Here is a 57,169-nt window from a genome sequence, read left to right as displayed (position 1 = left end):
CCAGGTCCGCCTTGGACAGTCGCCCGGCACGGGCGGCCTCTTCAGGAGACAGACGGCTGTCCCCCAGATTGCCGGCCAGCCAGCCGCAGAGACTTTCCAAGCGGCGGGTCTTGTCGGCCATGCTGCCCAGACGGGCAATGAAGATGACATGTTCCAGCTTTTCCAGCCAGTTGACAAAGGTATCGCGCAGGTCCTGATGCCAGAAGAAACGCGCATCCTCCAGACGGGCGCGCAGCACGCGTTCCCAGCCATGCTTGACCACTTCCCGGTCGCGGGGCGTGAGGTTGAGCACGGTCAGAAAATGCGGCATGAGCCGCCCGTCCGGCCCTTGGATGCCAAAGCTCTTCTGGTGGCTTTCCATGCTGGTCAGCAGCACTTCGGCCGGCACTTCCAGATAGGCCGGGTCAAAGTCGCCCAGCAGCGGCACGGGGTGTTCCACAAGGCCCTGCACCTCTTCCAGCAGCGCGTCACGCCAGAGCACCTTGCCCCCGGCCGCCTGCGCCAGCGCGTTGCCGCCCTGCACAATGATGTCCCGGCGGCTGGCCGGGTCCACGGTCACGGCGCACTTCTCCGCCATGATGTGCAGATAGTCGGACGCCTGCGCCACGCTGAAGGGACCGGCGCCGTGAATACGGTGCCCGAAAGTTTCCCGGCCGGATGTGACGGGTCCCACCGTAAAGGGCACCACCTCGTCATCCAGCAGGGCCAGAATCCAGCGCAGGGGGCGGGCATAGGCCAGGGCATGGCTGCCCCAGCGCATGCGCTTGCCAAAGGGCAGCGAGGTGATGATGGACGGACAGATGCCCGCCAGCAGCTCCCGGACGGCAGCCCCGCCCGTGCGCTTTTTGACGGCCACGTATTCGCCCTTTTCGGTCTGGATGCGGTAGACATCGTCCACGCTCAGGCCGTGGGTGCGGGCAAAGCCCTCCAGCGCCCGCGTGGGCTGCCCGTCCGGGCCATAGGCCGCACGCACCGGCGGACCGGCAATTTCCTCTTCACGGGCCTGCTGCACGGGGTTCACCCCGTCCAGAATGACCACGGCGCGGCGCGGCGTGCTCATGACGCGCATGCCGCCGTATTCCACGGCAGCCTCATCCAGCGCACTGCGGAAACGGGAAGCCAGCTCGGCCTCCTCCACGGGCAGAAAACGGGAAGGCAGTTCTTCGCTGCCGATTTCAAGAACAAATGTCGCCATGATTACTTTGCCCCCCTGAGCATGGGATAGCCCATTTCCTCGCGCTGGGCCGCATACAGTTTGGCCACGCCCGCAGCCAGGGCGCGCACCCTGCCGATATAGCCGGTGCGTTCGGTGATGGAGATGGCTCCCCGCGCGTCCAGCAGATTGAAGGTATGGGAGCACTTCAGGCAGTAATCATAGGCAGGCCACGGCAGGTTCAGCTCCAGCATGGCCTTGCACTGCCCTTCAAAATCATTGAAATGGCGCAGCAGCATTTCCGCATTGCTCACCTCAAAATTGTGACGGGACTGCTCCACCTCGTTCTGGTGATAGATGTCGCCGTAGGTGACGTTCTCGTTCCACTTGAGGTCATACACCGATTCCACGCCCTGCAGATACATGGTCAGGCGTTCCAGCCCGTAGGTCAGTTCCACGCTTACGGGCGAAAGATCAATGCCGCCCACCTGCTGAAAATAGGTGAACTGGCTCACTTCCATGCCGTTGAGCCACACTTCCCAGCCCAGGCCCCAGGCGCCCAGGGTGGGCGATTCCCAGTCGTCCTCCACAAAACGGATGTCGTGGCAGGCGGGATCAATGCCCAGTTCCGCCAGACTGCCCAGATAGAGTTCCTGAATATTTTCCGGCGACGGCTTCATAATGACCTGAAACTGGAAATAACGCTGGAGACGGTTGGGATTTTCGCCATAGCGACCATCCGTCGGCCGGCGCGACGGCTCCACATAGGCCACGTTCCACGGCTCGGGGCCGATGACGCGCAGGAAGGTATTGGGGTTGAAGGTACCGGCCCCGCACTCCACGCCCGAAGGCTGTTCCACTACGCAGCCCTGCTTTGCCCAATAGTGTTGCAGGGTGAGGATAACGTCCTGAAAATACATGCCTTGTCCTTTTGTATTGCCATGACATGCCCCCACGGCATGTCCAACGTACCGGGAAAAGCGCTATACGCGGCGGAAATACCTGCCCTCCCAGGCCAGTCCCAGATGGTATTGCACAAACCCGTCAATGGCGCGGGCACAGGCCCGGCGCACCTCTCCCGGCAGGGCCTGTGCAGGCCACCGGGAAGGAAATTCTTGCTGCACGCGGGACAAAAGGTCAAGCCCCTGCCCCGGAATCCAGACGCCGTAGCGGTTGATGCTCTCCCTGGCTGCGGCGCAGTGCCGGCACAGGCATATGCCCTCGTCCACCGCAAAAAGCGCTCCCTCGTCCAGATTCTGCCCGCACCGGTCGCAGCGGGTGAAACGCGGGCCAAAGCCCAGCACCGCCGCCAGGCGCAGGCGAAAAAACAACGGCAGCAGGCCGGGCAGCTCCGGCTGCGTCTCCAGGGTGGCGCGCAGGTCTTCCAGCAGGACAAAGGCCTCGGCCGCGGCCTCTTCGCCCACGCCCAGGGCCTCCAGAAAGCGCAGACAGTTGGTGGCCAGCCCCATGCGCCGCCAGTTGCCGCGCAACGCCTGCGGTCCCTGCACAAGACTGGCCTCTTCCAGATTCATGAAGCGGCCGTCCCGCGAGGTGCGGATGCGGCAGCGCAAGGTATTCAGCACATCCAGGCAGCCGCAAAAGCGGCGCCGGCTGCGGCTGCCGCCAAAGGCAAAGACCGTGAGCATGCCGCGCCGGCGGCACAGCAGGCGCAGCCAGATGTCTGCCTCGCGAAACGGCCCCATGCGCAGCACCAGGGCCTGTTCGTTCCATTCCATACTACCCGCCCGCGCTGCCCTTTCTGGACGGCGGGGCTACGCCTCCTGTCAGGACCGGGGCGGAAAAACCAGATTGCGCACCTGCCCTGCCGCACCGGGAGAGGGCTGTTCTTCCCCGTCGTACAGGATGCGCACGCCCCCCGCATTGCCCAGCCGCAGGTCAAGCCGCTCTTCAAACGTCAGCGTGACGGAGCTGCCCTTGTTCAGGGAAAACTGCCGGGCAGGCCGCTTGTCCGCATGGGCCTGCACCCAGCAGGCCCCCGTGGCAATGAGTTCCACCTGATGCAGCCCATCCGCCAGCGCCGGCGCTGCCGCGGCAGCAGGCGCTTTCGCATCTGCCTGCGGATTTTCGGCCGGCAGCGGCGACGCGGCGTCGGCCGTCTCCGCGGCCGCAAGGCCCGCCATGGCGGGCCTTGCGTCAGGCTCCGCCGCCACGGCGGCGGCCGTTTCCATCAAAGAAGAAGGGGCGATCATGGCCTGCGGTGCAGGCGCAGCCTGGGGCAGCGAGGGAACGGGCACCACGGGGAGCGCTTCGGCCTCCGGCTCCATCCTGTCCGTTTCGGGCAGACCGGCGGGCCGCGCCACCTGGGAAACGGTGGAGGACTCGCCGAGGATCATCTCCATGCCCCGTTGCAGCAGACCGCTGCTCCACAGGGCATACAGTCCGCCCAGAATGACCAGCAGGGCCAGCAGCAGGGAAAGGAGCCGGCCAGACAAGCGGGAATGCCGGGATGCGGACGCCATGTAGACCGTTTGCGTCGGGGTGATGTTTTCCTGCGGACTCAGGCTTTTCAGGGCCTCGTCCAGCTCGCCCTGCGCCAGACCCATCAGGCCGGCATAGGCCCGCAGAAAGCCCTTAGCATAGGCGGGATGGGGCAGCGACGCCTCATCGGCCTCTTCCAGCGCCCGCACATGACGCGCACTGATCTTGAGCCTGTCGGCCACTTCGTCCAGACTCAGGCCGCGCGCCTCGCGCTCGGCCCGCAGCGCAACGCCCAGTTCTTCAAGATTCATGCTTTCCCCCTGCCGTCAGGCTACAGGCGAATGTCAATGACCGCGCGGTTGCGCAGCTGGCTCACATATTCGTCAAAGCGTTCCATGGCCTTGGGCTGCCGCAGGATGCCGTCAATGATGGGCGTGGCCTGTTCCAGGGTCAGGGGCTTGTCCGGGCCGGTCTGCCCGGGACGGAACAGGGCCATCTGTGCCTTGAACCTGTTCTGGATGGTAAAGATGGGCGTCACGTCGCCGGGGCGCATCTTGCCGAGCTTTTCCGCAAATTCCTCATTGAGCCTGTCCCATTCCACCGGCCCCATGTCGCCGCCCTTTTCCTTGTTGGGCGCGATGGAATACTTGCGGGCCGCCTCGGCAAAGCTCATCTTGCCCGAACGGATCTGCGCGGCAATGCTGGAGGCATTGACATTGGGATGATAGACCAGCAGCCCCATGTGCAGCCCCTTGCGGTCAAAAATCTCGTTCTTGTGCTTTTCGTAGTAGTCCCGGATTTCCTCGGGGGTCACCACCACCTTGCGGCCCACCTGCATGCCCATGATCTTCTGGCGCAGGATGTTGCGCTCGAAGGTCTCGCGCAGGTCCGCCAGCGAAAGGTTCTGCCGCTTGAGCTGTTCCTCGAACTGGGCGCGGGTCAGGCGGCGCTCGCGCATGAGTCTGACCAGTTCCTGATCCACCTCGCTGTCGCTCACCGTCACGCCCAGGCGCCGGGCCTCCTGCTCCACAAGAATATTGACAATGAGCATATCCAGGGCCTTGCGCAGCACCTCATTGACCTGCTTGGCCTGCTTGGGATCATTGGGATTGAGACGGGCGCGGGCCAGGTCGGGCAGGGCCGCCTTCTGCAGGTCAAACATGGTGATGACCTTGCCGTTGACCACGGCCGCCACCTTGTTGAGCTGGGCCGCCTGCGCACTGCCTGCCAGCAACAGCAGGCATACAAACATCACAAGAGCTTTCTTCACGGTATTTCCCCCGCTGGTAAATGGCATAATTTTTTCAGAAGTAGTCCAAAAGGCGGCAAGTTGCAATCACCGTGCCCCGCCCCTCCCGGCAGGACAGGCGGCTCCGGCCGCCGGTGTGTCCGCCCCCTGCCCCGAAGCGCCGGGCAGGCGGGCCGTTTCCAGTGCCGCGCGCACCGCGCGCAGACCGTCGCCCACGCTGCCGGAACGCGGCAAGGGATAATACAGGCCGGCCGGCGGCAGCAGGCGTGCGCCTGGTGTGGACGTGCCCAGGGCCACCAGCCGTTCCGGCGAAACGGCCGTCTGCCCGTCTGCCCACACCAGCTTCACATGATCGGCCGTAATATCGGCCCGCTGCACCTGAAGGGTGCCCAGAAACTGCTTGAAGTCCAGCACGGCCAGGAAGTTTTCCAGTTCCGGCGGAAAGGGGCCGAAACGATCGCGCAGGGCCAGGGCCGCCTCTTCGCGCGCGGCGCCGTCCACGGCCGAGGACAAGGTCTTATAGCAGCGCAGGCGCTCGCGCCCATCCTCTATATAGGACTGCGGGATATGGGCCGGCAGGCCGATATTCAGTTCCGTTTCCTGGGGCAGTGCGGCCGGCGTGCCCTTGAGACGCGCCACGGCCTCTTCCAGCATTTCCAGATACAGGTCCAGCCCCACGCGGGCCATGTGACCGGACTGCACTTCGCCCAGGATATTACCCGCGCCGCGCAGGCGCAGGTCTTCCATGGCCACCTGGAAACCGGCGCCCAGATAGTCCATGTCCATGATGATGCGCAGGCGTTCGCCCGCCTCCTGGGACAGATGCTCGGCATCGGGCACCACGAAAAAGGCATAGGCCTGCCTGTCGCTGCGGCCCACGCGGCCGCGCAGCTGATAGAGCTGCCCCAGGCCGAACATCTGTGCCTGGTCCACAATGAGCGTATTGGCGCGGGGAAAGTCCAGACCCGATTCCACAATGGCCGTGCAGACCAGCACATCCAGTTCGCCGTGCCAGAACTTGTGCATGTTCTCTTCCAGGGCGACCTCGCCCATCTGCCCGTGCGCCATGCCCACGCGGGCGGACGGCACCAGGCGCCGCACATAGTCCACCACGCGCTCCAGCCCCTGCACCCGGTTGTAGACCCAGAACACCTGCCCCTCGCGGGCGATTTCGCGTTCCAGCACCTGGCGCAGCAGGGCATCATCCCGTTGCAGCACCGCCGTGGCCACAGGCTTGCGTTCCTGCGGGGCGGTTTCAATGACCGACAGGTCCCGTATACCCGACATGGACAGCTGCAACGTGCGGGGAATGGGCGTGGCCGTCAGGGTCAGCACGTCCACATTTTTCTTGAGGGCCTTGAGCTTTTCCTTGTGGCGCACGCCGAAGCGCTGCTCCTCGTCCAGAATGAGCAGGGCCAGATTGGGCAGCTTCACGTCGGACGACAGCAGGCGGTGCGTCCCGATGAGAATGTCGATCTGCCCGGCCGCCGCCGCGGCCAGGGTTTCCTTGATGCGGGCGCGGGACACAAAGCGGCTGAGCAGGCCCACATGGACCGGAAAACCGGCCAGACGCGCCCGGAAGGTCTGGAAGTGCTGCTCGGCCAGGACGGTGGTGGGACAGAGCATGGCCACCTGCCGGCCTTCGGAAGCGGCGCGAAAGGCGGCGCGCAGGGCCACTTCTGTCTTGCCGAAGCCCACGTCGCCGCAGATGAGGCGGTCCATGGGTTCGGGCCGGTCCATGTCGTCCAGCACATCCTGAATGGCCCGGGCCTGGTCCGGCGTTTCCTCAAAGCCGAAGGTGGCCTCGAACTCGCGGTACAGCTCGCCCGGCGGGTCATAGCGAAAGCCCTTGGCCACCTTGCGGTAGGCATACATTTCCACCAGATCGGCGGCAATTTTTTCAATGGCCTTGCGGGCCTTTTCCCGGCCGGAACTCCAGCCGGCGCCTCCCAGCCTGTCCAGGGTCGGTTCCGGGCCGTCGCCGCCCTTGAAGCGCTGCACCAGCGACAGCCTGTCCACCGGCACATAGAGCTTGTCCCTGCCGGAATACTCCACTAGCAGAAAGTCATTGCCCGTGCCGTTGCGCTCGAGATGCTCCAGACCGGCAAAGCGCCCTATGCCGTAATCCCGGTGCACCAGCAGGTCCCCGGCCTTGAGATCATCAAAGCTGTCCATGCCCTTGAAGGCCCGGGACGGCGCCCGCGCCGTGCGCTGGGCACGGGGGTAGAGAATGTCCTCGCCCAGGATGAGGCTGTTGTCCCAGACCAGTTCCGCCCCGCCGCGGAAACCGGACACCAGGGCAAACAGACCGTGCTGCTCCGGCGCATAGCGCAGGGCCGGCAGAATGCCGTCCTGCCGGGCCAGGGCGAGAAACTTGCTGCGGCTGCGGGCCGAGGAAAAGCTGAGCAGCACCTGACGGCGCTGCCCCTGCCACTGCCGGAGCGCCGCCGAAAGATGCTGCCACGGCCGGTCCGTGGCGCCGGCCTGCGGAAAGAGATCGGTAAAGCTGTGCAGGGGGCGTTCCGGCAGGGGAATGCCCTGTTCCTCCACGCCCATGACCAGCGGTTCGGCAAAGATGCGGCAGCCGTCATGCCACGGTTCCTTGCCGGCATCGGGGCGCAGGCACAGGGACGCGGGCTGCGACAGTTCCGCATCCTCCCCTTCCAGCGCCTGCCGCAGCTGACGCTCCGCCGCGCACAGGGCATCGCGGCTGTCCGCCTGTCCGGGCAGCAGCCACAGGGTATCCGGGGGCAGCCAGTCTTCCAGACAGCTGGCCTGCGCATGCAGCACCCCGGGAAAGATGCCCGGACGCCCCGCATCCAGGGCCTTGCCCAGGCTGTAGTGCGCATTTTCGCTCAGCTGACCGCCGGCAAACAGGCCGTCCAGGCGTTCATGCCAGCGCAGCATATCTGCCGGCGCACAGGTATAGGGCAGCACGGGCAACAGGGTACACTCGTCCAGCGTTTGCAGGGAACGCTGGCTTTCGGCGTCAAAAAGGCGCATCTCGTCGATGGTGTCCCCGAAGAATTCCAGCCGCAGCGGACGGCTGTACCCTGCCGGAAAAATGTCAAGGATGTCCCCGCGCCGGGCCATGTCGCCGGGATGGGTCACCAGCGGCACGCGCTGATAGCCCCATTCCACGGCCTGGTCCAGCACCAGTTCCGGGGCAAGATCGCTGCCCCGCGTCAGGGTGATGCTGTTGCCGGCAAAGAAGTCTCCGGGCATGTAGCGCAGCAGCAGGCTTTCGGCGCTGGCCACCAGGCAGTGGGCGCCGCTGTGCCGCAGGCCGTAGAAGACGGCCATGCGCAGCGCCCAGACATCGCGCCCCTGTCGCAGGGAAATGCCGCCGGGCAGCGCCAGGCAGGGATTTTCCCACAGGGGACGGGCCAGGGGCTGATCCTCCACGGAAAGCGACGGGACAAAAAGGGAAACCAGCGCGCGGGCGGCGTTCAGTTCGTCACGATGGCGTGCCAGCAGCACGCTGCTGCGCCCTTCGGCCAGGGCCTCGGCAGCCAGACGGCAGCGCGTGACCAGACCGCTGCGCTCCATCTGCCACTGCCCCGCGGGCGCCTTGAGAAAGGAAAGAAGTTTTTCCGATGCCATGCTCCGTTTTCCGCCCCTCTCCGGCAGTCCGCCTGCATGATGGCAGACGGGCGGCATGCCTGCCCCCACGGCAGGGATACAAAAGAAATGGCGGAAGCGACAAGGCCGCCTCCGCCCCAAACGTCCGTTCCGCGGGAAGAACTAGTGGGAACCGCAGGAAGAGCAGGAACCGCAGCAGCTGCTGCCGCCTTCCATGGCGCCGGGCAGCGGTTCTTCCGTATCCACCGTGAAGCCCATGTAGGTCATGGTGATGGAGGCGCTCTTCACCTGAGCGAGCAGTTCCTTGTCAATGCAGAAGGTAAAGCCCTCTGCCACGATGACGTCGTCCGAATCCTTGGCATCATCCAGAGCCAGGGCCATGCGGGGACCGCTGCACCCTCCGGCGGTGGCAAAAAGGCGGATGGTCTTTCTTTCCTTGCCGTCGAAATAGGCTTCAAGCTCCTGGCGGGCTTCATCAGACAGGGTAATCATGGATAGTTGCTCCAGTCAATGAGGTTACGGGGAATATGGCCAGAACCATTGCCTGCCGCCCCCGCTCACGGGGGCGGCAGCATTCTCTGTCAAGGCCCGGGAAAGCTGCGCTCCGGCATCATGCCGCCCCCTGTCCGGCGTCTTCGCCTGCCCAAGACGGCAGACCACAGACCGCGCTTTCCGAAGAACGCGGCGGAAACGGCCGTTCCGCTTCCGCCTGAGCACGTACGGGACAGAAGGGATTAATGAGATCCGCAGGAAGAGCAGGAACCGCAGTTGCCCCCGTCTGTCGTACCGGGCAGCGGCTGTTCTGTATCCACAGTAAAGCCCATGTAGGTAAAGGTAATGAATACCTTCTTCACCTGGGCAAGCAGTTCCTTGTCGATGCAGAAGGTGAAGCCACCTTCTTCAATCACTTCATCGGAATCTTTGGACTCATCCAGAGCCAGGGCCATGCGGGGGCCGCTTCAGCCCCCGGCCGCCACAAAAAGACGCATGGTCTTGCGTTCCTTGCCGTCGAAGTAGGCTTCAAGCTCTCGACGGGCGTCATCAGACAGAGTAATCATGAATGGTTTCTCCCATCAGGGGTGGTTAATGATTGGTACCGCAGGATCCGCAGCAGCTGCCGCAGCTGCCTTCCCTGTTCAGGGCAGGCAGTTCCACGGCAGGGGTCACTTCGAAGCCCAGAGGCGTCAGATCGATGGACACGCTCTGCATGGCTTCCATGAGTTCCTTATCCACGCAGAACTGGAAGCCTTCCACTTCCAGCACGTGGTCTTTTTCTTCATCGGGGGTATCCAGCGCCAGCACCAGTTCCTGACCGGCGCAGGCGGGCGGCGTCAGGTAAACGCGAATGGCAGAGCGTTCCCTGTCCGCAAAAAAAGCATTGAGTTCTTTGACAGCCCGTTCACTAAGCGTCAGCATGGCTCCCTCCTGAAAGTTTGGGTGTGACAGATGTAAGTCCCCCGTCTGCCCTTGTCAATGCGCCCGGGGCAAAACGTCTTTTCAACCGCCGGAAAAAAGGCTATTTTTCCCGCGCATTCATCGCGCCAATCCGCGCCACCAGGAGGAAACAACATGGCCCGAGTCATTCTGGACAAGGAAGAAATCGCCCGCACCCTGGACCGCCTGGCCAGCCAGGTGCTTGAGCGGCATGCCCGCTGCGACGAGGTGCTGCTGGTGGGCATTCAGCGCCGTGGCGCCGACCTGGCTGCCCGTCTGGCTGCCCTGCTCTCGCAGAAGCTGGGACGCGAAGTGCCCCTGGGCACCCTGGACATCAACCTCTACCGCGACGACTGGACCAGCATCGAGGGCAAGCCCCACATGGGCCGCTCGCACATTCCCCTGCCGGTGGACGGACGCACCATCATTCTGGTGGATGACGTGCTCTATACCGGGCGCACCATCCGCGCCGCCCTGGAAGCCCTGCTGGACTACGGCCGGCCGCATGTGGTGGAACTGCTGGTGCTGGTGGACCGCGGCCACCGCGAGCTGCCCATCCATGCCGACTATGTGGGCCGCCGCCTGGATACCCGCCGCAGCGAGCGCGTGGACGTGCTGCTGCACGAGCGCGACGGCGTGGATGAAGTGCGCCTTGCCCAGGCGGAGCCATCCCGAGCCTGACGGAGCCGTCCCGAGCCTGATGCCGCCCCCCCTCTGCCGGGCCGTTTTGCCCGTGCGGGGAATGGCGGCGTGTCGCTTTTGCCTGCCCCCCTTGACCGTTTTCTCGCTCTTTTTTATGGTCATTTCCATTGCGGTGCACCGGCCCTGAGGGTGGGGCCGGCCGGCACGGCACAATTCTGGAGGAAGCGCAAATGCCGTCTCGTAACTGACGTTTTTTCCGTCGTCCCACGGAGTGGGGCGTCATCGGACGAAAGCGTCAGCACGGCGGTTTCGTTTTCCGGCCCTTCTGACCGCCTTTCGTCCCCTGTCGGTATTCCGGCGTGCGCACGCACGGTTGCTGCCGTGTGCTAACCATCAAAGGGGGTTTCATGAAGGCTGGTTCCAATTTCTTCTCCACCACAGCGGGCGTTGTGGTCACCGGTCTGGTGCTGGGCGCCCTTGCCATCCTGTTGCAGCAAAACGGCAACCCCGGCAACATGGGCATCTGTGTGGCCTGCTTCAACCGCGACATCGCCGGGGCCATCGGCCTGCACCGCGCGGCCATTGTGCAGTACCTGCGGCCCGAAATCATCGGCATGGTGCTGGGGGCCATGTGCGCTTCCCTGCTGTTCGGCGAATTCCGCGCCCGCGGCGGCTCCTCGCCCATCGTGCGCCTGCTGCTGGGCATGGTGGCGGCCATCGGCGCCCTGGTCTTCCTGGGCTGCCCGTGGCGCGTCATCATGCGCCTGGCCGGCGGCGACGCCAATGCCCTCTTCGGCCTGGCCGGCCTCATTGTGGGCGTGGGCATCGGCACCCTGTTCTTCCGCCAGGGCTTTTCGCTGGGCCGCAGCCAGCGCCAGTCCCCGGCCAGCGGTCTCGTGCTGCCCGGCATCATGGCGGCGCTGCTGGTGCTGCTCTTTGTGGATCCACAGATACCGGGACAGGACAAGAGCGGCGTTCTCTTCTATTCGCTCAAGGGACCGGGCGCGGCCCATGCCCCGGTGCTGCTTTCGCTGGCCGCCGGCCTGGTGGTGGGCGCGCTGGCCCAGCGCAGCCGCTTCTGCACCATGGGCGCCATTCGTGACGTTCTGCTGTTCCGGCAGTGGCACCTGGCCGCGGGCCTGCTGGCCATGCTGGCCTGCGCCCTGCTGCTGAACGTGCTGCTGGGCGGCTTTCATCCCGGCATGGCCGGCCAGCCCATTGCCCATACCGAATCGCTCTGGAACTTCCTTGGCATGGTGACGGCCGGTCTGGCCTTTGCCCTGGCCGGGGGCTGCCCCGGGCGCCAGCTGTTCATGGCCGGCGAAGGGGACAATGACGCCGCCGTCTTTGTGGTGGGCCTCATCCTGGGCGCGGCCGTGGCGCACAACTTCGGCCTGGCGTCCAGCGCCACGGGCATCGGCCCGCATGGCATGCTGGGCGCGCTGGGTGGTCTGGCCGTCTGCCTGGCCATCGGATTCTTCAACTGCAAGCGAGGTGCCTAATGGCTGAACTCATTGATGCCCGCGGGCTGTCCTGCCCGCAGCCGGTGCTGCTTTTTCTCAACGCGGTCAAGGCCCATCCCGATGCGGCATTCACCGTTCTGGTGGACAATGACGCCAGCAACGAAAATGTGAGCCGGGCCGCCCGCAACAGCGGCTTCAGCGTGACCTCCACTGCGGAGGGCACGGACTTCCGCCTGGAAATCCACAAGTAGCCGGCCGGCCCCGGTGGCGTGTCTGCCGGGGCCGCCGTCACGCAGGAGGTGCGTGCATGCTTTCCCTTTTCCGGCGTCTGCGTTCCCGCGGCAGGGAAGCCCTCCCAACCCTTGCCCCGCGTCACGCCCCGCATACCGAGCAGGGCATCCTGGTCTTTGCCCAGACGGGCGATGTGATCCGGGCCGAACGGCTGCTGCGGGAAGCCGGGCTGCCGGTAGAGGTCAAGGGGCCGCCGCCGCAGTTGCAGACAGGCTGCGACATGGTGGTGGTATTTCCCCTGCTACGTCAGGCCGCCGTGCGGGACTGCCTGCAACGGCACCATCTGGAACCGGAACAGATGGTGGCCGCGGCGGACACCCTGCTGGAGCCGGTTTCGCTCTATCAGGTGAAGCGCCTGGACCACTGGCTCATGGTGCGCGCCGCCAATATGAAGATTACCGTGGATTGCCGGGACAGGCGCATTGTCAATATTTCCGGGGGCGGCTGTCCCGACGTGCCCTGGCTGGCGCGCTGCCTGTGCGGCCAGGCTCTGGACACGGCCCCTGCTCCCCTGAGCCTGGGGCAGACCCTGTGCTGCTACAGCCTGCAAAAAGCCTTTGACGAAGCCAGGAGGCAACTGTCATGTGGTGCATAGCCGGCAGCATTCCCGATGCGGACATGTCCCTGTGCCTGCCGGAAGGCCCTCTGCGGGTGCAGGGCGACCAGTTGTGTCTGCCCGACGGGCGCAGCGTTCCCGTGGAGCGCGGCACGGCGGCCCTGGCCGCCACGGCCGTCCTGGCCTGTGCCGCCCTGGGGGCGGAAGCTCCCCGTGCCCTGCTGGCCGGCGACAGGGGCAGCGGCGACGGCAGCCGCCAGCTCTATGCCTGGCTCACGGAACATGCAGCCGCCCTGGCCCCCCACGGCCTGACCTTTCACTATCTCTTCCCGGATGTAGACTGGCACAACCGCGTGCTCATGGCCCTGCAGGACCTGCCGTCCCCGCCCCTGCTGCTGGCGGACGCGGGCTTTATGTACGCAGCCAAGATGAGCGGCTATGCCGACGCCTACGACCTGTTCACGCCCGATGTGGGCGAACTGGCCTTTCTGGCCGATGAAAACGCTCCCCATCCCTTCTACACGCGGGGCTTTCTGCTGGCTGAGGAACAGCATATTCCCCCCCTGCTCCGGCGGGTGCTGGCGCACGGCAACTGCCCGCGCCATCTGCTCATCAAGGGCGCGGCGGATCATGTGGTCTGCGAAGGAACGGTACGCGCCGTGGTGGACAGCCCCTCGGTGCCGGCCATGGAGTGCATCGGCGGTACCGGCGATATTGTCACCGGCCTGGTCACGGCCTTTGCGGCGGCCGGCTGGCCCCTGTGCGCGGCCTGTCTTGCCGCCTGTCGCACGGCCCGCTACCTGGCGGCACACTGCGCGCCGCAGCCCGATACGCCGGTGGGCCGGCTTATCCCCCATCTGCCGGAAGTGCTGACCCCGGCCCTGCTGGACGCCCTGCGCCAGGAGGCAGCGACCCTCACGGCCTGAGCCGACCGGCCCTCCGCCGTTCAGGGGAACGGGCAGACCGGTCTGCCTGCCAATGGGCTGCCCTGTGCGCGTCGGCGCTGCCGGGGCACAGGAGCGGACGGCACGGCCGGACAGCAGCCGGGCAACAGCGCAGGACAGCAGGGATACCGACCGGCACAGCAAAAAAACGGGGCAGCCCGCGCCGTCTGCCGCGAACGCCCCCTTGCGTCCTGTTACGTACCGGGTGCGCTAGCCGTGCCGGCTGCCCTGCCCCGACGAAAGCCCCTCCGTGCGCCGGCGCTGCCGCCTGCGCAGATTCACGCGCCATATCCACGACACCAGCACCAGCAGCAGAATGCCCGCATGGCCCAGGAGCACGTGCGGGGCATTGAATGCCTGATCAAATCCCCAGGTTTCCGCCCGGTTCCAGCGGGGAAAGTACACAAAGCAGCCCAGGGCCATGTTGAGGGCCAGCATGCCCAGCGCTCCACCCAGCCAGTAGGCGGGGATGGCTTCTTCCCAGAAGAAGGACGAGCGGTAGAAGCGCCGCCGCCCCAGCACCACGGCCAGAAAGAGCACCAGCACCATGAGCGCAGCACCCCAGGAAAAGGCATTGAGCAGACAACCCGCCATGCCCAGCAGGAAGAAGCAGACCACCATGATATAGGCCCGCCGCTGACGCCGTTCCAGCCCATAGGAAAGGAAGAGCAGCGCCGCCCCCGAGATGGCGCAGGCGCAGTGCCCCAGCCCCATGAGCCAGCGCGGCAGGATGCCGGCCATGCTCTGGAGGGTTTCGGGCCGGATGGGCAGGGTGGAGGCAATGAGCAGAATGGCCCCGCCCGCAAAGGTCAGATAGGCGGAAATGGAATGTGACAACACGGAAAGCCAGCGCCCGGCATCGCGCAGCATGTTGCGGCTCTGGCGGGCCTCGTAAACGGCCAGCAGCACGGCCGCCGCCAGCAGCGGCAGAATGTAGTAGATAAGGCGGAACAGCAGCACGGCCGCAAAGACCACCTGCTCGCGCGGCGTGTGGGTAAGGTGCAGGATGACCAGCTCGAACACCCCTACCCCGCCGGGAATGTGCGTCAGCACCACGGCCACCTGCGCCATGAGGTAGCCGGGCAGAAATTCCACAAAGCTGATGCCCAGATCGCCGGGCAGCAGCACGTACATGCAGGCGGCAGCGGCCACCAGGTCAACCCCGGCCACCACCATCTGGGCCACGGCCAGCCGCGGCGACGGAAACACAAATTCCTTGCCGAAGATGTGCACAGGCTTGCGCACCCGGAAGCAGAGCACAAGATAGGTCAGGGCAATGGACAGCAGCAGCACCCCCAGAATGCGGATATCCTTGATGGGCATCCTGGCCAGCAGTTCATCAGGAATCACCGGCGGCGCTACAAGAAAGATGAGGCCGCTCAGGCCCAGGGCGCCCACCCAGAAGGTCACGGCCAGCATGAGCACCAGGCGCACGATTTCGGACAGGGAAAAGCCCCAGGCGGAATAAAAGCGGTAACGCACGGTGGTGCCGCCCAGCAGCGCCCCGAAATTGTAGCTCACGGCCTGCCCCACCAGCGAAACCAGCCCCACGCGCGGCAGCGGCAGCGACTTGTGAATAGCCTTGAGGGCCAGCCAGTCATAGCCCACCAGAATGATATAGTTGATGATGGTCAGAAAGATGGAAAGGGCAATGCTGGCGTAGGAGACCTGCTCGATGCTGAGGCGGATTTCTTCCAGGCTGTAGGCCCTGAGCTTCTGATACAGAAGATAGATGGCCAGCACAAACAGACCAGTGATGAGCACCGGACCGAGATAGCGCAGATACTTTTTCATGATGCCTCACAGCAGGATCGGTGGGAACGATATTGCCCAAAGTCTATACGCACTTTTGCCGAGCCGCAAGCCCGCAGGCAGGAGGGCTTGACCCCCCTTCACCGAAGGGCTATAGTTAAACGGTGCAAATGGCACAAAGTCCGCTGCTGCCGGCGGACATTCTTTTTGGCCTGTGCCGGAACGTCCCGCCTGACGCCGCGCACGGCTTTCGTTTTTTTCTTCACGGGACATGCAAGCCTTGCAAGGCACCTTTGCGGATTGTGCGACAGCCGCAGGATGTCGCATACGGAATGCTTTTCGCCGCACGGCGACAAATGGTGGCGCATGACGCGCCCAAGGAAGGACAGTATGGCCGTTACCAATATTCCCATTACGACCCTGGGCTACAAACGACTGGAAGAGGAGCTGGCGCGCCTCAAGAGCGAACGCCCCCACATCATCCAGGCCATCAAGGAAGCGCGCGAGGAAGGCGACCTGCGCGAAAATGCGGGCTATGACGCCGCGCGCGAACGCCAGGGCATGACCGAAGCCCGCATCAAGTACATCGAATCCCGCCTGGGCCTCTATACCGTCATTGATCTGGACAAGCTCTCCGGCGACAAGGTCATCTTTGGCGCCACGGTGGAAGTGGAAGACGTGGATACCGAAGAAAGCCGCACCTTCACCATCCTTGGCCCGGATGAGGCCAACCCCGCCAAGGGGTCCATCTCTTTCCTGTCGCCCGTGGGCCAGGCCCTGCTGGGCAAGGAAGTGGGGGACGAAGTGAGCGTGGACATTCCCCGCGGCCGCGTGACCTACGAAATCGTGGACATCAGCTTCCGCGGTTCTTCCGCCCTGGACTAGCCGACCACGGCGGCATCCCGCCTTGGCGGGCATGGCCGCTCCTGTGCCGCCAGCGCGGCAGAAAACGCCTTTTGCTCCGGCAGAAGGCGTTTTCTGCATGCAGTGTTTCTGCCTTCAGTCCCGGAAAAAGAGGCGCCGTCCTCCGCTGGACTGCGGCTCCTCATGCAGGCCCCGTCTGCCGGACACATAGCCCGGTGATATGGGCACGGCCTCTCTGTCGGACCGCTTTTCCACGGACTGTTCCAGACGGGCCAGGCGCACGGACAGATCGGCATTTTTCTGCCACAGTATCCTGTTTTCCCTGTTCAGGTCCCGGCGCTCCTCTTCCAGCCGCATGAGCTGCTCCTGCAACCAGGTGCAGTAACCGCACTGCTGCCCCGCATTTTCCGCCCCTGCCGCAGGGCGCGACGAAACCGCCCTTCCCCGCTCTGCGCCCCTGGCGGCATGAACGGAAAAACGTTCTTTTTTCCCGCTTTCCTGGCCGGACGGCGCAGCCTTCCGCACCGATTCTTCGGCGAAATTCTGTTCCAGTCTGTACATATTTTCGTCCGTACAAGATGCCGCCGGCGCAAAATCCCCTCCCTGCACCCCCGTTCTGGCGGGAGTGCCGCCCGACGGTCCTTCGGCTGACTGTTCTCCGGTCAGCAACCAGCCGATTTCCACATGACATATGCGGCAAATGGCCAGCACCACCTCCACATTGGGGCAGTTCTCGCCCCGTTCATATCCTCCCAGGGCGCCCTTGCTGATGCCCAGCAGGGCAGCAAATGCCTCCTGTGACATGCGGCCGCGGACCTGACGAATCCGCTCTCCCAGTTTCTGCATATTTCTTCATCCTTGCCCTCCTCCAAAAAAGAACAGAAAATCAACCAGTAACAATAAAAAACAAACAAATAGTCATAATTTTGTTTACTTGACTGAGATTTTGTTCTACTAAAGAGGTGTGGGCGATATTTTGAGCCAATACATTTCCTGGGAGCATAATAACCGCCCACACTCTGGAAAGCAATGCCGCTCCCCGTGCAGGCTATCAGTAACAGTATGAAATCTGTATATCTTTTTGCCGATGCCCTGCACGGGGCGGCCCTGTCGTCATCTGGCAGCCGCCCGCGCTGGACGCCGTGCGGCCGTGCCGCAATTTCGGGAGAGGTTGTATGCAACTGACCAAGGGTGCCATAGGAAATCTGATAAATCGCTACAAGGCAGTACTCAAGAAATGCCACCTGCTCAATGCCTTCGGCTCGCTGGCTGTGGCTGGCATGCTGGTCATGGGCAGCGCCGGAATTGCGGGGGCGGCGGACTATAGTCTTAGCTCGGATTATAATACACAAATTGAGATTGCTGAAGGCGAAAATTCTAATATTCAATTGAATGGATACAACATCAACACTGGAGCAGACAAAGCTATCATTGTAAATGGAAAATTAGAAATAAACGATTCTGCATCTTCTGGAAAAATATCTTCAAATGACATGTGTATAGACATAATGTCTAGCCTAGGAAATACAGCTGAAGTTATAATAAATTCTGGTACAATTGAAGCAACTGGCAGCGGAACACCTACTGCCATATTCCTATGGCCAGACGGTGGGACGGCAAAAGTAACAATAAATGACGGCACAATACGCAGCAGTGTTTATGCAATAACGGGAAACGGAGCTGGACAAGATGGAACAGAAATAAATATCAACGGTGGGCTTATAGAAAGCACTGGTGGTACAGCAATATATCATCCACAGGCAGGAATTATTAACATTTCAGATGGCACTATTATTGGTCCTTGCGCTATCGAAATGAGAAGTGGTGATGTAAATATATCTGGTGGAACTATTACTGGTAACAATGATGAATTTTTAACACGTAATAGTGGTAATGGAAACACCGTATATGGAGCAGCCTTGGCCATCAGCCAGCACACAACACAAAAAGATATTAATGTTAATATAACAGGCGGAACATTTAATGGCATATATGCCATATATGAAGCCGATCATACTGGAGGTAAGAACACAGGTGCTGGCTACAAAGATAATGTAAATATTTCTATAACAAATGGCACCTTTAATGGCAAAATATATAGCCAGCATTGCGAAAACTTCATTACTGGAGGCACATTCTCCGACCCGACAGCTTTGCATTACCTTGGCGATGGCGCCAATATAAAACTTTCCTTGACAGAAGATTACTCTGGTGAGACTGGCACTCTTAACAATAAAGCCTTCAATATCGGTTCTAACCGCACGGTCGCCATGGATCTTGGCGGGCACACCTTCTCGATGACCAAGTCTGGAAACACCAGCGCCGGCAACATCAGCGTTGCCAACGGAACGCTTAAACTTGCACAGGACTTGGCCCTGACGGGTGGCACGCTGGACATGTCCAGCAGTAGCACACTGGCCATCGACGGTGGCAGCCTGACCATCGACGGCGGTACCTTTGTGGCGGACGCCAGTCTGCTCCTTACAGAGGGCTTGGAGACCAACACGACCAACGGCATCCGCGACACCAACATCGTCGGGACCAAGGGCAATCTGAATCTGCGCTGGTTTGACGACGACTACACGGCAGATGAATATGCCACTGCCAAGAAAAATTTGCTGGGCCAGGGCACGGAAGGTGCTACCCTGAACTTCCTCAATGCCAGCCTTGCCCTCAATGACACGCAGGACCTGGTCGTGGGGGCGGCGCAAAACGACAATGAAGTTACCATCACCATGGCTCCCGTTGTGGTGGAGGCAACAGAGAAACCTAGCGACGCTGCTACATCCTCTGAAAACGTAATCGACTCTGTGCCAGATAAGATTGTCTCGGTCGTTCACAAGGACGACAACACTGAGGACAAGGAACTCCTGGCGGCCGATACCATTACTATCGCCGACAGCAGCAAATTCACCGCCAAGGGGCTGGAAATCGCCGGTACGGAGGGTGCCGCGACTGTCACCCTCAAAGTGACTGACAACTCCGACATCACCCTGACTGGTGGCGAAGGCTGTTCCACCGGTGTTGTGGCCGAGGGAGAGGCCGTGGCAACCGCTGTCACTGTTGACAGCGCCACCTTGAACATGGGCCTTGCCGGCAACACGCAGGATCAGGGCCTGACGCTGGCGAAAGCAACGGTTACCAATGGCGGCACGCTCAACGCCAACGGCGGTGGGGAAGGAACTTCCCAGTACGCCATCGATGCCCTGACCATGGAGGCTAACTCCCAGGTCAACGTGCTGGACAGCATCATGCAGATCGGCGAGTTCACGGCCGGGGGCGGCACCATGTTTGTGGATCCTGCCTATGTGAATATTGGCAACGTGGCTAGCACGTTCGGTACGGAACTGCTGGTGGGCGCCGGTTCCACCGTCAATATCGGCGGCATGTCGGAAGCGGACATGCGCCAGGCCATGGAGACGGCCGGGATATCTGTTGGTCCCAACTTCACCGTGGGGGCCAACCAGTCTGTACTGGTTCTGGGGCAGAACCTTACGCTTGGCAGCACTGGCAAAATCGTCGTGGATGCCAATGTCAATGAGGCTGGCGAGATCAGTGGCGGCTCGGTATCTCAGGGCGCTTACTTCGGCACTGACTCCCTGCTGGTGGTCAACGGCAATACCATCAACGGCACGGCGGCGGCCATTACTCTTGACGCCAGTAACCAGAACCTCTACGTCCAGAGCGGCGCCAAGCTGGTGATCGCTAATGCCGTGAACGGGCAAACTTACACCATCGTGGGCAATGTGAATACGGGCGGGTCCACCCTCGACGGCTGGAAGGGTGTTAGCTCCACCACGGACATGGTCTCGCTGGGTGATGCGGCGTTTACGGATGCCACAGGTTCTCCCACTACTGTTACGGTATCCGCCACCCGCAACGACGCCGCCACGGTCTTCCCCAAGCTCAGCGACGGCATGGCCGATGCGGTGAATACCCTGTATGGCCAGCAGCTCAACAACGTGGACTCCCCTGACATGGGTGTGCGCTTCCTCAGCCGTGCCACGGACAATCGCTACCTGGGCGCGGACAAGGACGCCGCTGCCTCCACCATCGAAAGCGCGGCCCGCATGGCCTTTGCCGGCGCCGTGCCGCAGATGACCAAGATGGCGTCCGATGCGGCCACCAATGCCGTGGTCAACCGTCTGGGCTTTGCCAATCCGGCTGACGGCATCCAGGCCATGGATGCCGAAGGCAAGATTGTGGACCGCAACACCACCGGCTTTGCCCTGTGGATTGCGCCCCTGTGGCAGAACATGCACGGCTGGAGCATGGAAGCCGGCAATATGGACTACGGCTTCAACGGCAACCTGGGCGGCGTTTCCCTGGGTGCGGACTACACCTTTGAAAACGCCATCCGCGCCGGTATCACCTTCAACATCGGCGGCGGCTATGCCGAATCCTCCGGCGGCGACCTCAGCAGCACCCAGAACAATATGAACTTCTGGGGCCTGGGCGCCTACGTGGGCTGGAACTACCAGAACTTCGGCCTCATGGCTGATGTGGCCTACACCAGCACCTGGAACGACCTGTCCCAGGATATGGACGGCCGCATGGGCATGGGCGATCTGGAAGCGGACGTGCAGGCCAGCGCCCTTTCCGCCGGCGTGCGTGCCGAATACAAGCTGGAAACCAGCGTGCTGGATGTCATCCCGCACATCGGCGTGCGCTACATGAGCCTCAATACCTGGGGCTATGATGTGGAAAGCAGCGGCGGCACCCTGCTGGAAGCCGACGGCTTCCACCAGGACATCTGGACCTTCCCTGTGGGCATCACCTTCAGCAAGGACCTCCAGATGGGCAACGGCTGGGCCTTTACCCCCAGTGTGGACTTCTCCGTCATCCCGGCGGCCGGCGATATCGAGGCCAAGCATGACGTGGCGTTCACCGGCCTGCCCGGCAGCTATGAAGTGGAAACCCAGATGATGGACTATCTCACCTGGCAGGGTGGCATCGGTCTGGAACTGGGCAATGAAAACATGAGCATCGGCGTGAACTACACCCTGCAGGCCGGCCAGAACAGCACTGGCCATGGTCTGTTCGGTTCCTTCCGTTACGAGTTCTAACCCATACCAGAGGAGCACTGCCCCGCAGGCCGGGGCGGTGCTCCTTCTGCGCTTGCCTTCCCCTCTCCGGCGGGACGCGCGGGGCGTTCCGCCGGAAATGCCGACAGGGCCGGCCTTTCCCCTTCCGGAGACCGGCCTTGTCCTTCCCCGCCATCCGTCTTGCTGCCGGGGCACGCCAATCGGCACACTTCATGCCCCGTAAAGGAGTTTTCATGCCCCGTCTTGCCACCCTTCTGCCCGGCCTTGCGCTGCTGCTTGCCCTGCCGCTGGCCGGATGCCTGGACACCGGCGGCAGGCCCCCTGTGGTCTGCGTGGATGTGGAGCGCATCCTCACCCAGTCCAAGGCCGCCGGGCAGGCCAATGACCATGTGCAAAAGGTCCAGGACATTCTGCAAAAGGGCCTGGCCGCCTATCAGGAAGAGCTGAAAAAACACCCCGAAGAAAAACGCCAGCAGGAACTGCGCCAGGGCCTGGCCCTGCTGCAACGCCAGCTGGATGTGGAGCGCGCCGCCGCCCGCAACGTGGTCAGCCAGCACATGCTGGCCCAGATCGCATCCTGGCGCGCCCAGAAGGGAGAGGCCATTGTCATTGCCCGGCAGAATGTGCTGGACGCGCCGGACAGCGTGGACATCACCGCGGATATCCTCCGCCTCATGGATGCCGGCAGCGTCACCTTTGCGGAGCTGCCCACCGTGACCATCCGCAGCCAGACGCCCGACCAGGCCGCCCAAAGCGGCACGGCAGAAAAATCCGGCGCCAAACCCGCCAAAAAATAACGAGGTTCCCCATGCCCGCCCTGAAAAAAACCCCTGCCAACAGCGCCTATCCTGACCAGAGCGCACAGGCCGATCCCGCACAGGTGCGCGTAGCCCTGCTGCCCGCCCCCGGCATGCGCACCACCTATGCCAATGCCTTTCAGACCACTTTCGCCGCAGGCGAGGTGCTGCTCACGGCCTGCGTCAGCCAGCAGGAACGCGACCAGCAGGGCCCCGTGCTTGCCGTGCAGCCTCAGCTGCGCCTGGGCATGACGCCCCACAGCGCCAAGCGCCTGGCTGCCGCCCTGGCCCAGGCCATTCAGCAGTACGAGGAACAGTTCGGCGAAATTGCCCTCTAGTCTCCCGCTTTCTGCCGACCTGCCCCGGCAGAATACCGGCACCCCCCCAGCCGCCGCAACGGGGGGTGCCTTTTTTGTTCCCGGGCGCAGACTGATGCCGGCAAAAAAACGGGGCGGCCCCCTGCGGAACCGCCCCAGACCCCGGAAGTCGCAGCAGCCTTTCCCCTGTTACAGGGGAGTCCGCCAGTCGTTGTCAAACGAGGCGCCCAGCTGCGGATTACGCAGCGGACTGCGCCGGATGTCGTCCCCCCAGCGATCCTTGAAGCGCTGCAATATCTGCTGATAGGCAATATAGTTCTCGCGCGACTCTGCCGCACGCAGGGTGCCGCACTGGGTGCCGGAGCCTTCCTGAATGGCCACCTGCACCGCCACGGCCAGGGCATCTTCCAGATGGTCCCCTGTCAGTTCCCACTGGCCCCAGGCGCACATAAGGGTCTTCAGCCGGCGACGGGCTGCCCCAAGGCAGAAATCCGCCCCGGCCAGGCTGCCGAAGTTCACATTGAAGCCATTGCGGTCGCGGAACAGGTCCCGGCGCACCACCAGGCATTCCATGGGCGCGGCAATGGCCGGCCGGCTGATGCGCAGCAGGCCCCGCCCCGCCCGGGCAAGGTCACTCCGCGCCGTACCGCGCAGCCAGGCAAAGGGCAGTCCGCCGGCGCCGGGCACAAGCCCCGCATTCCAGACACTCCCCCCGCGGTACACCGTGCCGCCCACCACGCCCATGCCGGGGCGCAGGGCCTGGAGCAGCAGCTGTTCCGGCCGGCAGCCCGGCAGGGGCAGCAGCGCCGCATCCAGGAAAAAGAGCAGCTCGCCGGCAGCGGCCTCCGCCGCGGCATTGCAGCCCCCTGCCCAGCTTGTGGCCGGCGGCAGCGCCCGCCAGCCGGCAACAGGCGCGGGAAGCACGGCTTCAGGAGACTGCTCCACCGGCTGCCAGAGCACGTCACAGGGCCACTGCCGTCCAAGACCCTCCAGCGCTTCCACCAGCCGGGAAGAAGGCTCCACACCGGGACGAGCCAGCACCACCACGCTGACAGCAGGCGGCGATGCCGGCACAGGCAGCGCCAGCCGGAACACTCCCCGGCCCAGCGGGCATATTTCGGCCGTGCGCCCGGTGCGCACGCCATGGGCCTCCAGTGCCCGGACCGCTGCGGCCTCACCCCGCTCATGCCCGCGGGCGCAGGGGCCGTCAGCCCGCCGGTGATAGAGCACCAGCGGCAGCTGAGTCACCTGCCGGTCTTCCAGACTGTCTGTCAGCCGCAGCAGCAGGTCGTAGGCTTCTGCCCCGTCCACGCCGTCCCGGGCAATGCCCCCGCAGGCCAGCACACTCTCGCGGGCCATGAGCACGGGCCGGCCCAGCACATCGCCCCCTTCCAGCAGGTCACGGTCAAAACCGGTTTTGAACCAGGGGTCGCGGGCAAGCCCGCGCCCGTCCACCTGGTCCTCGTCGGCATACACAAGGCGCAGCTCCGGCTGCCCGGCCACAACGCGGGCCATGGCGGACAGCGCGTCAGGCGCAAGGCTGTCTCCCTCGTTCAGCACCAGGAGCCAGGGCGCCCGGCTCATGTCCAGGGCCGTGCGCAGGGCCGCGGCCAGCCCGCTGCTCGAAGATTTCCGGCAGGCAATGCGGCTGTCCTCGTGGGGCAGCTGCCGCAGCCAGGCCGCCGTGGCCTCGGAAGCGCCGTCATCCACAAGGCAGAGCTGCCAGCAGGCATGCTGCTGGGCCAGCAGCGAATCCACACTGGCCCGCAGCTCCTGCAGGCCGGCATGGCGCACCGGCAGCAGCACGGCCACGGGCGGGCATGCCGCGTCTTCCGGGCACGGCGCAGGACGGCCCACCTGCGACGGGGCCGCCTGCGGGGCACGGCGCGGACCGTCCTTCAGCTCGCGCCAGGCAGGGTACAGGCCGGCACACTGGGCCAGCGAACACTCGTACACGTCGGCCATGTGCAGGGCGTGCATGGCGGGCAGCAGCAGCTGCTGCCGGAAGGCCGCCGCATCCCAGTCCGCCAGGGCAGCCTGCATGCCGTCCTGCCCGCTGCGGCCGGCGCAGCGCACAAGGTCGGCCTGCCGGGCCACATACCATTCCAGCGCATGGGGCAGGCAGGAGGAGAACTGCCGGCACAGCCGGCGCAGCGTGTGGGCCTCGTCAGCGGGCATGGCCGCCAGCAGCGGCGCCAGACGGCCGGCATCTCCCGTGGCGCGCCAGGCAAGGTAGGCCTCTTCCCACGCGGCATTTTCCGGCAGGGGCGCGGCCATCACCAGGTCGGCATGCCCCTGCATGAGCCAGGCATTGACCGCGCAGACATCGCCGCACATGTCCGCCATATCGGGCCGCGGGGCCTCCGGCAGACGCCCGGCCTCCGCCAGGCTGTTCCACTGCTCCGTGATGCGCAGCGGCAGAAAGATGTCCCGCAGGCGGGCCTGCGCCCGCGGGGTCACGGCAAAGAAGGCGCCGGCACCATAGGCACCGGCCAGGCGCAGGCACAGGTCCGGCCCGGCCAGCGTGTCCAGCTGTTCGGCAAAACCGCCCTGCGCCAGCACGGCGTCACGCCGCAGCAGCAGACTTTGCCCCGGCAGCAGCCGGCAGCGCAGCAGGTCCGCATGGCTGGCCTCCGCCGCGGGCAGGCCCTCGTGCGGCACACGCAGGCAGCCGCCGCCATCCACGGCCAGACCGGCCATGCTCACATGGTCCCGGCCGTTTGCCCCCGCATACCGCCAGAGCGGACTTATGCCCAGGCAGGCGGGGTCAGCCTCCAGACGGCTGACCAGCTGGGGCAGCAGACCCTCCGGCGGTTGCAGGGCATCGCTCCAGACAAGACAGTAATGGGTGGCGGCGGCACGCATGGCCGCATTGAGCGCCGCCGTATCCTTGCAGAGCTGCACCGCCGCGCCTCCGAACGCCTGCTCCCATTCTTCACGGGATGCCTGCGGGTCAGAAGTCAGCAGCAGCACGGTGCAGCGCACGGCCAAATCCCCAGCCAGTAACGTGGGTATGATAGTCGTGTCCATGAATCCATGCTAGGGCAGCCCCGCGCGGAAAGCAACCGTCCGTCGGACGCTGCCGGCACGAAAAGGCGCCATCAGGTCGGACGCATGCCGGGACTTGGCAGCGCCCCTGTGCTCTGCTATCGTGGGCTGTCCCTACACCCCATCAACACATCATGATACAAACGCTCTTTCCCCGCATTCTTTATTTGCTGGCCATTCTGGCGGGCGTGCTGCTGCTGCGCGGCAATCCCACCACCCTCTTTCTGGCGGCCTGCTTTGCCTGCCTCAGCCTGCCCATTTACCGGCGCTTTGTGCATGCGGCCTTCCGCCGGCGCCGCAAGCTGCTGCAGCATCCCCCGGGTCTGGTGCGCCACCTGCGCCTGCGCATCAATGAACGATCCCCCCTGGCCGCCTACGTGCTGCTGGTTATTTCCGCCGTCACCGTGCCCATCGCCACCCTGGTGCTGCTGGTTTCCCCCCAGGTGGCAGGCGGTCTTGTCCGCCTGCGCGAGCTGCGGGAAAACAATTTTCAGATGCCCGCCGACTGGGTGGAGCGCTTTCGCGCCCTTGAGGCCAAGCTCTCCGCCTATCCCGGCCTGGAATCCACGTATCGGGAAACCGTCCAGAACATCAACAAGACCCTGAGCGACTCCATGGGCCTGCTCATCAACCGCGGTTTCGACGTGCTGGGCGGCACCATGAACGCCCTGTGGTGTCTGGTGCTCTTTGTCATCCTCACGATCATCTTTGCCCTGTACGGGCGCCGTGTGGCGCTCATCACCTCCCGCGTGCTGCAAATGCCCCTGGCCATGCTCTACCGCTTTGTTTCGGCCTTTCGCCGTGCCCTGCGCGGCATCATGCTGGGCATCATCCTTGTGGCCATGGTCCAGGGCGTGCTCTGCGGCATCGGCTTTGCCGTGGCGGGCATCAACCAGCCCGCCTTCTGGGGGCTGCTGGCCGCCGTGGTGGCGCCCATTCCCTTTGTGGGCACGGCGCTGGTCTGGCTGCCGCTGTGCATTTCGCTCTGGTTCACGGGCAAGACCATGGCCGCCGTGGGGCTGGCCCTGTGGGGAACCCTGGCCGTGGCCGGCGTGGACAATGTGCTGCGCCCGCTCTTTCTGCGCCAGGGCATCAAGGCGCCGTTTTTTGTGCTGGTGCTGGCCATTCTGTGCGGCCTGACCAGCTTTGGCCCCGTGGGCCTTGTCATGGGGCCGGTGCTGCTGGCCTTTGCCAAGCAGGCCCTGGAAGAAGCCCACCGGTTTTACGTATGACAGGCATGACCGTATCTTCTCTTCGTCGCTCCGCTGCTGGCGGATGGTCCGCATGCCGCCTGGCGGCCCTGCTGCTTCTGGTACTGGCCCTGCTGCTGGTACCGGCTGGCCAGGCCTGTGCCGGTGTGCGGGCCGCCATTCTGGTCAACATGAAGACCGGAAAAATCCTGTACGAGCGCAATGGCAATCTGAGCATTCCCCCCGCCTCCCTGACCAAGCTCATGACCATGTATCTGGCGCTTGATGCCGTCCGGGACGGGCGCATATCCCTGCAACAGCCTGTCCGCGTCACCCGCGAGGCATCCCGGGCCGGCGGATCGCGCATGCAGCTGCGCGCCAATCAGCGCGTGAGCCTGTCCAATTTGCTCATGGGCATGATGGTGGCCTCGGGCAATGATGCGGCCCTGGCCGTGGCCCATGCTCTGTCGGGCAACAGCACCCGGCGCTTTGTGCAGATGATGAACCGCAAGGCCCGCGCCCTGCGGCTGACGCGCACCGTTTTCAAGAATCCCAACGGCCTGCCCGCCGCCGGTCAGAAAACCACCGCCAGGGACATGATGCGCCTGGCCCTGTCCTATCTGCGCACGCATCCGTCCTCCAGCCGCTACCACGGTACCCGCTACTTTACCTATGGCGGACGGACCATGCGCAATACCAACCGCCTGCTGGGCAAGGTGCTGGGCGTCAACGGCCTGAAAACGGGCTTCACCGCCGCCAGCGGCTACAATATCATCGTGACGGCCGAGCGGAAGGGCGTGAAGCTCATGGTGGTGGTGCTGGGGGGCAGCAGCCGCGTGGCTCGTGACCGCATGGCCTACCGCCTGCTCGAAACAGGCTTCAAGTATCCCGCGTCTCCCACCCGCGTGCAGCGGGCCATGGGCAGCCGGCGGCGTTGATTTTACATAGTGTTACGCACACCGTATTGCGTCAGCGCACGGATTGTGTCACAAGAAGCTGGTAACTCTGTTCCCGCTTGACCTTGCGGGAGCGGCTCCGTATGCTAAAGCCATTCGGCCACAGGCCACAATTCAAGGGAGGCTCCTTTCATGTTCGGTATCGGCACCCAGGAAATACTCATCATTCTTGTCATCGTCCTGCTGTTGTTCGGCGCCAAGAAACTGCCGGAAATCGGCGGTGGACTGGGGCGCGCCATCCGCAATTTCAAACGAGCCTCCTCGGAGCCTGACGAAATCGACATCACCCCCGGCAAGGACAAGCAGCAGGCTTCCTCTTCCGAGGATGATTCCCGCAAAGCCTAAGCAGGAGGACCCCAGAGATGAAGGCTGAACAGATATCCGTCTTTCTCGAAAATCGCGCCGGCCGTCTGGCCGAAGTAACCCGCACCCTGGCGGAAGCCAATGTCAATATTCGCGCCCTTTCCCTGGCGGATACGTCTGACTTCGGCATCCTGCGCCTCATTGTCTGCAATCCGGAGCATGCCAAGAACGTGCTGAAGGAAAAGGGCTTTACCCTCGGCCGCACCTCGGTGGTGGCGGTGGAGGTGCCCGACCGTCCCGGCGGCCTGGACAGCGTGCTGCAACTGGTGTCCCAGCATGACATCAACGTGGAATACATGTATGCCTTCCTGCGGCATGACTGTGACCGCGCCATCATGATCTTCCGCTTTGACAAGGTGGACATGGCCATTGACCTGCTGAAGGACAACGGCTTCATCATCCTGCCCCCCGAAAAGATCTGCGGCTTCTAGACCCCGCTCCCGCCATACGCACGACAAGGGAGGAAAGCGCCTTTCATGACAGACCGGTGCGGCCGGTCTGCCGGAAAGGGCAGCTTCCTCCCTTTTTTTCTTCTATGCCTGCGGCATGTCCCTGCCCGGCCCTGCGGGCTGCCGGAAACATGCGCCCCCTCGCCGCCCTCGTGCGCTATCCTGTCCCATTCCCCGGCCCCGTTTGCCTGCCGGCAGGGGCGCTGCATTCCCGGTGCGTGACCTTGGTGCGCCCGTTTTTTCTGCCGCCGCACGGACGGGGAAGGTACGCCTTCGCTCCAGACGCCGTGCCCGCCGCCGGCATCGTGCCGCCACGCGGGCGGAGGAGTGCCGGGCCGATGAGTTGATCACGGGGAGGCTGCGCCTGCCGCCGCACAAGCAGCAAACGGGGATGGAGGGTGCCGCCTTTTCCAGAAAGGAAAAGGCCCTCGTCCTGCCGCCAGGCGAACGAGGGCGCGCCCTCGCCGGGGCGGGCAGCCCGTGCGCCCCATGTTGCCAACATCCTGCCGCGACAGTCCTTTTTCCGGCGTGGACCGGAGCTTCCCGCCTGTCCCCGCTGGACACATGACCAAGCGACACCTTTTCGCATTATTTATAACATATTGATATTTATGATAAAAAAATAAAAATTCCCGCCGAAGAAAAAAATTTTTCCATTTACCTCTTTTCAATTTCGCAGGGTGTCTTATCTCTATGCCGATGCGGGGGATATGGACATCACCCACACCCCGATCCGACACTCGAGCAGCCAGCGGCTGCACTCAAGATAAAAATTCTTTTGGAGGAATACCATGAACCTGAAACCTCTCCATGACCGTGTACTGGTCAAGCGCGTCGAATCCGAAGAAAAGACCGCCGGCGGCCTTTTCATTCCCGATACCGCCAAGGAAAAGCCCTCCAAGGGTGAAGTGATCGCCGTGGGTCCCGGCAAGGTGGAAAACGGCAACCGCATCGAAATGTCCGTGAAGGTTGGCGACACCGTGCTGTTCAACAAGTATGCCGGCACCGAAGTGAAGCTGGACGGTGTTGAACACCTCGTGATGCGCGAAGACGACATCCTCGCCATTCTCGACTAATTCTTCCTGCATAACCCGATCATTTCCTTAAGGAGACAATATCATGGCTGCTAAAGAAGTTCTCTTCGACGTCAAAGCTCGCGAAAAACTGGCCCGTGGCGTGGACAAGCTCGCCAATGCCGTTAAGGTGACCCTCGGCCCCAAGGGCCGTAACGTGGCCATCGAAAAGGCCTTTGGCGCTCCCGTCATCACCAAGGACGGTGTGACCGTTGCCAAGGAAATCGAGCTGGAAGACAAGTTCGAGAACATGGGCGCCCAGCTGGTGAAGGAAGTGGCCTCCAAGACTTCCGACGCCGCCGGCGATGGCACCACCACCGCCACCATCCTGGCCCAGGCCATCTATCATGAAGGCGTGAAGCTCGTGGCTGCCGGCCGCAATCCCATGGCCATCAAGCGTGGCGTGGACAAGGCTGTGGAAGCCCTCATCGGCGAACTGGCCAATCTGGCCAAGCCCACCCGCGATCAGAAGGAAATTGCCCAGATCGGCACCATTTCCGCCAACTCCGATGCCACCATCGGCAACATCATTGCCGAAGCCATGGCCAAGGTGGGCAAGGAAGGCGTGATTACCGTTGAAGAAGCCAAGGGCCTGGAAACCACCATGGACGTGGTGGAAGGCATGCGCTTTGACCGTGGCTACCTCTCCCCCTACTTTGCCACCAATGCCGAAAAGATGCAGTGCGAGATGGACAATCCCTTCATCCTCTGCTCTGAAAAGAAGATTTCCAATATGAAGGACATGCTGCCTGTTCTGGAACAGGTGGCCAAGGTGAACCGTCCTCTGCTCATCATCGCCGAAGATGTGGAAGGCGAAGCGCTGGCTACCCTGGTGGTGAACAAGCTGCGTGGCGCCCTGCAGGTGGTGGCCGTCAAGGCTCCCGGCTTTGGTGATCGCCGCAAGGCCATGCTGCAGGATATCGCCATCCTCACCGGCGGCCTGGTGGCTTCCGATGACACCGGCACCAAGCTGGAAAGCATGGCCCTCACCGACCTGGGCACCGCCAAGCGCGTGGTCATCGACAAGGAAAACACCACCATCGTTGACGGCGCCGGCAAGAAGGCCGACATCACCGCCCGCGTGAAGCAGATCCGCGCCCAGGTGGAAGAAGCCACTTCCGACTACGACCGCGAAAAGCTCCAGGAACGCCTGGCCAAGCTGGTGGGCGGCGTTGCCGTGGTGCATGTGGGCGCTGCCACCGAAGTGGAAATGAAGGAAAAGAAGGACCGCGTGGAAGACGCCCTCAACGCTACCCGCGCTGCTGTGGAAGAAGGCATTGTTCCTGGCGGCGGCACGGCCCTCATCCGCGTGTCCAAGGTGCTTGACACCATCAAGCCCGCTGACGACGACGAACTGGCCGGCGTGAACATCATCCGCCGCGCCATTGAAGCCCCGCTGCGCCAGATTGCCCACAATGCCGGCTTTGAAGGCTCCATCATTGTGGAAAAGGTGCGTCAGGGCAAGGACGGCTTCGGCTTCAACGCCGCCACCGGCGAATACGAAGACCTGCTGAAGGCCGGCGTCATCGATCCCAAGAAGGTGACCCGTACCGCGCTGCAGAACGCCGCTTCCGTGGCGTCCCTGCTGCTCACCACCGAATGCGCCATCAGCGACAAGCCCGAACCCAAGAAGGACGCCCCGGCCATGCCCGGCATGGACGGCATGGGCGGCATGGGCGGCATGTACTAGTCCGCATTCCCGCACTCGTCTGCAAGGCCCCTGCTCCGGCAGGGGCCTTTTTTTGTGTCCTCATCCCCTGCGCTGCGCCTGTTCGACGAGAGCCTTTCCGCCAAACTACGCCCTCCAGCAGGTAGGACGGCTGCGGGGCCGCCACAGGGCAGGGGCAGACAAAAAACGGCCACACCGGTGGACCGTTATGCGAACACTGCCCCCGCACGGAAGCGTGCCGGCATCATGAATACGTGCGCAGCGTACCGTCAGGAAGGACGCGCCCCCTGCCCCGGCGTGCGTTCCCCAGAGGAGCATCCATACCTTCCGGGGGACCGCCCGCCGGCTGCTCCCGCCCCCGTATTCAGCGCCGGGGCACAGATGACGTAGAACGAATTCCCGGCAACGAAGCCACATGTGCCCGCCCCTCGCTGCATATCGTGACAGGGGAAGGGGCACGGGCAGACCGGGGAAAAAGAAGGGGGGACCCCGTTGCGCACACAGGCGCCGGGAATCCCCCCAAAAAAGCCGCGGTCGTGCTGCCGGGCGGCTGTCTAGAACAGCCCTGTCACCTGGCCGCTTTCCAGGTCCACATCCACATTGCGGAAGGCCGGACGGGAACCGGTACCGGGCATGAGGCTGATATCGCCGGCCACGGGCACCACCAGGCCCGCACCGCCATAGAACAGCACGTCGCGCACCTTGAGTTCCCAGCCTCTGGGCGCTCCCTTGAGGGCAGGATCGTCACTGAGCGAATATTGCGTCTTGACCATGCAGATGCCCAGCTCGTCGGCATCGGGGCGTTCCTGCAGGGCGGCAAGGCGCTGCCTGGCCAGGGCAGAGAACTGCACGTCGTCCGCGCCGTACACCTGACGGGCAATGGCGCGGATACGCTCGGCAAAGGGCAGCGACCAGTCATAGAGCGGCGTGAACTGCGACGTTTCCTCACAGGCATCCAGCACGGCATCGGCCAGCTCCAGCGCGCCTTCGCCCCCCTGCGCCCAGTGCCGGGAAACGGCCACACGGGCGCCGGCCTCCTCGCAGGCATGCCGGATGGCGGCAATTTCCGCCGGCGTATCCGAGGCAAAGGCGTTGATGCAGACCACGGGCGGCACGCCGGAACGACGCACAATGCCGATATGGTGCAGCAGGTTGGCGCAGCCGGCCTCCACCATGCCCACGTCTTCGCGCACGTAGGCTTCGGGCAGCGGGCGGCCGGGCATGGGCTGGGGGGCGCCGCCATGATTCTTGAGTGCACGCACCGTGGCCACGATAACCGCCGCATCGGGCCGGAGGCCGCTGACCCGGCACTTGACGTTCCAGAACTTTTCATAGCCCATGTCGGCGCCGAAGCCGGATTCCGTCACATGAATATCACTGAGCTTGAGGGCCACCCGGTCCGCGATGACCGAACTCTGCCCCAGGGCAATATTGGCAAAGGGGCCGGCATGCACCAGCACCGGCTGCCCCTCGATGGTCTGGATAAGATTGGGCTTGGCGGCTTCCAGCAGCCAGGCGGTCATGGCGCCGGCCACTTCCAGATCGGCCGTGGTCACGGGATTGCCGTCGCGGTCCAGGGCCAGCACCATCCGGGCCAGCCGGGCGCGCAGGTCGGGCAGGTCGCGGGCCATGCTCAGAATGGACATGACCTCGGAAGCGGCCGTGATGTCAAAACGGGAACGCATCATGAAGCCGTCATTGTTGCGCCCATTGCCCTCGATGCCGATAATGATATTGCGCAGGGCCTGACAACAGAAATCCATGGCCCAGCCTGTGCCCACGCGGGTGGGGTCGATGTTCAGCCGGCGCATGCCGGACAGGCGGGCCAGCTTGGCGTCGTCATAGTTGCGTTCATGCTGCATGCGGGCAGTCAGGGCGGTCATGGCCAGATTGTGCGCCGCCGTAACGGCATGGATATCGCCCGTGAAATTGAGCGAATAAGGCGTGAGCGGAATGCACTGGGCCAGCCCGCCGCCGGCGGCAGACCCCTTCATGCCCATGGTGGGACCGCCGGACGGCTGCCTGATGGCCGCCGAGGCACGCTGCCCGCGCCGGGCCAGGCCCTGCACAAGGCCGATGGTGGTGGTGGACTTGCCTTCGCCCAGGGGCGTGGGCGTGATGGCCGTCACGTCCACATATTTGCCGTCGGGCTTGTCGTGCAGACGGCGCAAAACCTCGTGCTGCTCGATCTTGGCCATGTAGTGCCCGTAGGGCAGAATCTCCTGCGGCAGCAGGCCCAGCTCCTCCGCCACGGCGGCGATGGGCTTCATGCGCTTTTCGGCATCCTGGGCAATTTCCCAGTCCTGAAACTGTGTGGGGTCAAGAGCCATATGTTCTCCTCATGGGGATGGTTCCGCACTGTCAGTGCCCGCGTGCGGCAGGCCCTCTGCTCTGCCGCCGCAGCCCTGCGCTGCCGCAGGGATATCGTCTGTCCAGCCATATCCGGTCTGCCATGACGATAGCTGGCCTCCCGGACTGGAGCAAGCGGACGAAATGCGTTATACAGCAGGTGAGGCAGCTTGCACTGCCTGTGCTGCCCGTTTGCTGACCAGCCAGGGGGACCGCCCGTGCCTGATATACCCTTTTTCCGCCTGCTGCGCCGTCGTGGGCGCCTGTTCCTCTGTCTTGCCCTGCAAAGGCAGGGGCAGGACTGGCTTGCCTGCCTGAGCGGCGGCCAGGCGCACATCGGCGCCGTGGCCCTGGCCCTGCCCGAAAACGACGCGCCGCCCCGTCTTGCCCTGCTGTCCCGCCCCGGCCATCGGGAAGATGCCCTGGCGCAGGACATGGCCCGCCAGCTGGCAGCCGCCAGCCGCAGCGCTGTCTGCGTCTGCGCCGGCATCCATTATCCGGCCATCAGCCCGGAGGAAATCGCCACGGTGCTGCACCTCTGCCAGGACATGACCCATGAGGCAGCCGGCCGGCTGGCGGCCATGCCCTGCGCAGAGCAGCGGCCGGCACCCGCACCCCAGGGCCGGCCGGACCGGCGCGCGGCGCACAGGCGGCTGCCCCGGGTCCGGAGCAGGCTTACAGCACTTCGTAGATACGGGCAAAAACGTTGTCGTAGACCAGCTTGAAATATGGCGAAAAACGCGAATCGCCGGGGCTGGACATGAGCAGCTGCACCATGAGGGAATTGTACAGGCCATTGTCCAGCACCAGCTTTTCCCCGGTGACCCGGTTGAACAGGCAATGCACGTTGCGCCGCGAGGCCATGAAGGCCTCGCGCTCTTCCGGGCTTGCCTTGGGGTGCTGATCCACCCATTCCTGTACGTAATCCCGATGCGTCACGCCGGTTTCGTCAAACACCGTGATGGTGGCCACACGCACCGGTTCCGGGCTGCCTTCCAGCTGCACGGCGCCTTCCCGGAGATTGTAGGCCATGGCCCTGGTCACGATGGACATGGCCCCGCCCTCGCCTTCCCTGGTCCGGAAGTTCCAGCGGCCGAAATTGCTTATCCAGAAGCCCAGGCGCAGCATTTCAAAGCTCACCACCACATACTGCTTGCCGCGGGCTTCCACCAGCGCCGTTTCCGGCGAGCGCAGGCGATCCATGAGCGCCTGCGCGGCATCGCCATTCAGACCGCGAAACACGTCATCCGGCTCGCCGCCGCTGAGCGCCGTGTACCGGATGAGCTGGCGGGCAAAGCGGGGATTGTCGGTGGCAAAGACGGCCGCGGGCAGATACAGCCACGGCCCCGCATGCTGGGCGCCGTCGGCAATGGTATGACGCCGGGCAAAGTGATGGGCGGCATAGCCCCAGTCCCACCAGAGCCAGAGCTTGCTGTCCGGCGGCGTCACGTCCCGGACGCGGGTCAGGGCATCGGCATGACGCCGGTTGATCATGGGGCCCTGGGACATGGCCTGAATAATGTCGGCAAACGGCGCCACCAGCAGACCGATGAGCACGGCGGACGTCACCAGCCCGGCCACGGCGCCCCGCAGGCTGTCACGCAGGATGCGCTGCAATATCCAGTACAGCGGCAGCGTCAGCCCCACGGCCACAATGGGCGCACCGAACATGACCATGCGCCCGCCCATCTTGGTGCTGAGCAGTCCCAGGGCCGCCAGCGGCAGCAGAAAGAGCGCCCCCGGCCGGCGCACCAGCACCCAGCAGAAGCCCAGCAGCCCCAGCAGGGACGCCTCCATCCACGGATGAAAGTAGGAGAGCACGGCCATGAGGCCCAGGTCCTGCACTTCGGTGATGGACTGCGCCACCGAGGGATAGACAAGCACCGTGCCTTCCGCGGTGGCGGCAGCATCCCCCGCCCGCTTGGTGTAGGCGCCGAAATGACGGATCAGGGTTTCCAGAATGCCGCCGCCAAGCATGAGCGCGCCCACGCCGCACCAGAGCACAAGCAGCACCCAGGGGCTGGTAAGCAGGCTGCGCAGACGCAGCGCCCAGGGGGTACGCCCCATGCCTACCACCAGCACCAGCGCGCTGCCCAGCAGCCCGGGCAGGCCCAGCAGGGCCGGCAGGGCATAGGCCAGCGCCCCCAGCAGCAGCAGACAGCGCCGCCCGCGCGGGGCCATGACCAGACTCATGAAGGCCAGCAGGCCCACATTGTAGCGCACAAGATACAGAAAGACAGAGTGCCATTCCAGCGACCACCAGGACACCAGCCCGGACAGACCCAGCAGAATCATCCAGCGCTTGCGCAGCGGATAGCCCAGACGGTCCACGGGCGCGGACAAGGGATGCAGCAGGCGCCGCAGCAGCACCCGCGGCAGCAGCATATAGCGCATGGCCCAGCAGGCCGGCGCCAGGGTCATGAGCAGGGGAAAGAACAGGGTCACCAGGTCCGTATCATAATAGCCCAGCAGGGTCCGGGCCAGAAAGCCGGGGGCCAGCGTCGTAAGCAGGCCGGCCGCCATGCCTGCCTCCATGCTGCCCAGCGCCCAGACCCAGAAAAAGACAATGAGCGCCACCAGCGTGGACAGCAGCATGGGAAACCAGAAAGCCACCGCCGCCGGATAGGTTCCCAGCAGGCCGGCCATGCCCTTGAGCATCTCGGCCATGGGATGCCCCACGGCCAGGCCAAAGCCCTCGGCCCCGGCCACCCAGTGGTAGGCATCGTGCGTGGCCAGCAGCCATTCGCTGCCCAGGCGGTATTCGGGATTCTGCCAGCAGGGCCATTCCGTGAGGCGCAGCACGAAGGCCAGCCCCACCGTGACCAGCGCCCAGATCAGTCCGCGCAGCCAGAAGCGGGAACGCTGACGGCTCAGCTGTGCCCGCACCCCCTCGGAAGCCGTGACGCCGGCGGCCAGCGGATCGGCCGCACCGGGGACCGGGGAATGGTCGGCAGGACTGTTCATGATCTGTTCTCCCTGTGCATGGGGTCATGTGTAATGGGGGAATGCGTGCGGCGCACGGCCCAGAACCAGCGCCGCACAGGCGCCGCGGCTCCGGCAGACCGCGCCAGACGCCGGACCTCGTATGCCTCGCAGGCCAGGCGTTCCCAGCCGGGGGGCAGCGCGGGCGCCTCCTGCCGGGCCAGAATGATCACCAGTCCGTCCGGCGCCAGCTGCGGTTCCAGCAGGGGCAGCAGCTCCTGCCAGGGCATGAAGGCCCGGCTGAGAATGAGGTCTGCCCGGCGGGACTGCTGCTCAAAGAAGTCCTGCGCCCGCCCGCGATAGACCTGCGTCTGCGGCAGCTCCAGGGCAGCCACCGCCTGCGAGAGAAAAAGGGCGCGCTTTTCCCGCACCTCCACCAGCCAGTAGCTGCCCCGGCGAAAGACCATGCGCAGGGGAATGCCGGGCAGACCGGCGCCCGCGCCCAGGTCCCAGCACAGGGGGGCGGCCGGCAGGGGCAGCCCGTCAAGGAAGCGGGCCAGATAAAAACTGTCGCCGGCCAGGTCCACCAGCGCCTCGCGCCAGTTCCGGGCGCCCACCAGGTTCATGGCCGCATTCCAGCGGCAGAGCATGGTCAGGTACTGCCCCAGGGGCGCAAGGGCCGGCGCCGGCACGGGCAGGCCGGCCTGCCGCACAAGGGCTGCCAGCGCCTCCGGGGTGGGGAGCGCCGGCGGACGAACGGACGGACGGGACGGGGACACGGCCGGGCGGCCGGACCGCGGGGAAGTAGCCCGCGCGGCGCCGGAACGGCTCGATTCGCCGGACAGCCGCCCCCGGCGGCCACGGCCGGAAGAGGAAGCGTTATTCTGCATGGGTCCTCATATCCTTGAGCGGCAGGACTTGCAAGCAGCAGCCGGATAACGTAAAAAATCCCCTTGCAATCTCAGTGTGGAGAAGGATCATGACCAAGCCCATTGCCTTGCTTTTCCCCGGCCAGGGTTCGCAGGAACCCGGCATGGGCCGGGACCTTGCCGATAGCAGCCGCGACGCCATGCAGCTCTGGAAGCGTGCTGAAAGCATCAGCCAGCTGCCCCTGCGCGAAATTTTCTGGGAAGGGGACGAAACCGCCATGAGCGATACCCGTGCCCTGCAACCCGCGCTTACCGTGGTCAATCTCAACCTCTGGCGCGAGCTGTCCCGCAAGGTGCATCCCGTGGCCGCCGCCGGGCACAGCCTGGGCGAGTTCAGCGCCCTGGCCGCTGCCGGCGTGCTGGACGAGGAAAGCGTCCTGCACATGGTCAGCCTGCGCGGACGCCTCATGGCCGAAGCCGACCCCGACAGGCGCGGCGGCATGGCCGCCATACTCAAGCTGAGCCTGCCGCAGGTGGAGGAACTGGTCAAGGCCGCTGCCACCGAAAGCGACAGGCCCCTGCGCATTGCCAACTACAATACGCCGGCCCAGTATGTGGTCAGCGGCGATGGCGAGGCCGTGGCGCTGGCCTGTCAGAAAGCCAAGGAAATGAAAGGGCGCGCCATACCGCTCAAGGTCAGCGGCGCCTTTCACAGTCCGCTCATGGCCAAGGCCAATGCCGAGCTGCAACCGCTGCTGCGCAAGGCCGTGTGGCGCCGGGCGCACTTTGCGGTCTACTGCAACAGCCTGGGCAAGGCCCTGGTGGATGGCGAAAGCATCAAGGAATACCTGCTGGAACAGATGACATCCTCCGTGCGCTGGATCGAAACCATACAGAACCAGTATGCCGACGGCGTGCGCCGCTGGGTGGAACTGGGCCCCAAGGCCGTGCTGGGCAAGATGGTGGGCCAGTGCCTGACCGGTCTGGACGAGGCCGCCCGCGCCGACATTGTCACGGAGCTGGTCAATTCTCCCGAAACCCTGGAACACTTCGGCGCCTAGGCTCTGCCGACGCCCTGCGAGGATATCATGCGTGCTACCGATGTGCTGCGTTCAGCGCTGAAAACCCTTCTGGAAGAAAAGGGCCTTGGCTGGCCCGCCAAAGCCGTCATCCAGCCGCCCCGCGATGCCAAGCACGGCGATCTGGCGGCCAATGTGGCCATGCTGCTGGCAAAGGAAGCCGGCAGAAATCCGCGTGATCTGGCCCAGGACCTGGCGTCCGCCCTGCCGCAGCGCTGCCCGGACATCCTGTCCGCCGAAGTGGCCGGACCGGGCTTCATCAATGTGACCTTCAGCCCGGATTTCTGGCGCCAGACCGTGCTGGATGTGGAACGGCAGGGCGTGGACTTCGGCCGCAGCAACGTGGGCGCGGGCCGCAAGACCCTGGTGGAATACGTTTCCGCCAATCCCACCGGCCCCCTGCATGTGGGGCACGGGCGCGGCGCGGCCGTGGGCGACAGCCTGGCGCGCCTGCTGCGCCGGGCGGGCTATGACGTGCATACGGAATACTACATCAATGACGCCGGCCTGCAGATGCGCCTGCTGGGCCTGTCGGTCTGGCTGCGCGTGCAGGAACTGATGCAGCGTCCCGTGCAGTGGCCCGAATCCTACTACCGCGGTGACTATATCATCGACATTGCCAGGGAAATGCTGGCCGAAGACCCCTCGCTGCCCGATCTGCCCGAAGAGGAAGGCAAGGAACGCTGCTACCAGCGCGCCATGAACGACATCCTCGACGGCATCAAGAAGGACCTGGCCGATTTCCGCGTGGAACACCAGAACTGGTTTTCCGAAAAGACGCTGGTGACAGGTGGCAAGGTGGACGCGGCCTTTGCCGCCCTGGACAAGGCCGGGCACACCTATCACAAGGACAATGCCTACTGGTTTGCCACGGAAAAACTGGGGGACGACAAGGACCGCGTACTGCGCAAGTCCGACGGTACCCTGACCTATTTTGCCTCGGACATTGCCTATCACCACGACAAGTACCAGCGCGGCTACCAGTGGCTCATCGACATCTGGGGCGCGGACCATCACGGCTACGTGCCGCGCATGCGCGCCGCCATTGCGGCCATGGGGCAGCCCCGCGACAGCTTTGACGTGGTGCTCATCCAGCTGGTCAACCTGCTGCAGAACGGTCAGCCCGTCAGCATGTCCACCCGGGCCGGCACCTTCGAGACCCTGGCCGATGTCATCAAGGAAGTGGGCACCGATGCGGCCCGCTTCATGTTCCTGTCCCGCAAGAGCGACAGCCCCCTGGACTTTGACCTGGAACTGGCCAAGCAGCGCAGCCTGGACAATCCCGTCTACTATGTGCAGTACGCCCATGCCCGTATCTGTGCCGTGCTGCGCCGGGCCGGGGAGCGCGGCATCACCCTGCCCCCGCAGAGCGACCTTGCCCTGCTGGCGGCCCTGGACACGCCGGAGGACATGGCCCTGCTGCGCAAGGCTGCCGGCATGGAAGACATGATCGCCACCGCCGCCCAGACCCTGGCCGTGCACCACGTCAGCCATTTTCTCATGGACCTGGCCGGCATGCTGCACAGCTACTACGCCAGGCATCAGGTTCTGGTGGCTGAGGACGAGGCCCGCACCCGCGCCAGGCTGGCCCTGCTGCGGGCCATCGGGCAGGTTCTGCGCAACGGCCTGGATATTCTCGGCGTCAGCGCGCCGGAAACCATGTAAGTGAGCCAGCACCGCATGCCCCAGCCCCTGCGCAAAGTGCGTCAGCGCATCCCCGCCGCATCCCGACAGGATGACGGCCCCGCACCGCGCGTACTCTTTCACCTGCCGCCGCTGGCGCTCATGGCGCTGGTGGTGATCTTTGCGGCGGCCGTGGGCTGGGCCTTTTTCATGGGGGTGGTCATCGGCAAGGGGCAGAACCCCGAGGAGCGGGTCAGTGCCCTGCTCAGCGACCCGCCCCAGCAGGAGGCCGCGGCGGAAGATGGTGCCCGCCAGCCCCTGCTGGACAGCCCCCTGCTGCCGGAGGGCGCCGCCGCCCCGGCTGCCGCACAATCCGCGCAGGCCCCACAGGCCGCGCCGCAGGGCACAGCCGCTGCGGCGGACGGCCAGAATGCCGGCAAGGAAGCGGCCCAGCAGGCCGGCAGCACCCCGGCGGACAAAACGACGGCCGCCACCAAGCCGGCCTATCCCTTTGCCCGGCCGCAGGGGGAAAGCCTGGCGGCCTGGGGCATCTCACCGGACAGTCAGAAGGCGCGCCAGGCCAGCCCGCAGGCCGACCGCCCCGCCACGGCCACGCGCGCCCCGGCAGCCGACAGGGAGGCGAGCCAGCCGGCCGAACCGCTTTTTGACTACGTGTATCAGGTGGCGGCCTTTCGTGACAAGGAAGATGCCGACCGGCTGCGCAAGACGCTCAACGGTCAGGGCATGCGTGCCCGCGTCATCAAGAGCGGCAAGGTGCAGCTGGTGCTGGTCATGCTGCGCGGCACCGAGCGCGACGCCGAAAATCTGCGCCAGGAAATGGAAAACATGGGCCTGGGAACCCCCCTGCGCACCTCCAAAAAACCCGTAACGCCGCGCGGCGGCAAGAGGCGCTAATGTCCCTTCTGACCATTCCCGCCCGACTGGGCCAACGCTGTCTGCGCGGCGTCAATGCCATGGGCGCCATGACCCTTTTCATGCTGGATGGCCTGCGCCACATCTTCACCAGCCGGCGCATCTTCCGGCGGACCCTGCAACAGCTCTATGCCATCGGCTACCAGTCCCTCTTTGTCATTGCCCTCATCGGCATTTTCTGCGGCATGGTGCTGGGCCTGCAGGGCTACTACACCCTCATCCAGTTCGGTTCCGTGGGCATGCTCGGTTCCGCCGTCTCCCTGTCGCTCATCCGCGAGCTGGGGCCGGTGCTCACGGCCATTATGCTGGCAGGGCGTGCCGGTTCCTCCATGGCGGCGGAAATCGGCGTCATGCGCATTACGGACCAGATTGATGCCCTGGATGTCATGGACATCAATTCCATGGCCTATCTGGTCAGTCCGCGCCTGCTGGCGGCCCTCATTTCCTACCCGCTGCTCACGGCCATCTTTGACACCATCGGCATCCTGGGCGGCTACCTCACGGGCGTCACCATGCTGGGCATCAACGAGGGTGCCTACTTCTACCGCATCGCCCATGCCGTCACCCTGGCCGATGTGAACGGCGGCTTCATCAAGTCCGTGGTCTTCGGCCTGCTGGTCACCACGGTATGCTGCCATCAGGGCTATACCGCCCATCTGCGCCGTGACAGCGTGGGCCCCGAAGCCGTGGGTAATGCCACCACCTCGGCCGTGGTCATTTCCTGCGTGCTCATCCTCATGGCCGACTATGTGCTTACCTCCTTCCTGCTCTAGCAGGGCAAGGGCACCACAGAACTCCCATCCCGGAAAACATCATGGAGCATCCCACCCCGCTTTCTCCGCCGGCTGAAGAAGTCTGGCCCATTACCTTTTCCCACCTCAGCGCGGGCTATGGCAGCCATGTGGTCCTGCACGACATTGACGCCACCCTGCCCGGCGGGCGCATTTCCGTCATCCTCGGCGGGTCCGGCTGTGGCAAGTCCACCCTGCTGCGGCAGATCATCGGCCTGTCCCGTCCCCTGTCCGGCAGTGTCTGCGTGGGCGGTCGGGACCTGTACTCCCTGCCCCGGCAGGAAGCCCGCCGCATCCGCCGCCGCATGGGAGTGCTCTTTCAGGATGGCGCCCTGCTGGGCGCGCTGACCCTGGCGCAAAATGTCTCCCTGCCCCTTACCGAGCATGTGCGCCTGCCCGGCAGCGTCATCCGCGAAGCGGCCCTGCGTGTGCTGCGCCTGGTGGAGCTGGAAGACTTTGCCGACTTTTACCCCAACCAGCTGTCGGGGGGCATGCGCAAGCGGGCCGGCCTGGCCCGCGCCATCATTGCCGAACCGCGCATCCTGCTCTGCGACGAACCCACCTCCGGCCTGGACCCCATCACCGCCGCCCGCATGGACAATCTGCTGCTGTCCATGCACCATCACTATCCGCATATGAGCATCGTGGTGGTCAGCCACGATCTGGACAGCCTGCGTACCATTGCCGACCATGTGCTGGTGCTGCGGGACGGCACGGCCATCTTTTCCGGCAGTCTGGCCCAGCTGGAAACCCAGGACGACCCCTATCTGCACCAGTTTCTTACCCGCCATGCCGAAGGCCGGGACAAGGCGCCGGAGCACAGCCCCGTGGATCCCCGCGTCAGCGCCGCCATCACGGCCTGGCTTGATGCCTGATGGCTCTGCCGCGCCATGCAGAAACGGTCCCCCTGACAGACAGAGGGACCGTTTTTTGCTTGTGCAGCCCGTGACGCACGGACGGCAGAACGACAAGCCCGGCGGCTTACCAGCTGCGGACGCGATGCACCACGGCATCGGGCAGGGCGATGCTGCGGGGGTAGTGCACGTCAGGCAGACCGAACAGCATGCAGTAGCCCAGCTCGTGCCCTTCCGGCATGCCGAACCGGGCCAGCATGTCCGGCACAAAAAGGCGGAAACACCAGTACAGCAGGCCGCACCAGGTGGTCCCCAGGCCGTAACTCTGGGCCAGCAGCTCGAAATAGGACAGATAGATGAGCGGGTCCTGCGGGCCGCAGGGGGCATCGGCGGCATTGCTCACCACCACGCAGTGCGGCGCCGTGCGGAACAGCATGTCCTGCCCCCGTTCCTTCCAGAGCCTGGGCGCGGCCCGGAACTGCCGGGTATGCGGATCGTCGGGAATGGCCCCCCTGGCCAGCAGCTCGTCCAGCCGCTGGTACACCTCCGCGCGAAAGGCGTTCATGACCTCGATGTCGTCAATGGTGCCCACCCAGAGCTGACGGGCATTGACCCCGGTGGGGGCGTAGTTGCAGGCATTGAACAGGGCTGTCAGCGTCTGGCGGTCCACATTGTCCTGCGCATAGCGGCGCACGCTGCGGCGGCCGCGCACAAGGGCCACCATGCTTTCCGGGCGCGGCAGGGCGCCCGCCAGGGGCAGGCACTGCTCCGCCCCATGCCCCAGCATGGACACGGCCCCGGTGGGACACACTGCCAGACAATGCTGACAGCCGATGCAGCGTTCCTCATGCAGCATGACGGCATGACCTTCCGGCATGCCGAGGCAGTGGCCGATGCAGTCCTGCACGCAACGGCCGCAGCCGATGCAGCGTGCCGTATCAACAGAAAAGGTGCTCATGGCATATCCTTGGCAAAACGTGAAAAGCACATGGTCCTGTTCCTAGCCTCTGCGGCGGCGCAACGCAAGCCGAAACCGGACCTTTACAGTCCAGACGGCGCCTGTTAGCGTGACGCACAGCCCAGGCAAGGAGTGACAGCCCATGCGCAACAACTGGAAATTCTTCCTCATTCCGCTTCTGCTGCTGGGGGGCGCCGTGCTGCTCTGGCGACAGTGGGGACAGGACAACGGCCCCCTTGTCCTCTATGGCAATGTGGAGATACGTCAGGTGGACGTGGCCTTTCGCGTGGGCGGCCGCATTGCCGCCCTGCTGGTGGACGAGGGTGATGCCGTGGATGCCGGCAGGGAACTGGCCCGCCTGGATGACGACATGCTGCGCCGGGAGGAAGATCGCGCCCGGGCCGAGTATGAACGGCAGCTGGCCAGCCTGCAACGCCTGGAAAACGGATATCGCAGTGAAGAAGTGGCCTCCGCCAGGGCAGAAGTGCAGGCAGCGGCAGCGCTGGCCGAAAATGCCCGTCTTCAGCTGCGCCGTGTGGAGGAGCTGCGCGCAGGCAATGCCATCTCGCAGAAGGAGCTGGACAACGCCCGTGGTACCTATCGCAATGCCGCCGCCAGGCAGCAGGCCGCCGAGGAACAGCTGGCACTTGTGAGCACGGGCTACCGGGAAGAGGACATTGCCTCGCAGCGGGCCGTGGTAAACGCCGCCCGCGCGGACTGGGAACTGGCCACCATCCGTTGCCAGGATACGCGCCTGCTGGCCCCGCAGAAGGGCATTGTCCTGACGCGGGCACGGGAGGCCGGCGCCATCGTGCAGGCCGGGCAGACCGTCTTTACCCTGAGCCTCGTGGACCCGGTCTGGCTGCGCGTCTACGTGGACGAGGCCCACCTGGGTCGCCTGCGCCCCGGCATGGCCGTGCGGGTGGAATGCGATGCCGCGCCGGGCCGCAGCTTTCCCGGTACGGTGGGCTTCATATCGCCTGCCGCAGAATTCACGCCCAAGAATGTGGAAACCGAAGAGGTGCGCACCTCTCTGGTCTACCGGCTGCGCGTGCGCATGGCTGACCCGGAAAACATCATGCGGCAGGGCATGCCCGTGCGTGTCTTTCTCCGGGATGATGCCCCGGCGGAGGCACCCGCCCCATGAGCCTCCATGCCCGCACGGATGCGGCCATAGAGCTGGACGGACTGGGCATGCGCTTTGGCCAGCGGCAAGCCCTGCATGACATCACGGCCCGCCTTGCCGCCGGCAGCATCACCGGTCTTGTGGGGCCGGACGCTGCCGGCAAGACCACGCTGCTGCGCCTCATGGCCGGCCTCATGCAGCCCACCACCGGCACGGTGCGCCTGCTGGGAGAGGACGCCATGCACGTGGCCCGTCACAGTCCCAACCGTATCGGCTACATGCCGCAGCGCTTCGGCCTGTATGAGGACCTCTCCGTGCTGGCCAATCTGGAACTGCATGCCCGGCTGCGGGGCGTGGAAGGCGACGAACGCCGGCGCCTCTTCGCCCGGCTGCTGGACTTTACCGCACTGGCGCCCTTTGTGCATCGTCTGGCCGGGCGCCTGTCGGGCGGCATGAAGCAGAAACTGGGCATTGCCTGCGCCCTGCTGGGATCGCCGCGCATTCTGCTGCTGGATGAACCGGGCGTCGGCGTTGACCCGCTTTCCCGGCGGGAACTCTGGAGCATGGTCAATGCTCTGTGCCGCGAAGGGATGAGCATTGTCTGGTCCACGGCCTATCTGGATGAAGCGGCGCGCTGCCCGGACATTCTTATGCTGGATGAAGGGCGCCTGCTCTATGCCGGTCCGCCCGCAGCCATGGCCCGCCGGGCGGAGGGACGGGTCTATGCCGTCAGGCCGGCGCCGGGACAGCGGCGGACCGCCATGGAACGCTGGATGCGCTGCGATGCCGTGGAAGATGTGGTGGTGCAGGGCAGCCGCCTGCGCCTGCTGCTGCGCCACGATGCCCCCCCTGCCGTGCGGGAGGCTGTACGGCGTGAACAGGGCGAAGCCGTGCCCCCCACGCTGGAAGATGCCTATATGAGCGCCCTGGGCGGCATGATACGCACCCCTTCGCCCTACGGAAAAACGCAACGGCATGCCGTCACGGACGGCGAGGCTGCGGAGCGCATCCAGGCCTGCAAGCTGACCAAGCGCTTTGGCGCCTTTGTGGCGGCTGACGAGGTGAGCTTTACTGTCCGGGCCGGCGAAATCTTCGGTCTGCTGGGTCCCAACGGGGCCGGCAAGTCCACCACCTTCCGCATGCTCTGCGGCCTGTCCCGGCCCACCTCCGGCCAGTGCCGCGTGGACGGCGTGGACCTGCTGCGGGCCGGCAGCGCCGCCCGGGCACACCTGGGCTACATGGCCCAGAAATTTTCGCTCTATCCCGACATTACGGTGCTCCAGAATATCCGTATCAGCGCCGACCTCTACGGGCTGGACAGGAAACATCAGGAAGCACGCATCGGCGAGCTGGCCTCGGCCCTGGGGCTGGACAGCTACCTGCACAGCCGGACAGACACCCTGCCCCTGGGGCAGAAACAGCGGCTGGCCCTGCTGTGCGCCACCCTGCACGAACCGCCGGTGCTGTTTCTGGATGAACCGACCTCCGGTGTGGATGCCCGCACCCGCCGCGATTTCTGGAAACACATCACCGCCCTGACCGCTGCCGGCACGGCGGTGCTGGTGACCACCCATTTCATGGAAGAGGCCGAATACTGTGACCGCCTGGCCCTCATCAACGGCGGGCGCATCATCAGCATGGGCACGCCGGATGCCCTCAAGGCGGCCTGCGCACACGAAACGGGCCTGGAAGACCCCACCCTGGAACAGGCCTTCATTGCCTGCATCGAGGCACAGCAGCACACGAAGGAAGGCGCATCGTGAACCGCCTGTGGCTGCGACAGCTTCTGGCGCTTGTCTGCAAGGAATTCCAGCAGATCGTGCGCGACCCGTCTTCCTATCTGGTGGCCGGCGTGCTGCCGCTGCTCTTTCTGCTGCTGTTCGGCTTTGGCATCACCATGGACCCCGGCACCCTGCAACTGGCCGTGCTGGACCAGAGCCGGGGCCTGCACGCGCGGGAACTGTCGGACGCCTTTGCCCGCTCCCCGTGGTTCAGGGTCACGCCGGTGGAGCACATGCGGGAGGCCGAAAACCTCATGCGCGATTCGGCCGTACAGGGCGTGCTGGTGCTGCCGCAGGATTTTGATGCCGCCCTGGCCCGTGGCGGGACGGGCCGCCTGCTGCTGGCCGTGGACGGCACAGAACCCAATATCGCCCGCTTCATCGAAAGCTACGGGCAGGGCGTCATGAGCAGCTGGCAGGCCACGCGCCTGCCCGGCGGGCAGCCGCTGCCCTCCCCGGTCACCATGGTGCCCCGCATCTGGTACAATCCCACGGCACGCAGCGAACAGTTCCTGGTGCCCGGCGCCATCACGGTCATCATGACGCTTATCGGCACCCTGCTCACCTCCCTGGTTTTTGCCCGCGAATGGGAGCGCGGCACCATGGAAGCCATGTTCGCCACACCGGTCAGCCGGATGCAGCTGCTGCTGGGCAAGCTCATCCCCTATTTCTGCATGGGCATGTTCAGCATGGGGCTGTGCGCGCTGGCGGCCGTCTTTCTGTTTGACGTGCCCTTCCGCGGCTCGGCGGGTGCCCTGCTGCTGCTTTCCGCCGTTTTCATGTGCTGTGCGCTGGGGCAGGGGCTGGTCATTTCCACCTCCTTCCGCACGCAGCTCGTGGCAGCCGAAGCCGGGCTGTTTTCCGGCTTTCTGCCGGCGCTTCTCCTGTCAGGCTTTGTCTTTGACATCAACAGCATGCCCCTGGTGCTGCAATGGCTGACACGCCTTCTGCCGGCCAGCTACTTCAATACCTGTCTGCGCACCGTCTTTCTGGTGGGCGATGTGTGGCCTGTCTTTGCCAGCTCGCTGCTGTTCATGGCCCTGCTGGCGTCCCTGCTGCTGGGCCTCACCTACCGGAACCTGCGCAAGAGGCTTGACATATGAACGGCATCAACTGGCGCCGCTTTGCCACCATTGTCCGCAAGGAACTGCTCGTTCTCATGAGCAACCGCGTGTCGCGCGTCATGCTTGCGCTGCCGCCCCTCATGCAGATCGTGGTTTTCGGCTGGGCCGCCACCCTGGAAGTGCGCAATGTGGACGTGGCCATTCTGGACCATGACAACGGCGCATTGGGCCGGGAAATCGTGCACCGCCTGCAAGGCTCCCCCACCTTCCGCCACGTCTTCTTTCTGCAGAACGAGGCCGACCTCCGCCCTGCCATTGAAGAGGAACGGGCGCTCATGGCCATTGTGCTGGCCCAGGACCTTTCCCGGCGTGCGGCTGCCGGCCAGCCCGTGGAGGTGCAGGTGCTGCTGGACGGGCGCCGCTCCAACGCGGCGCAGATTGCCGGCTACTACCTGCAAAGCATGCTGAACGACGTGGGCGCAGCCACGCCGCTGGGGCAGCAGATGCAGGGCGCAGCCGCGGGCGCTCCCCGTCTGGACATCCGCGTGCGGCGCTGGTTCAATCCCAATCTGGAATTTCAGTGGTTTTTTCTGCCCAATCTCATCGGCATGCTCTGCTTCATGCTGGGCCTCATCGTCACCGGGCTTTCCGTGGCCAGAGAACGCGAGGTGGGCACCTTTGACCAGCTGCTGGTCTCGCCGGCCACGCCCACGGAAATTGCCCTGGCCAAGCTCATGCCCGGCTGTGTGGTGGGACTGGTACACGGCACCATCTTTCTGCTGGTTTCCACCCTGGGTTTCGGCGTGCCCTTCACCGGCTCCCTCCTGCTGCTGTATGCTGCCATCCTGACCTTTGCCCTGGCCTCCGGCGGCATGGGCCTCATGGTCTCCTCCCTTTCCGCCACCCAGCAGCAGGCTTTTCTGGGCGCCTTTACCGTGGGCGTTCCCTGCATTCTCATTTCCGGCGCCGTCACTCCGGTCATCAACATGCCGGCCTTTCTGCAGCATGCCAGCCAGCTCAATCCCGTACGGCATTTCACGGCCATTGTGCAGGGCCTGTTCCTGCGCGACATGTCCCTGTCGGCTGCCCTGCTCAACCTGGGCAAGATCGCCGCCATTGCCGTGGTCTGCGTTGGTGTGGCGGTCTGGATGTTTCGGCGGCGCTTCTGAACGGGGCAGCTCCGGCAAATTTTCTGCCGGCGCTTGACTCTTGCCCTGGCCCATAGTTTAGCATGGTCCTTTCTCCGGTAATGTACCGCGTGACGCAGGCAGAACAGCGGTCCGCCCCGGACGGACACCCGGCAGCCCCTCTGCACATGCTGCCACCGGCATGCACCTGCCCTGTACGCATCACGCCTGTGAGGACGGCATGAAATCAGTTTCCCTGCGGCGAACCTGGGTCGCCATTGTCTTCTTTTTCTTCTGTCTCGGCATGGTCTATGGTCTGCTCACCGCCCGCATCCCGGCCCTGAGCCAGCAGATCGGCGCCGATGAAGCCGTCATCGGCATGGCCATGCTCAGTCTGGGCTGCGGCAGTCTGGGCGGCTTTGCTGCCATGCACCTGCTGCAACGCCGCTACAGCACCCGAAGCGTCCTGCGTGCGGGCAGCCTGGCCCTGCTGGCCTTTCTGCCGCTCTGCGCGCTGGCAGGCAATGCCCTGCTCTTCTGCGTGGGCTGCGGTGCGCTGGGCTTTGCCTTTGCCCTGTCCGATGTGTCCGTCAATACGCAGGGCCTGCTGCTGGAACACCGCTTCCGGCGCAGCTGCCTTTCCGGCCTGCATGCAGGCTACAGCCTGGGCGGTCTGAGCGGTTCGGCGCTGGGAGCGGTTTTTGCCGGACTGGGACTTTCGCCCCTGGTGACCTTTGGCAGTATGGCCGCGCTGCTTCTGCTTGTCTGGCTGTGGGCCGGACGCCACCTGCTGCCGGACCCGGCCTTTTCGCACACGCCCGCTGCCACGGCCCCGGCCAGACAGGGCGTTCCCGGTGTGATCATCATCTGCGGCTTTCTGGCCATGGCGGCCTTTGCCGTGGAAGGGGCCTGCGCCGAATGGAGCGGCCTGCTGCTGCATACGGTGAAGGGCGCGGACGAAAGCACGGCCGCCCTGGGCTTTGGCGCCTTTTCCGTGGCCATTGCCGTGGGGCGCCTGTTTGGCGACGCCCTGCGCCGGAAGGTGGGCGATCTGCGGCTTATTCTGGGCAGTTCCCTGCTGGCTGCGCTGGGATCGGCCCTGGTGCTGGCATCGCCCTGGCCGCTGCTCTGCCTGGCCGGCTATGCCCTGACCGGCCTGGGGGCCGCCCCCATCATGCCCACCATGCTGAGCCGGGCCGGCGCCAGGGCAGACATCACGCCGCAGCGGGCCACCACGGTCATTGCCACCCTGGGCTATGCCGGCCTGCTTGTCATTCCGCCCTCCATCGGCTGGCTGGCGCGCTGGGCAGGACTGGAAACAGCCCTGCTGCTTCCCCTGTGCCTGGCTTTGGTGCTGGCCGCAAGCAGCGTGCTCTTCCGCCAGAAGGGCGGCATCTGACGGCATGCCCAATGTCCCGCCGGGGCGAACGCGCCGCGCCTGCTTTGCCCGGGCTGAAGCCCAACGGGGTCTCGCCGCCTGCTGCCCGCAGCGTGCGGTCATGGGCGCAGGCAGGCCTGTTCGTGCCCTGTTCGTAGCACGGTCACCCCGCGGGGAAGACCATGCTTCTCCGTCAGCGTGGGAAGCCTGCCCCGTTTTCCGGCTCGTCTGTTCCATCATCGCCTGCGGGTTTTCCCCGCTCCGGCATCGCCGGCTGCGCCATTGCCCTTCACCCGGCAAACAGCGTGGCCGGAGGCAGGCAAGGGAATCGCGGAAGCAGGAGGAGGACACGCACTGAAGGGGACACGGGATGATGCGGGGCACGATGGCTGCCGACCCCCTCCATGCGGCGACGCAGACAGGCAGAGCCATCATGACGGGCCATGGCCCGTCAGCCCGTCAGTGCCATGGTTCCGACAGCCTGTCTCTGCGGCAAAATCGTCCCGGGACGGCCCCGGCTCGCCTGGTCCCGCAACGCCGTGAAAAAGAGGGATGCGTCCCGCTCTTGGCTCAGGCCGCGTCCATCACGCGGGCACCACAGGGATGCGGCAGTGCATGATATATTCCGTATCGGAAGCCAGCAGGGCATAACTGCCCATATCCAGCATCAGCACCGGACCGGCAGGCCGCCAGCCCTGCCCGGCCAGCAGGTCAGGCAGGGTGCGCCAGCAGGCAAGCAGGGATTCCCAGCTGCCCTGATGGGCATAGACGGCGCAATGTGCCGCCGGCAGGCAGCAACGGCATGCCGGCGGGGTATCGTCCGCCGCTGGTGCAAAAAATGCCCCCTGGCGCAGGTCTCCGGCAAGAAAGGCATGGGCGCTGTAACAAATCCCCACAGGCATGCCGGGATTGCGCCCGCTGCTGCGGTAGGCTTCCATGAACAGGGCGCTGGCATGCACCATGCCGTCCACCCGGCTGAGATCATGCGGGCTTGCCGGCTGCATTTCCAGGTCCAGGGCCGGCATGTCCCGCAGCAGCAGCCGGTCCATGGGGGTGGAGCGGGCCTCGTGCGCCACGCGCAGGATATCCTGCACCAGGGCTTCCCGCCGGGCCAGACGCTGCTGTTCTTCCCGCAGCTGGCAGGCCCGTGCGTCCAGCAGCCGGAGAATATCCTCTCCCGACGGGGCATCCAGGAGGCAGGCAATGTCCCGCAGGGGTGTTCCCGCTTCCCGAAACAGGGAAATCATGTCAAAGCGCAGGAATTGCCGGGCATCGTAGTAGCGGTAACCGTTGGCCCCTGTCTGCCGTGGCCGGAGCAGCCCCAGGCGCTCATAGTGAAACAAGGTTTCCTTGGTGGTGTGGCAGAAACGGGCGAACTGCCCGCTGGTATAGCGGCGGGGCATGGGGTGTCGTCTCTCAGTCCGGCAGCCAGCAGCGCAGCCGATGGCCGTCCAGGCTGCGTTCCGCGGGCAGCTCTTCATGGCAGCGGGCATAGGCCCGGGCACAACGGGGCGCAAAGGGGCAGCCCCGGCCCCGCTGTCCAAGCGGGGGTACGCTGCCGGGAATGGCCGGCAGACGCCGCACGCCCACGCCGGCCCGGCCGGGAGCCGATGCCATAAGCCCCTGGGTATAGGGATGCAGGGGGTGGGAGAATATGTCCGCCACGGGGCCGTATTCCACCAGATGCCCGGCGTACATGATGCCCACGTGGGCGGCCATCTGAGCCACCACAGACAGATCATGGGTGATGAGCAGAACCGCCATGCCCCTGGCTTCGCTCTGCTCACGGATGAGGTGCAGTATCTGCCCCTGCAGGGTGGCGTCCAGTGCCGTGGTGGGTTCATCGGCCAGCAGCAGATCAGGGCCGCAGCTCAGGGCCATGGCAATCATGACGCGCTGTCGCATGCCTCCGGAAAGCTGATGCGGATATTCCCCGTAGCGGCTTTCCGCAGCGGGAATCCCCACCTCCCGAAACAGACGCACGGTTTCGGCGCGGGCCTCGGCCCGGCTCATGCCCAGGTGAAGGCGCAGCGGCTCCGCTGCCTGGAGTCCCACGGTGAGCACAGGATTCAGCGCCGTCATGGGTTCCTGAAAAATCATGGAAATATGCCGCCCGCGCAGGGGGCGCATGCGGGATTCGGGCAGTTCCAGCAGGTCCTGCCCCTTGAAGAGGATGCGCCCTGCCGGGCGGGCCTGGGGGGGAAGCAGACGCAGGACGGCGCGGGCCGTCAGACTCTTGCCGCAACCGGACTCGCCCACCAGGCAGGTGATGGCCGCCGGGGGCAGGTCCAGGGAAAGTTCCTCCACGGCCGGCAGGGGGCCGTCATCGGACTGAAAGGTCACGCTCAGCCTGTCCAGCCGCAGGAGGGGAGCTGTGCCGGAGGCAACGTCTGTCTGCATGATGGTGTCCTGTGCTTGCGGTGCCGGCCGCTGTCCTGACGACCGGAAGCGATACCGGCCGCAGGACATGCTGTGCCCTGCGGCCGGAGCCTGTACGGCATACGGGAAAGCGCCTCAGCGTATTACCTGCTGCCGGCGATAGCCCACATAGGCCTCGCGCATGCTGATGTACGGGTCCACAGCGGCATCGCGCAGGCTGATGTAGGTGGGCAGCAATTCATCCAGCGTATTGAAGCGCAGCCACAGTTCCGAGCTGGCGGCCAGTTCCCAGGGATAGACATAGAACATCGGGTCCGTGAAGCAGTCACCAATGCGGCCGATACCATCCCGCAGCGAACTGGGGCCAAGGAAAGGCAGCACCAGATAGCAGCCATGCCCGATACCCCAGCGCCCCAGTGTCTGCCCGAAGTCTTCACCGCTGGGGTCCACGGGCACAATGGTTTTCTCGCGCTTAGCCACATCCACCACGCCAAAGCCGGCCACAGTGTTGATAATGAAGCGACCGAACTCCACCCCCGCTTCCTTGAAACGGAATTGAAGCAGATTGTTCACAAAGCGCGTGGGAAAGAGCAGGTGGCGGTACAGATTTGCCATACCCCGCCTGAACTGCACGGGGGTGATGGTCTCATAGAAGGAATAGACCGGATCCGCTATGTACAGATAAAAAATATCATTGAAGGCAAACCAGAAACGGTTCCACGGTTCCAGCGGATCGGCGATGGAGGATACGGGGGCCTCGTCATAATTGTCCAGATCATCGGAAAAGGTCTCGTCCCCGGCGGTCCGTACCGTAACGGCGCCGGCGGGCAGGGACGGACTGTCCGCATCATATAGCGAAGAGGGGCTGTGCGGCCGGGGAGTGGGCCGGAGTTCCCGGGTATAATTGGGCTTGGCCAGAGCCTGGCCGCATGCCAGCCCCAGACACAGAAGCACCACCGCGACCAGAACCGCCGCCCTTCTCCGCGCATTGCGGCAGGTGCGGGAAGCGTTGAGCGTATCAGTGCGCATTGGCGGACGCTTCTCTGGCCTTGGCCTGCACCCGGGCGATCAGCTCGTCCGGGGTGGCGTTATTGAGAATATCCTGGAACTGCGTCCGGTAATTCTTGACAAGGCTCACGTTTTCAATGAGCACGTCATAGCAGCGCCACTTTCCGTCCTTGAGCATCATGCGATAGGCCACGGGAATCTTTTTTCTGTCGCTCATGGTGATGACAGTGCGGACTTCCACCCGGGTCCCGGCAGAATTGGCCACTTCACCGGTATAGGCCACCTGTTCGCCACCGTAGCCGTCAATCTTGCTGATGTAGGTGGTGAGCAGAAGGTCCGCAAAGGCATCGGTAAAGCGCTGCTGCTGGCCGGCATTGAAGGTTTTCCAGCGCGGACCGGCCGTGCGGATGGCAAATTCGCGGAAATCGAAAACCTTTTTCACAATAACGGCAATTTTGTCCCGCTGGGCGGGACGGCTTGCGGCATTGGCAAAGGCCGGGTCCTTGATGCAGTCCAGAATCTGGTTGACGGACTGCTCCAGCGTCTCGCGGGCCGGACTGGCTGCCTGTGCGCCGGCAGCAGACAGGACCAGCAGGAGCACGGCACAGGCCAGAAAAGAAAGACGAAATACGCGCGCCATTTACACACCTCCGAAGGCGTACTTTCCAATGAGCGATTCAAGATCCACGGCTGACTCGGTTTCGTCAATCATGTCCCCGGATGCCAGAATCTCGTCCGCACCGCCGGGCGTCAGGCTGACATACTTGTCCCCGATGAGGCCGCTGGTCTTCACCGAGGCAATGGTATCGGTGGAGAGTTTCAGGTCCGTATCCAGCATCAGATGCACCAGGGCCTGACGCCGCGTGGGGTCACTATCCAGGGCAATGGCCGTCACGCGGCCCACGGGCACGCCGGCCATTTCCACATCGGCCCCCACGCGCAGGCCGGACACGGAATTGAAGCGGGCAGTCAGGGCAAAGCCGTCCTGCTCAAAAAGCTCCATGCGCCCCAGCTTGATGGTGAGATAGGCCACGCAGACAAGTCCCAGCAGCACAAAAATTCCCACGGCAGTCTGTCGAAAACTGTTCATGCTATGATCCTCTGACGGTTCCGTACTTTTTCGATGTATACGCGGGGCCGCGTAAAGATTCAAGCCCGGCCGTTTCCGGGAAAACGCCCGGCAGACGCCGGCAGCGGCGCTCTGGGCATGGCTTTAGCGGAAGAAATTGCACACACTACCCAAAATATGGCCTGTAACACTTCAGTTGTCTATTAAGTTACAATTTTGTTAGTGTATAAATCCATTTTAGCCAACTAATAACAGTTTGAGCACGACGTGCTACTGTCGAATTATTCACATCGAAAATATGTAGTTCCAACATTTTTTTACAGACCTCGTTTACCGTTGGAAAAGCTCCATTCTTATAGATATATTCAAAAAAATGAAAAAATATTGCATGATTTAGCATCAACTCAACTAATTTTAATTGTCTTTCTTTATAATTCATTTTACATATTTTATTTCCAATGGATGATAATTGAACAAAATAAACGCCATCAATCTTACAATCTTCAAATAAACCAAGATATTTTCCGGCATTCACATAATATCTATATTGCCGTTTCACAAACCCCATTAGATCAATTATCTGTTTTGGCGTCATAGGATGGTTATACATATTTTCTAATAGTGAGATAATTCTATCCACAGAATCTGCTTGAATAAACGGAACATTATCTTTTCCACTCTCATCACTTATTTGAGGTAATCCAATACTTTTCTTTATATTTTGCAAATCTTCTATAGTTATTGTTGTATCTTGAAGAGAATAATTTTTATTTCTAATTAGGATTATCGATGAATAATCACCAATATTTTCAAATTTATATTCAAACAACCTGTATATCATATTTGAATATATAGAAAAAACAAGACGAACAGGCTTCTTAACTTTTGATGTCCATAAACGGTACGGATAATACAATTGCCTAACATTAAAATCTGGATGAACAATATTTTTAGCCTCTAAGATGATCACACTATCATTTGTTTCAAATCCACCATCGATTTCACATTGAGCATTTTTTACAGCAACAGATCTTTTTATATTTTTATGAGTATCTATTAGAAACTCAAACTGCGGAGTTCCCATACGTCCATTAAACGTTGCAGCAATATCGTCTACTTCTAAAAAATTATTCAAAATTCGTGATAATAGAAGGATATTAATGGCAGTTGACTCCGATGTTATAGAATGGATGTCGATGGTCTCATATGTTTCGAGCTGAGCACAGGGCATATTTTCTATTTTCGCGTCCAGTTCTGGCAAATTTGCATATACCTTAAAATCACTGATAGCATATTCACTTCTACTAACAGGTAGTATATTCAAATTATTGTTCTTCAATGGTTGTGGGAGATTTTCAGAACTATCCCATTTTGCCATCAACCTCGGCTCTTTATATTCTCTGATTTGAGAAGATTTCATATAAAAAATTCCATTTTCATTAACATTTTCAACAATATTATATTTATTCAGTAACATCTTCCATGCTTGATCTATACTTAATATCTTACTCATAGATTAATACCTCTGTAATTTCACCTCGTTTAGTCGGATTGCTATTCACAGATCGTTTTGCCTGAACCGTTACAATCGTATATTCACTATATAATTCTCTGATTTCAGGACAGTCAGAATTTGATTGTACAAATCGCACCCCTTTATCTCTTAGTTTATCACATTCGTGCTTCAATTCTTTCTGCTGCTCATAGCCAAAACCTCTTTCTGTGTATCCAGTAAAGTTAGAAGAGGTTGAAATGGGCATATAAGGAGGATCAAGATATACAAAATTTCCCTTTCGTGCCTTAGCCAGAGCATCTTTATAGTCACCACACATCAACACTACATCATTTTCATTAAAATACTTTGATATTGCTCTTATAACCGGAGCATTAACGATATTAGGATTTTTATATTTCCCATATGGCGAATTAAACTGGCCAGACGTATTCACTCTATACAGGCCATTATAACAAGTTTTATTCAAATATATAATTCTTGCGGCTTTTTCAATTAATGGCATTTTTTTATAGGATTCATCCCTATCATAGGATCTAATTTCATAATAGTAATCCTCAGAATTATTTATTCTATGCAGTTCTAATATCTGAATCAACTCTTCAGGATACTTTTTTATCATTGAATAAACATTCATAAGCTCAAAATTATAATCATTTATTATAGCACGCTTTGGTTGATAAGAAAATAAAACCGCTCCCCCTCCCAAAAAAGGTTCAATATATGTACATTTTTTTTTATGAAAGGTAATATATATTCTAAAAGTTGGCGTTTTCCACCAACCCACTTAAGAACAGGAGAATTAATATATTTTTCCTCATATCATATCCTTTATTAGAATCTTATTCTATTTCAATTTATTATTGTTTTACTAGCACTCAAATATGTCAAATGATACCTGACAATCAACAAAAAATGTTCGCACGGCGCAGTCTAACCCGAAAGCTAAGGCGCTCAAAGTCCTATTTTGATCAGCAATTTCACAATGATACAAAAAACAAAGAACCCCTCGCGCGCAACGCAGCGAGGGGTTCTGGAACAATCTTTGGCAGCGGCCTACTTTCCCACAT

The 57,169-nt window shown here is 63.1% G+C and carries 50 protein-coding genes (1 of these 50 cut by a window edge); 26 read left to right on the top strand and 24 right to left on the bottom strand.

The window, feature by feature from the left end:
• The 9 genes from glyS to Q0J57_RS09840 form a co-directional block, all read right to left on the bottom strand.
• Positions 1-1,195: the 5' portion of a glycine--tRNA ligase subunit beta gene (gene glyS, locus Q0J57_RS09880; protein ID WP_297219774.1), read on the bottom strand. It extends 896 nt beyond the left edge of the window; the window shows 1,195 of its 2,091 coding nt (coding positions 1-1,195); its start codon is at positions 1,193-1,195; its stop codon lies beyond the left edge, outside the window.
• Between the two features lie 2 nt (positions 1,196-1,197).
• Positions 1,198-2,073, bottom strand: a complete 876-nt coding sequence (glyQ, locus tag Q0J57_RS09875; RefSeq protein WP_297219772.1) for a glycine--tRNA ligase subunit alpha — start codon at positions 2,071-2,073, stop codon at positions 1,198-1,200.
• Between the two features lie 63 nt (positions 2,074-2,136).
• Positions 2,137-2,889 carry a DNA repair protein RecO C-terminal domain-containing protein gene (locus tag Q0J57_RS09870; RefSeq protein ID WP_297219770.1) on the bottom strand — a complete coding sequence of 251 codons (753 nt, stop codon included), beginning with the start codon at positions 2,887-2,889 and terminating at the stop codon, positions 2,137-2,139.
• Between the two features lie 48 nt (positions 2,890-2,937).
• Complete coding sequence (locus Q0J57_RS09865; protein WP_297219768.1) at positions 2,938-3,903, bottom strand: helix-turn-helix domain-containing protein; 966 nt, start codon at positions 3,901-3,903, stop codon at positions 2,938-2,940.
• Positions 3,904-3,923: 20 nt separating this feature from the next.
• The gene (locus Q0J57_RS09860) at positions 3,924-4,862 is read right to left on the bottom strand and encodes a SurA N-terminal domain-containing protein (protein ID WP_297219767.1); all 939 of its coding nucleotides are present in this window, start codon (positions 4,860-4,862) and stop codon (positions 3,924-3,926) included.
• 66 nt (positions 4,863-4,928) lie between these two features.
• Entirely contained in the window at positions 4,929-8,444 is a 3,516-nt protein-coding gene (gene mfd, locus Q0J57_RS09855; protein WP_297219765.1) for a transcription-repair coupling factor, read from the bottom strand.
• Between the two features lie 141 nt (positions 8,445-8,585).
• Complete coding sequence (locus Q0J57_RS09850) at positions 8,586-8,915, bottom strand: IscA/HesB family protein (RefSeq protein ID WP_297219763.1); 330 nt, start codon at positions 8,913-8,915, stop codon at positions 8,586-8,588.
• A gap of 242 nt (positions 8,916-9,157) precedes the next feature.
• Positions 9,158-9,481 (bottom strand): IscA/HesB family protein, encoded by a 324-nt coding sequence (locus Q0J57_RS09845; protein ID WP_297219761.1) that lies wholly within the window; start codon positions 9,479-9,481, stop codon positions 9,158-9,160.
• Between the two features lie 25 nt (positions 9,482-9,506).
• Positions 9,507-9,839 (bottom strand): iron-sulfur cluster biosynthesis family protein, encoded by a 333-nt coding sequence (locus tag Q0J57_RS09840; protein ID WP_297219759.1) that lies wholly within the window; start codon positions 9,837-9,839, stop codon positions 9,507-9,509.
• Positions 9,840-9,992: 153 nt separating this feature from the next.
• On the opposite strand from Q0J57_RS09840, the gene pyrR reads away from it, so the two are divergent.
• The 5 genes from pyrR to Q0J57_RS09815 all read left to right on the top strand — a co-directional run bounded on the left by pyrR (position 9,993) and on the right by Q0J57_RS09815 (position 13,735).
• Entirely contained in the window at positions 9,993-10,538 is a 546-nt protein-coding gene (gene pyrR, locus Q0J57_RS09835; protein WP_297219757.1) for a bifunctional pyr operon transcriptional regulator/uracil phosphoribosyltransferase PyrR, read from the top strand.
• A gap of 368 nt (positions 10,539-10,906) precedes the next feature.
• On the top strand, positions 10,907-12,001 hold the full coding sequence (gene yedE / locus Q0J57_RS09830; RefSeq protein WP_297219755.1) for a YedE family putative selenium transporter: 1,095 nt from the start codon (positions 10,907-10,909) through the stop codon (positions 11,999-12,001).
• Positions 12,001-12,213 carry a sulfurtransferase TusA family protein gene (locus Q0J57_RS09825; protein WP_297219753.1) on the top strand — a complete coding sequence of 71 codons (213 nt, stop codon included), beginning with the start codon at positions 12,001-12,003 and terminating at the stop codon, positions 12,211-12,213. The genes yedE and Q0J57_RS09825 overlap by 1 nt, the downstream gene beginning before the upstream one ends.
• A gap of 56 nt (positions 12,214-12,269) precedes the next feature.
• Positions 12,270-12,848, top strand: coding sequence for a DUF3343 domain-containing protein (locus tag Q0J57_RS09820; RefSeq protein WP_297219751.1), 579 nt, complete (start codon positions 12,270-12,272; stop codon positions 12,846-12,848).
• Complete coding sequence (locus Q0J57_RS09815) at positions 12,836-13,735, top strand: sugar kinase (RefSeq protein WP_297219750.1); 900 nt, start codon at positions 12,836-12,838, stop codon at positions 13,733-13,735. Before Q0J57_RS09820 ends, Q0J57_RS09815 begins: the two co-directional genes overlap by 13 nt.
• A gap of 228 nt (positions 13,736-13,963) precedes the next feature.
• Here Q0J57_RS09815 and Q0J57_RS09810 read toward each other — a convergent pair whose 3' ends face one another.
• Positions 13,964-15,547: a lysylphosphatidylglycerol synthetase family protein gene (locus Q0J57_RS09810; protein WP_297219748.1), complete on the bottom strand. Its 1,584-nt coding sequence runs from the start codon at positions 15,545-15,547 to the stop codon at positions 13,964-13,966.
• A 348-nt stretch (positions 15,548-15,895) separates the two neighbouring features.
• Here Q0J57_RS09810 and greA point away from each other — a divergent pair, with 348 nt between their 5' ends.
• Positions 15,896-16,390 carry a transcription elongation factor GreA gene (gene greA / locus Q0J57_RS09805; protein WP_297219746.1) on the top strand — a complete coding sequence of 165 codons (495 nt, stop codon included), beginning with the start codon at positions 15,896-15,898 and terminating at the stop codon, positions 16,388-16,390.
• 114 nt (positions 16,391-16,504) lie between these two features.
• Here the strand turns inward: greA and Q0J57_RS09800 are convergent, their stop codons facing one another.
• Positions 16,505-17,215 (bottom strand): helix-turn-helix domain-containing protein, encoded by a 711-nt coding sequence (locus tag Q0J57_RS09800; RefSeq protein ID WP_297219744.1) that lies wholly within the window; start codon positions 17,213-17,215, stop codon positions 16,505-16,507.
• A 538-nt stretch (positions 17,216-17,753) separates the two neighbouring features.
• On the bottom strand, positions 17,754-17,960 hold the full coding sequence (locus Q0J57_RS09795; protein WP_297219742.1) for a hypothetical protein: 207 nt from the start codon (positions 17,958-17,960) through the stop codon (positions 17,754-17,756).
• Positions 17,961-18,666: 706 nt separating this feature from the next.
• Here Q0J57_RS09795 and Q0J57_RS09790 point away from each other — a divergent pair.
• From Q0J57_RS09790 to Q0J57_RS09780, 3 genes are all read left to right on the top strand, one after another.
• Positions 18,667-21,435 (top strand): autotransporter domain-containing protein, encoded by a 2,769-nt coding sequence (locus Q0J57_RS09790; protein WP_297219740.1) that lies wholly within the window; start codon positions 18,667-18,669, stop codon positions 21,433-21,435.
• Between the two features lie 212 nt (positions 21,436-21,647).
• Positions 21,648-22,211, top strand: coding sequence for an OmpH family outer membrane protein (locus Q0J57_RS09785; RefSeq protein WP_297219738.1), 564 nt, complete (start codon positions 21,648-21,650; stop codon positions 22,209-22,211).
• 11 nt (positions 22,212-22,222) lie between these two features.
• Positions 22,223-22,549: a DUF3467 domain-containing protein gene (locus Q0J57_RS09780; RefSeq protein ID WP_297219736.1), complete on the top strand. Its 327-nt coding sequence runs from the start codon at positions 22,223-22,225 to the stop codon at positions 22,547-22,549.
• 168 nt (positions 22,550-22,717) lie between these two features.
• Here the strand turns inward: Q0J57_RS09780 and Q0J57_RS09775 are convergent, their stop codons facing one another.
• Positions 22,718-25,558, bottom strand: a complete 2,841-nt coding sequence (locus Q0J57_RS09775; RefSeq protein ID WP_297219735.1) for a glycosyltransferase — start codon at positions 25,556-25,558, stop codon at positions 22,718-22,720.
• Between the two features lie 152 nt (positions 25,559-25,710).
• On the opposite strand from Q0J57_RS09775, the gene Q0J57_RS09770 reads away from it, so the two are divergent.
• From Q0J57_RS09770 to groL, 6 genes are all read left to right on the top strand, one after another.
• Positions 25,711-26,808 (top strand): AI-2E family transporter, encoded by a 1,098-nt coding sequence (locus tag Q0J57_RS09770; protein ID WP_297219733.1) that lies wholly within the window; start codon positions 25,711-25,713, stop codon positions 26,806-26,808.
• A 5-nt stretch (positions 26,809-26,813) separates the two neighbouring features.
• Positions 26,814-27,704 (top strand): D-alanyl-D-alanine carboxypeptidase family protein, encoded by an 891-nt coding sequence (locus Q0J57_RS09765; RefSeq protein ID WP_297219731.1) that lies wholly within the window; start codon positions 26,814-26,816, stop codon positions 27,702-27,704.
• Positions 27,705-27,854: 150 nt separating this feature from the next.
• Complete coding sequence (locus tag Q0J57_RS09760) at positions 27,855-28,067, top strand: twin-arginine translocase TatA/TatE family subunit (protein ID WP_297219729.1); 213 nt, start codon at positions 27,855-27,857, stop codon at positions 28,065-28,067.
• Positions 28,068-28,084: 17 nt separating this feature from the next.
• Positions 28,085-28,516, top strand: coding sequence for an ACT domain-containing protein (locus Q0J57_RS09755; protein ID WP_297219727.1), 432 nt, complete (start codon positions 28,085-28,087; stop codon positions 28,514-28,516).
• Between the two features lie 809 nt (positions 28,517-29,325).
• Positions 29,326-29,610, top strand: coding sequence for a co-chaperone GroES (groES, locus tag Q0J57_RS09750; protein ID WP_297219725.1), 285 nt, complete (start codon positions 29,326-29,328; stop codon positions 29,608-29,610).
• Between the two features lie 43 nt (positions 29,611-29,653).
• Positions 29,654-31,297: a chaperonin GroEL gene (groL, locus tag Q0J57_RS09745; RefSeq protein ID WP_297219723.1), complete on the top strand. Its 1,644-nt coding sequence runs from the start codon at positions 29,654-29,656 to the stop codon at positions 31,295-31,297.
• Positions 31,298-31,830: 533 nt separating this feature from the next.
• On the opposite strand, the gene Q0J57_RS09740 is transcribed toward groL, so the two are convergent.
• Positions 31,831-33,606: a formate--tetrahydrofolate ligase gene (locus Q0J57_RS09740; protein WP_297219721.1), complete on the bottom strand. Its 1,776-nt coding sequence runs from the start codon at positions 33,604-33,606 to the stop codon at positions 31,831-31,833.
• Between the two features lie 237 nt (positions 33,607-33,843).
• Between Q0J57_RS09740 and Q0J57_RS09735 the strand changes: the two genes are divergently transcribed.
• Positions 33,844-34,350 (top strand): hypothetical protein, encoded by a 507-nt coding sequence (locus Q0J57_RS09735; RefSeq protein WP_297219719.1) that lies wholly within the window; start codon positions 33,844-33,846, stop codon positions 34,348-34,350.
• On the opposite strand, the gene Q0J57_RS09730 is transcribed toward Q0J57_RS09735, so the two are convergent.
• Complete coding sequence (locus Q0J57_RS09730) at positions 34,301-36,589, bottom strand: STT3 domain-containing protein (RefSeq protein WP_297219717.1); 2,289 nt, start codon at positions 36,587-36,589, stop codon at positions 34,301-34,303. The genes Q0J57_RS09735 and Q0J57_RS09730 overlap by 50 nt on opposite strands.
• Positions 36,586-37,437, bottom strand: coding sequence for an RsmG family class I SAM-dependent methyltransferase (locus Q0J57_RS09725; protein ID WP_297219715.1), 852 nt, complete (start codon positions 37,435-37,437; stop codon positions 36,586-36,588). The genes Q0J57_RS09730 and Q0J57_RS09725 overlap by 4 nt, the downstream gene beginning before the upstream one ends.
• Positions 37,438-37,526: 89 nt before the next feature.
• Here Q0J57_RS09725 and Q0J57_RS09720 point away from each other — a divergent pair, with 89 nt between their 5' ends.
• Genes Q0J57_RS09720 through Q0J57_RS09700 form a run of 5 tightly spaced genes read left to right on the top strand, consistent with a single transcriptional unit; the run spans position 37,527 to position 42,717 of the window.
• A complete protein-coding gene (locus tag Q0J57_RS09720) occupies positions 37,527-38,477 on the top strand; it encodes an ACP S-malonyltransferase (protein ID WP_297219713.1) in 951 nt (316 codons plus the stop codon).
• Between the two features lie 27 nt (positions 38,478-38,504).
• Positions 38,505-40,160: an arginine--tRNA ligase gene (argS, locus tag Q0J57_RS09715; RefSeq protein WP_297219711.1), complete on the top strand. Its 1,656-nt coding sequence runs from the start codon at positions 38,505-38,507 to the stop codon at positions 40,158-40,160.
• A complete protein-coding gene (locus Q0J57_RS09710; protein ID WP_297219708.1) occupies positions 40,161-41,033 on the top strand; it encodes an SPOR domain-containing protein in 873 nt (290 codons plus the stop codon).
• Positions 41,033-41,824: an ABC transporter permease gene (locus Q0J57_RS09705; protein WP_297219706.1), complete on the top strand. Its 792-nt coding sequence runs from the start codon at positions 41,033-41,035 to the stop codon at positions 41,822-41,824. The genes Q0J57_RS09710 and Q0J57_RS09705 overlap by 1 nt, the downstream gene beginning before the upstream one ends.
• A gap of 41 nt (positions 41,825-41,865) precedes the next feature.
• Positions 41,866-42,717 carry an ATP-binding cassette domain-containing protein gene (locus Q0J57_RS09700; RefSeq protein WP_297219704.1) on the top strand — a complete coding sequence of 284 codons (852 nt, stop codon included), beginning with the start codon at positions 41,866-41,868 and terminating at the stop codon, positions 42,715-42,717.
• Positions 42,718-42,823: 106 nt separating this feature from the next.
• On the opposite strand, the gene Q0J57_RS09695 is transcribed toward Q0J57_RS09700, so the two are convergent.
• The gene (locus Q0J57_RS09695; RefSeq protein WP_297219702.1) at positions 42,824-43,654 is read right to left on the bottom strand and encodes a nitroreductase family protein; all 831 of its coding nucleotides are present in this window, start codon (positions 43,652-43,654) and stop codon (positions 42,824-42,826) included.
• Between the two features lie 142 nt (positions 43,655-43,796).
• Between Q0J57_RS09695 and Q0J57_RS09690 the strand changes: the two genes are divergently transcribed.
• The 5 genes from Q0J57_RS09690 to Q0J57_RS09670 all read left to right on the top strand — a co-directional run bounded on the left by Q0J57_RS09690 (position 43,797) and on the right by Q0J57_RS09670 (position 50,151).
• On the top strand, positions 43,797-44,801 hold the full coding sequence (locus Q0J57_RS09690; protein WP_297219701.1) for an efflux RND transporter periplasmic adaptor subunit: 1,005 nt from the start codon (positions 43,797-43,799) through the stop codon (positions 44,799-44,801).
• Complete coding sequence (locus Q0J57_RS09685) at positions 44,798-46,543, top strand: ATP-binding cassette domain-containing protein (protein ID WP_297219699.1); 1,746 nt, start codon at positions 44,798-44,800, stop codon at positions 46,541-46,543. The genes Q0J57_RS09690 and Q0J57_RS09685 overlap by 4 nt, the downstream gene beginning before the upstream one ends.
• A complete protein-coding gene (locus Q0J57_RS09680) occupies positions 46,540-47,664 on the top strand; it encodes an ABC transporter permease (protein ID WP_297219697.1) in 1,125 nt (374 codons plus the stop codon). Before Q0J57_RS09685 ends, Q0J57_RS09680 begins: the two co-directional genes overlap by 4 nt.
• Positions 47,661-48,794 carry an ABC transporter permease gene (locus Q0J57_RS09675; protein WP_297219695.1) on the top strand — a complete coding sequence of 378 codons (1,134 nt, stop codon included), beginning with the start codon at positions 47,661-47,663 and terminating at the stop codon, positions 48,792-48,794. Before Q0J57_RS09680 ends, Q0J57_RS09675 begins: the two co-directional genes overlap by 4 nt.
• A 199-nt stretch (positions 48,795-48,993) precedes the next feature.
• Positions 48,994-50,151, top strand: a complete 1,158-nt coding sequence (locus Q0J57_RS09670; RefSeq protein ID WP_297219693.1) for an MFS transporter — start codon at positions 48,994-48,996, stop codon at positions 50,149-50,151.
• Positions 50,152-50,714: 563 nt separating this feature from the next.
• Here the strand turns inward: Q0J57_RS09670 and Q0J57_RS09665 are convergent.
• The 7 genes from Q0J57_RS09665 to Q0J57_RS09635 form a co-directional block, all read right to left on the bottom strand.
• Positions 50,715-51,533 (bottom strand): MerR family transcriptional regulator, encoded by an 819-nt coding sequence (locus Q0J57_RS09665; protein ID WP_297219691.1) that lies wholly within the window; start codon positions 51,531-51,533, stop codon positions 50,715-50,717.
• Positions 51,534-51,546: 13 nt separating this feature from the next.
• Entirely contained in the window at positions 51,547-52,530 is a 984-nt protein-coding gene (locus tag Q0J57_RS09660) for an ABC transporter ATP-binding protein (protein ID WP_297219689.1), read from the bottom strand.
• Between the two features lie 114 nt (positions 52,531-52,644).
• Positions 52,645-53,538 carry a VacJ family lipoprotein gene (locus Q0J57_RS09655; protein ID WP_297219687.1) on the bottom strand — a complete coding sequence of 298 codons (894 nt, stop codon included), beginning with the start codon at positions 53,536-53,538 and terminating at the stop codon, positions 52,645-52,647.
• A complete protein-coding gene (locus tag Q0J57_RS09650; protein WP_297219685.1) occupies positions 53,528-54,157 on the bottom strand; it encodes an ABC transporter substrate-binding protein in 630 nt (209 codons plus the stop codon). The genes Q0J57_RS09655 and Q0J57_RS09650 overlap by 11 nt, the downstream gene beginning before the upstream one ends.
• Complete coding sequence (mlaD, locus tag Q0J57_RS09645) at positions 54,158-54,607, bottom strand: outer membrane lipid asymmetry maintenance protein MlaD (protein ID WP_297219683.1); 450 nt, start codon at positions 54,605-54,607, stop codon at positions 54,158-54,160.
• 187 nt (positions 54,608-54,794) lie between these two features.
• Positions 54,795-56,099, bottom strand: a complete 1,305-nt coding sequence (locus Q0J57_RS09640; protein WP_297219681.1) for a hypothetical protein — start codon at positions 56,097-56,099, stop codon at positions 54,795-54,797.
• Complete coding sequence (locus tag Q0J57_RS09635; protein WP_297219679.1) at positions 56,092-56,886, bottom strand: Dam family site-specific DNA-(adenine-N6)-methyltransferase; 795 nt, start codon at positions 56,884-56,886, stop codon at positions 56,092-56,094. The genes Q0J57_RS09640 and Q0J57_RS09635 overlap by 8 nt, the downstream gene beginning before the upstream one ends.
• Positions 56,887-57,169 lie beyond the last annotated feature (283 nt).

The organism is uncultured Desulfovibrio sp. (assembly GCF_944324505.1).
Taxonomy (GTDB): domain Bacteria; phylum Desulfobacterota; class Desulfovibrionia; order Desulfovibrionales; family Desulfovibrionaceae; genus Desulfovibrio.
The sequence above is the reverse complement of the archived record's forward strand: the minus strand, read 5'-3'. Positions and strand labels throughout refer to the sequence as shown.

Excerpts from the sequence above, each read along its gene's own strand:
- Q0J57_RS09760 (WP_297219729.1), top strand. The coding sequence starts at position 27,855 with ATGTTCGGTATCGGCACCCAGGAAATACTCATCATTCTTGTCATCGTC.
- Q0J57_RS09755 (WP_297219727.1), top strand. The coding sequence starts at position 28,085 with ATGAAGGCTGAACAGATATCCGTCTTTCTCGAAAATCGCGCCGGCCGT.
- Q0J57_RS09685 (WP_297219699.1), top strand. The coding sequence starts at position 44,798 with ATGAGCCTCCATGCCCGCACGGATGCGGCCATAGAGCTGGACGGACTG.
- Q0J57_RS09695 (WP_297219702.1), bottom strand. The coding sequence starts at position 43,654 with ATGAGCACCTTTTCTGTTGATACGGCACGCTGCATCGGCTGCGGCCGT.
- yedE (WP_297219755.1), top strand. The coding sequence starts at position 10,907 with ATGAAGGCTGGTTCCAATTTCTTCTCCACCACAGCGGGCGTTGTGGTC.
- Q0J57_RS09640 (WP_297219681.1), bottom strand. The coding sequence starts at position 56,099 with ATGAGTAAGATATTAAGTATAGATCAAGCATGGAAGATGTTACTGAAT.
- Q0J57_RS09720 (WP_297219713.1), top strand. The coding sequence starts at position 37,527 with ATGACCAAGCCCATTGCCTTGCTTTTCCCCGGCCAGGGTTCGCAGGAA.
- Q0J57_RS09705 (WP_297219706.1), top strand. The coding sequence starts at position 41,033 with ATGTCCCTTCTGACCATTCCCGCCCGACTGGGCCAACGCTGTCTGCGC.
- Q0J57_RS09765 (WP_297219731.1), top strand. The coding sequence starts at position 26,814 with ATGACCGTATCTTCTCTTCGTCGCTCCGCTGCTGGCGGATGGTCCGCA.
- Q0J57_RS09655 (WP_297219687.1), bottom strand. The coding sequence starts at position 53,538 with ATGCGCACTGATACGCTCAACGCTTCCCGCACCTGCCGCAATGCGCGG.
- groL (WP_297219723.1), top strand. The coding sequence starts at position 29,654 with ATGGCTGCTAAAGAAGTTCTCTTCGACGTCAAAGCTCGCGAAAAACTG.
- Q0J57_RS09740 (WP_297219721.1), bottom strand. The coding sequence starts at position 33,606 with ATGGCTCTTGACCCCACACAGTTTCAGGACTGGGAAATTGCCCAGGAT.
- Q0J57_RS09810 (WP_297219748.1), bottom strand. The coding sequence starts at position 15,547 with ATGAAAAAGTATCTGCGCTATCTCGGTCCGGTGCTCATCACTGGTCTG.
- Q0J57_RS09690 (WP_297219701.1), top strand. The coding sequence starts at position 43,797 with ATGCGCAACAACTGGAAATTCTTCCTCATTCCGCTTCTGCTGCTGGGG.
- Q0J57_RS09820 (WP_297219751.1), top strand. The coding sequence starts at position 12,270 with ATGCTTTCCCTTTTCCGGCGTCTGCGTTCCCGCGGCAGGGAAGCCCTC.
- Q0J57_RS09770 (WP_297219733.1), top strand. The coding sequence starts at position 25,711 with ATGATACAAACGCTCTTTCCCCGCATTCTTTATTTGCTGGCCATTCTG.
- pyrR (WP_297219757.1), top strand. The coding sequence starts at position 9,993 with ATGGCCCGAGTCATTCTGGACAAGGAAGAAATCGCCCGCACCCTGGAC.
- Q0J57_RS09870 (WP_297219770.1), bottom strand. The coding sequence starts at position 2,889 with ATGGAATGGAACGAACAGGCCCTGGTGCTGCGCATGGGGCCGTTTCGC.
- Q0J57_RS09825 (WP_297219753.1), top strand. The coding sequence starts at position 12,001 with ATGGCTGAACTCATTGATGCCCGCGGGCTGTCCTGCCCGCAGCCGGTG.
- Q0J57_RS09775 (WP_297219735.1), bottom strand. The coding sequence starts at position 25,558 with ATGGACACGACTATCATACCCACGTTACTGGCTGGGGATTTGGCCGTG.
- Q0J57_RS09730 (WP_297219717.1), bottom strand. The coding sequence starts at position 36,589 with ATGAACAGTCCTGCCGACCATTCCCCGGTCCCCGGTGCGGCCGATCCG.
- argS (WP_297219711.1), top strand. The coding sequence starts at position 38,505 with ATGCGTGCTACCGATGTGCTGCGTTCAGCGCTGAAAACCCTTCTGGAA.
- Q0J57_RS09780 (WP_297219736.1), top strand. The coding sequence starts at position 22,223 with ATGCCCGCCCTGAAAAAAACCCCTGCCAACAGCGCCTATCCTGACCAG.
- Q0J57_RS09795 (WP_297219742.1), bottom strand. The coding sequence starts at position 17,960 with ATGGCAGTAGGTGTTCCGCTGCCAGTTGCTTCAATTGTACCAGAATTT.
- Q0J57_RS09650 (WP_297219685.1), bottom strand. The coding sequence starts at position 54,157 with ATGGCGCGCGTATTTCGTCTTTCTTTTCTGGCCTGTGCCGTGCTCCTG.
- greA (WP_297219746.1), top strand. The coding sequence starts at position 15,896 with ATGGCCGTTACCAATATTCCCATTACGACCCTGGGCTACAAACGACTG.
- Q0J57_RS09725 (WP_297219715.1), bottom strand. The coding sequence starts at position 37,437 with ATGCAGAATAACGCTTCCTCTTCCGGCCGTGGCCGCCGGGGGCGGCTG.
- Q0J57_RS09790 (WP_297219740.1), top strand. The coding sequence starts at position 18,667 with ATGACCAAGTCTGGAAACACCAGCGCCGGCAACATCAGCGTTGCCAAC.
- Q0J57_RS09675 (WP_297219695.1), top strand. The coding sequence starts at position 47,661 with ATGAACGGCATCAACTGGCGCCGCTTTGCCACCATTGTCCGCAAGGAA.
- mfd (WP_297219765.1), bottom strand. The coding sequence starts at position 8,444 with ATGGCATCGGAAAAACTTCTTTCCTTTCTCAAGGCGCCCGCGGGGCAG.
- Q0J57_RS09850 (WP_297219763.1), bottom strand. The coding sequence starts at position 8,915 with ATGATTACCCTGTCTGATGAAGCCCGCCAGGAGCTTGAAGCCTATTTC.
- Q0J57_RS09785 (WP_297219738.1), top strand. The coding sequence starts at position 21,648 with ATGCCCCGTCTTGCCACCCTTCTGCCCGGCCTTGCGCTGCTGCTTGCC.
- glyQ (WP_297219772.1), bottom strand. The coding sequence starts at position 2,073 with ATGTATTTTCAGGACGTTATCCTCACCCTGCAACACTATTGGGCAAAG.
- Q0J57_RS09670 (WP_297219693.1), top strand. The coding sequence starts at position 48,994 with ATGAAATCAGTTTCCCTGCGGCGAACCTGGGTCGCCATTGTCTTCTTT.
- Q0J57_RS09800 (WP_297219744.1), bottom strand. The coding sequence starts at position 17,215 with ATGCAGAAACTGGGAGAGCGGATTCGTCAGGTCCGCGGCCGCATGTCA.
- Q0J57_RS09665 (WP_297219691.1), bottom strand. The coding sequence starts at position 51,533 with ATGCCCCGCCGCTATACCAGCGGGCAGTTCGCCCGTTTCTGCCACACC.
- Q0J57_RS09700 (WP_297219704.1), top strand. The coding sequence starts at position 41,866 with ATGGAGCATCCCACCCCGCTTTCTCCGCCGGCTGAAGAAGTCTGGCCC.
- Q0J57_RS09840 (WP_297219759.1), bottom strand. The coding sequence starts at position 9,839 with ATGCTGACGCTTAGTGAACGGGCTGTCAAAGAACTCAATGCTTTTTTT.
- Q0J57_RS09815 (WP_297219750.1), top strand. The coding sequence starts at position 12,836 with ATGTGGTGCATAGCCGGCAGCATTCCCGATGCGGACATGTCCCTGTGC.
- groES (WP_297219725.1), top strand. The coding sequence starts at position 29,326 with ATGAACCTGAAACCTCTCCATGACCGTGTACTGGTCAAGCGCGTCGAA.
- Q0J57_RS09865 (WP_297219768.1), bottom strand. The coding sequence starts at position 3,903 with ATGAATCTTGAAGAACTGGGCGTTGCGCTGCGGGCCGAGCGCGAGGCG.
- mlaD (WP_297219683.1), bottom strand. The coding sequence starts at position 54,607 with ATGAACAGTTTTCGACAGACTGCCGTGGGAATTTTTGTGCTGCTGGGA.
- Q0J57_RS09660 (WP_297219689.1), bottom strand. The coding sequence starts at position 52,530 with ATGCAGACAGACGTTGCCTCCGGCACAGCTCCCCTCCTGCGGCTGGAC.